This is a genomic window from Aeromonas sp. BIGb0405 (assembly GCF_024807335.1).
GTDB lineage: Bacteria > Pseudomonadota > Gammaproteobacteria > Enterobacterales > Aeromonadaceae > Aeromonas > Aeromonas rivuli.
Map to the genome: position 1 here is coordinate 112,055 of NZ_JANUEP010000004.1, position 55,628 is coordinate 167,682.

Annotated in this window: 57 protein-coding genes, 6 tRNA genes and 1 pseudogene (2 of these 64 running past the window's edge); 26 read left to right on the forward strand and 38 right to left on the reverse strand. The window is 59.7% G+C overall.

What is annotated here, in order from left to right; translation table 11 throughout:
* Positions 1-77 carry the 3' portion of a D-alanyl-D-alanine endopeptidase gene (gene pbpG / locus M2366_RS11685; protein WP_370736606.1) on the forward strand. It extends 739 nt beyond the left edge of the window, so 77 of the gene's 816 nt are visible here — the last part of the coding sequence; its start codon lies off the left edge, out of view; the stop codon is at positions 75-77.
* A 497-nt stretch (positions 78-574) separates the two neighbouring features.
* Here the strand turns inward: pbpG and M2366_RS11690 are convergent.
* The 12 genes from M2366_RS11690 to M2366_RS11745 all read right to left on the reverse strand — a co-directional run bounded on the left by M2366_RS11690 (position 575) and on the right by M2366_RS11745 (position 8,290).
* Positions 575-651, reverse strand: a tRNA-Arg gene (locus M2366_RS11690).
* 29 nt (positions 652-680) lie between these two features.
* Positions 681-757 (reverse strand) — tRNA-Arg (locus tag M2366_RS11695).
* A 28-nt stretch (positions 758-785) separates the two neighbouring features.
* Positions 786-862, reverse strand: a tRNA-Arg gene (locus M2366_RS11700).
* A gap of 26 nt (positions 863-888) precedes the next feature.
* Positions 889-965 (reverse strand) — tRNA-Arg (locus M2366_RS11705).
* Between the two features lie 101 nt (positions 966-1,066).
* A tRNA-Arg gene (locus tag M2366_RS11710) sits at positions 1,067-1,143 on the reverse strand.
* A 3-nt stretch (positions 1,144-1,146) separates the two neighbouring features.
* Positions 1,147-1,239, reverse strand: a tRNA-Ser gene (locus tag M2366_RS11715).
* 213 nt (positions 1,240-1,452) lie between these two features.
* The gene (csrA, locus tag M2366_RS11720; protein ID WP_005315760.1) at positions 1,453-1,641 is read right to left on the reverse strand and encodes a carbon storage regulator CsrA; all 189 of its coding nucleotides are present in this window, start codon (positions 1,639-1,641) and stop codon (positions 1,453-1,455) included.
* An 84-nt stretch (positions 1,642-1,725) separates the two neighbouring features.
* Positions 1,726-2,982: an aspartate kinase gene (locus tag M2366_RS11725; RefSeq protein ID WP_042041641.1), complete on the reverse strand. Its 1,257-nt coding sequence runs from the start codon at positions 2,980-2,982 to the stop codon at positions 1,726-1,728.
* A 17-nt stretch (positions 2,983-2,999) separates the two neighbouring features.
* On the reverse strand, positions 3,000-5,624 hold the full coding sequence (gene alaS, locus M2366_RS11730) for an alanine--tRNA ligase (protein WP_259269817.1): 2,625 nt from the start codon (positions 5,622-5,624) through the stop codon (positions 3,000-3,002).
* A gap of 486 nt (positions 5,625-6,110) precedes the next feature.
* Positions 6,111-6,608: a regulatory protein RecX gene (locus M2366_RS11735; protein WP_404972798.1), complete on the reverse strand. Its 498-nt coding sequence runs from the start codon at positions 6,606-6,608 to the stop codon at positions 6,111-6,113.
* 49 nt (positions 6,609-6,657) lie between these two features.
* A complete protein-coding gene (gene recA / locus M2366_RS11740) occupies positions 6,658-7,722 on the reverse strand; it encodes a recombinase RecA (protein ID WP_042041645.1) in 1,065 nt (354 codons plus the stop codon).
* 76 nt (positions 7,723-7,798) lie between these two features.
* Complete coding sequence (locus M2366_RS11745) at positions 7,799-8,290, reverse strand: CinA family protein (RefSeq protein ID WP_224432012.1); 492 nt, start codon at positions 8,288-8,290, stop codon at positions 7,799-7,801.
* A 172-nt stretch (positions 8,291-8,462) separates the two neighbouring features.
* Between M2366_RS11745 and mutS the strand changes: the two genes are divergently transcribed.
* Positions 8,463-11,045, forward strand: a complete 2,583-nt coding sequence (gene mutS, locus M2366_RS11750; protein WP_259269818.1) for a DNA mismatch repair protein MutS — start codon at positions 8,463-8,465, stop codon at positions 11,043-11,045.
* Between the two features lie 110 nt (positions 11,046-11,155).
* On the opposite strand, the gene M2366_RS11755 is transcribed toward mutS, so the two are convergent.
* The gene (locus M2366_RS11755) at positions 11,156-12,757 is read right to left on the reverse strand and encodes a BCCT family transporter (RefSeq protein WP_259269819.1); all 1,602 of its coding nucleotides are present in this window, start codon (positions 12,755-12,757) and stop codon (positions 11,156-11,158) included.
* A gap of 9 nt (positions 12,758-12,766) precedes the next feature.
* Complete coding sequence (locus M2366_RS11760) at positions 12,767-13,294, reverse strand: hypothetical protein (protein ID WP_042041649.1); 528 nt, start codon at positions 13,292-13,294, stop codon at positions 12,767-12,769.
* Between the two features lie 161 nt (positions 13,295-13,455).
* On the opposite strand from M2366_RS11760, the gene M2366_RS11765 reads away from it, so the two are divergent.
* Positions 13,456-13,926 (forward strand): MarR family winged helix-turn-helix transcriptional regulator, encoded by a 471-nt coding sequence (locus M2366_RS11765; protein ID WP_224432009.1) that lies wholly within the window; start codon positions 13,456-13,458, stop codon positions 13,924-13,926.
* 57 nt (positions 13,927-13,983) lie between these two features.
* On the opposite strand, the gene M2366_RS11770 is transcribed toward M2366_RS11765, so the two are convergent.
* Positions 13,984-14,565, reverse strand: coding sequence for a YjaG family protein (locus M2366_RS11770; RefSeq protein WP_042041651.1), 582 nt, complete (start codon positions 14,563-14,565; stop codon positions 13,984-13,986).
* 161 nt (positions 14,566-14,726) lie between these two features.
* Here M2366_RS11770 and M2366_RS11775 point away from each other — a divergent pair, with 161 nt between their 5' ends.
* Positions 14,727-15,671, forward strand: coding sequence for a D-2-hydroxyacid dehydrogenase (locus M2366_RS11775; RefSeq protein WP_259269820.1), 945 nt, complete (start codon positions 14,727-14,729; stop codon positions 15,669-15,671).
* Between the two features lie 94 nt (positions 15,672-15,765).
* On the opposite strand, the gene mepM is transcribed toward M2366_RS11775, so the two are convergent.
* Positions 15,766-17,103: a murein DD-endopeptidase MepM gene (gene mepM, locus M2366_RS11780; RefSeq protein WP_042041653.1), complete on the reverse strand. Its 1,338-nt coding sequence runs from the start codon at positions 17,101-17,103 to the stop codon at positions 15,766-15,768.
* A gap of 259 nt (positions 17,104-17,362) precedes the next feature.
* Here mepM and M2366_RS11785 point away from each other — a divergent pair, with 259 nt between their 5' ends.
* Together M2366_RS11785 and M2366_RS11790 are read left to right on the forward strand one after the other, a co-directional pair.
* Positions 17,363-18,664 (forward strand): LapD/MoxY N-terminal periplasmic domain-containing protein, encoded by a 1,302-nt coding sequence (locus tag M2366_RS11785; RefSeq protein WP_259269821.1) that lies wholly within the window; start codon positions 17,363-17,365, stop codon positions 18,662-18,664.
* A complete protein-coding gene (locus tag M2366_RS11790) occupies positions 18,661-19,602 on the forward strand; it encodes a TAXI family TRAP transporter solute-binding subunit (protein WP_259269822.1) in 942 nt (313 codons plus the stop codon). The genes M2366_RS11785 and M2366_RS11790 overlap by 4 nt, the downstream gene beginning before the upstream one ends.
* On the opposite strand, the gene M2366_RS11795 is transcribed toward M2366_RS11790, so the two are convergent.
* Both M2366_RS11795 and znuA read right to left on the reverse strand, forming a co-directional pair.
* On the reverse strand, positions 19,597-20,271 hold the full coding sequence (locus tag M2366_RS11795) for a transglutaminase-like cysteine peptidase (protein ID WP_224432005.1): 675 nt from the start codon (positions 20,269-20,271) through the stop codon (positions 19,597-19,599). The genes M2366_RS11790 and M2366_RS11795 overlap by 6 nt on opposite strands.
* Before the next feature lie 49 nt (positions 20,272-20,320).
* A complete protein-coding gene (znuA, locus tag M2366_RS11800; protein ID WP_259269823.1) occupies positions 20,321-21,232 on the reverse strand; it encodes a zinc ABC transporter substrate-binding protein ZnuA in 912 nt (303 codons plus the stop codon).
* Positions 21,233-21,325: 93 nt separating this feature from the next.
* Here znuA and znuC point away from each other — a divergent pair, with 93 nt between their 5' ends.
* Positions 21,326-22,084: a zinc ABC transporter ATP-binding protein ZnuC gene (znuC, locus tag M2366_RS11805; RefSeq protein WP_042041662.1), complete on the forward strand. Its 759-nt coding sequence runs from the start codon at positions 21,326-21,328 to the stop codon at positions 22,082-22,084.
* A gap of 89 nt (positions 22,085-22,173) precedes the next feature.
* Positions 22,174-22,953, forward strand: a complete 780-nt coding sequence (znuB, locus tag M2366_RS11810) for a zinc ABC transporter permease subunit ZnuB (RefSeq protein ID WP_042041663.1) — start codon at positions 22,174-22,176, stop codon at positions 22,951-22,953.
* A gap of 26 nt (positions 22,954-22,979) precedes the next feature.
* Here znuB and M2366_RS11815 read toward each other — a convergent pair whose 3' ends face one another.
* Positions 22,980-23,873: a LysR substrate-binding domain-containing protein gene (locus tag M2366_RS11815; RefSeq protein WP_259236906.1), complete on the reverse strand. Its 894-nt coding sequence runs from the start codon at positions 23,871-23,873 to the stop codon at positions 22,980-22,982.
* A 90-nt stretch (positions 23,874-23,963) separates the two neighbouring features.
* Here M2366_RS11815 and M2366_RS11820 point away from each other — a divergent pair, with 90 nt between their 5' ends.
* Complete coding sequence (locus M2366_RS11820; RefSeq protein WP_259269824.1) at positions 23,964-24,824, forward strand: DMT family transporter; 861 nt, start codon at positions 23,964-23,966, stop codon at positions 24,822-24,824.
* A gap of 12 nt (positions 24,825-24,836) precedes the next feature.
* Here M2366_RS11820 and M2366_RS11825 read toward each other — a convergent pair whose 3' ends face one another.
* Positions 24,837-25,418: a uracil-DNA glycosylase family protein gene (locus M2366_RS11825; RefSeq protein WP_224432934.1), complete on the reverse strand. Its 582-nt coding sequence runs from the start codon at positions 25,416-25,418 to the stop codon at positions 24,837-24,839.
* 149 nt (positions 25,419-25,567) lie between these two features.
* Here M2366_RS11825 and rarD point away from each other — a divergent pair, with 149 nt between their 5' ends.
* Complete coding sequence (gene rarD, locus M2366_RS11830) at positions 25,568-26,452, forward strand: EamA family transporter RarD (protein WP_259269825.1); 885 nt, start codon at positions 25,568-25,570, stop codon at positions 26,450-26,452.
* A 219-nt stretch (positions 26,453-26,671) separates the two neighbouring features.
* The gene (locus tag M2366_RS11835; RefSeq protein WP_259269892.1) at positions 26,672-27,010 is read left to right on the forward strand and encodes a GIY-YIG nuclease family protein; all 339 of its coding nucleotides are present in this window, start codon (positions 26,672-26,674) and stop codon (positions 27,008-27,010) included.
* A gap of 151 nt (positions 27,011-27,161) precedes the next feature.
* Here the strand turns inward: M2366_RS11835 and pspG are convergent, their stop codons facing one another.
* The 4 genes from pspG to M2366_RS11855 form a co-directional block, all read right to left on the reverse strand.
* Positions 27,162-27,386 carry an envelope stress response protein PspG gene (gene pspG / locus M2366_RS11840; RefSeq protein ID WP_042041668.1) on the reverse strand — a complete coding sequence of 75 codons (225 nt, stop codon included), beginning with the start codon at positions 27,384-27,386 and terminating at the stop codon, positions 27,162-27,164.
* Positions 27,387-27,432: 46 nt separating this feature from the next.
* Positions 27,433-27,639 carry a PspC domain-containing protein gene (locus M2366_RS11845; RefSeq protein WP_224432001.1) on the reverse strand — a complete coding sequence of 69 codons (207 nt, stop codon included), beginning with the start codon at positions 27,637-27,639 and terminating at the stop codon, positions 27,433-27,435.
* A 2-nt stretch (positions 27,640-27,641) separates the two neighbouring features.
* Entirely contained in the window at positions 27,642-28,304 is a 663-nt protein-coding gene (pspA, locus tag M2366_RS11850; RefSeq protein ID WP_224432000.1) for a phage shock protein PspA, read from the reverse strand.
* A 227-nt stretch (positions 28,305-28,531) separates the two neighbouring features.
* The gene (locus M2366_RS11855; protein WP_259269826.1) at positions 28,532-29,260 is read right to left on the reverse strand and encodes a 1-acylglycerol-3-phosphate O-acyltransferase; all 729 of its coding nucleotides are present in this window, start codon (positions 29,258-29,260) and stop codon (positions 28,532-28,534) included.
* 242 nt (positions 29,261-29,502) lie between these two features.
* Here M2366_RS11855 and M2366_RS11860 point away from each other — a divergent pair, with 242 nt between their 5' ends.
* From M2366_RS11860 to M2366_RS11885, 6 genes and pseudogenes are all read left to right on the forward strand, one after another.
* Positions 29,503-29,868 (forward strand): hypothetical protein, encoded by a 366-nt coding sequence (locus M2366_RS11860; protein ID WP_259269827.1) that lies wholly within the window; start codon positions 29,503-29,505, stop codon positions 29,866-29,868.
* Positions 29,869-29,919: 51 nt separating this feature from the next.
* Complete coding sequence (locus tag M2366_RS11865) at positions 29,920-31,977, forward strand: protein-disulfide reductase DsbD (RefSeq protein ID WP_259269828.1); 2,058 nt, start codon at positions 29,920-29,922, stop codon at positions 31,975-31,977.
* Positions 31,978-31,987: 10 nt separating this feature from the next.
* A complete protein-coding gene (locus M2366_RS11870; RefSeq protein ID WP_259269829.1) occupies positions 31,988-32,716 on the forward strand; it encodes a DsbA family protein in 729 nt (242 codons plus the stop codon).
* A complete protein-coding gene (locus M2366_RS11875) occupies positions 32,716-32,880 on the forward strand; it encodes a copper resistance protein (protein WP_259269830.1) in 165 nt (54 codons plus the stop codon). Before M2366_RS11870 ends, M2366_RS11875 begins: the two co-directional genes overlap by 1 nt.
* 14 nt (positions 32,881-32,894) lie before the next feature.
* Positions 32,895-33,044, forward strand: a pseudogene (locus M2366_RS11880) (copper resistance protein); the annotation flags it as partial.
* An 8-nt stretch (positions 33,045-33,052) separates the two neighbouring features.
* Positions 33,053-33,574 carry a protein disulfide oxidoreductase gene (locus M2366_RS11885; protein WP_259269831.1) on the forward strand — a complete coding sequence of 174 codons (522 nt, stop codon included), beginning with the start codon at positions 33,053-33,055 and terminating at the stop codon, positions 33,572-33,574.
* Between the two features lie 69 nt (positions 33,575-33,643).
* On the opposite strand, the gene M2366_RS11890 is transcribed toward M2366_RS11885, so the two are convergent.
* Positions 33,644-34,057, reverse strand: a complete 414-nt coding sequence (locus M2366_RS11890; protein ID WP_042041680.1) for a calcium-binding EF-hand protein — start codon at positions 34,055-34,057, stop codon at positions 33,644-33,646.
* A 345-nt stretch (positions 34,058-34,402) separates the two neighbouring features.
* On the opposite strand from M2366_RS11890, the gene M2366_RS11895 reads away from it, so the two are divergent.
* The 6 genes from M2366_RS11895 to M2366_RS11920 all read left to right on the forward strand — a co-directional run bounded on the left by M2366_RS11895 (position 34,403) and on the right by M2366_RS11920 (position 38,959).
* The gene (locus tag M2366_RS11895; RefSeq protein ID WP_042041681.1) at positions 34,403-34,687 is read left to right on the forward strand and encodes a J domain-containing protein; all 285 of its coding nucleotides are present in this window, start codon (positions 34,403-34,405) and stop codon (positions 34,685-34,687) included.
* Positions 34,688-34,693: 6 nt separating this feature from the next.
* Positions 34,694-35,218 (forward strand): hypothetical protein, encoded by a 525-nt coding sequence (locus tag M2366_RS11900; RefSeq protein ID WP_259269832.1) that lies wholly within the window; start codon positions 34,694-34,696, stop codon positions 35,216-35,218.
* A gap of 23 nt (positions 35,219-35,241) precedes the next feature.
* Positions 35,242-36,003 (forward strand): hypothetical protein, encoded by a 762-nt coding sequence (locus M2366_RS11905; protein WP_259269833.1) that lies wholly within the window; start codon positions 35,242-35,244, stop codon positions 36,001-36,003.
* Between the two features lie 11 nt (positions 36,004-36,014).
* The gene (locus tag M2366_RS11910) at positions 36,015-36,932 is read left to right on the forward strand and encodes a hypothetical protein (RefSeq protein WP_224431993.1); all 918 of its coding nucleotides are present in this window, start codon (positions 36,015-36,017) and stop codon (positions 36,930-36,932) included.
* A 346-nt stretch (positions 36,933-37,278) separates the two neighbouring features.
* Positions 37,279-37,653, forward strand: coding sequence for a hypothetical protein (locus M2366_RS11915; protein WP_259269834.1), 375 nt, complete (start codon positions 37,279-37,281; stop codon positions 37,651-37,653).
* A gap of 508 nt (positions 37,654-38,161) precedes the next feature.
* The gene (locus M2366_RS11920; protein WP_259269835.1) at positions 38,162-38,959 is read left to right on the forward strand and encodes a CPBP family intramembrane glutamic endopeptidase; all 798 of its coding nucleotides are present in this window, start codon (positions 38,162-38,164) and stop codon (positions 38,957-38,959) included.
* A gap of 59 nt (positions 38,960-39,018) precedes the next feature.
* Here the strand turns inward: M2366_RS11920 and M2366_RS11925 are convergent, their stop codons facing one another.
* Positions 39,019-39,288: a hypothetical protein gene (locus tag M2366_RS11925; protein ID WP_259269836.1), complete on the reverse strand. Its 270-nt coding sequence runs from the start codon at positions 39,286-39,288 to the stop codon at positions 39,019-39,021.
* A gap of 651 nt (positions 39,289-39,939) precedes the next feature.
* Between M2366_RS11925 and M2366_RS11930 the strand changes: the two genes are divergently transcribed.
* Positions 39,940-40,509, forward strand: a complete 570-nt coding sequence (locus tag M2366_RS11930) for a GrpB family protein (protein ID WP_198135256.1) — start codon at positions 39,940-39,942, stop codon at positions 40,507-40,509.
* 175 nt (positions 40,510-40,684) lie between these two features.
* Here M2366_RS11930 and parC read toward each other — a convergent pair whose 3' ends face one another.
* The 11 genes from parC to nudF form a co-directional block, all read right to left on the reverse strand.
* Complete coding sequence (parC, locus tag M2366_RS11935) at positions 40,685-42,976, reverse strand: DNA topoisomerase IV subunit A (RefSeq protein WP_259269837.1); 2,292 nt, start codon at positions 42,974-42,976, stop codon at positions 40,685-40,687.
* A gap of 156 nt (positions 42,977-43,132) precedes the next feature.
* Complete coding sequence (gene parE / locus M2366_RS11940) at positions 43,133-45,028, reverse strand: DNA topoisomerase IV subunit B (RefSeq protein WP_259269838.1); 1,896 nt, start codon at positions 45,026-45,028, stop codon at positions 43,133-43,135.
* 177 nt (positions 45,029-45,205) lie between these two features.
* Positions 45,206-47,221: an FUSC family protein gene (locus M2366_RS11945; RefSeq protein WP_259269839.1), complete on the reverse strand. Its 2,016-nt coding sequence runs from the start codon at positions 47,219-47,221 to the stop codon at positions 45,206-45,208.
* Positions 47,222-47,299: 78 nt separating this feature from the next.
* Entirely contained in the window at positions 47,300-48,166 is an 867-nt protein-coding gene (locus M2366_RS11950; RefSeq protein WP_259269840.1) for an HlyD family secretion protein, read from the reverse strand.
* On the reverse strand, positions 48,159-48,377 hold the full coding sequence (locus tag M2366_RS11955) for a DUF1656 domain-containing protein (RefSeq protein ID WP_005894245.1): 219 nt from the start codon (positions 48,375-48,377) through the stop codon (positions 48,159-48,161). The genes M2366_RS11950 and M2366_RS11955 overlap by 8 nt, the downstream gene beginning before the upstream one ends.
* Before the next feature lie 119 nt (positions 48,378-48,496).
* Positions 48,497-48,892 carry a GFA family protein gene (locus M2366_RS11960; RefSeq protein ID WP_259236888.1) on the reverse strand — a complete coding sequence of 132 codons (396 nt, stop codon included), beginning with the start codon at positions 48,890-48,892 and terminating at the stop codon, positions 48,497-48,499.
* A 36-nt stretch (positions 48,893-48,928) separates the two neighbouring features.
* Positions 48,929-49,540, reverse strand: coding sequence for an NUDIX hydrolase (locus M2366_RS11965; RefSeq protein WP_259269893.1), 612 nt, complete (start codon positions 49,538-49,540; stop codon positions 48,929-48,931).
* 84 nt (positions 49,541-49,624) lie between these two features.
* Positions 49,625-50,212 carry a YqiA/YcfP family alpha/beta fold hydrolase gene (locus M2366_RS11970; RefSeq protein WP_224431985.1) on the reverse strand — a complete coding sequence of 196 codons (588 nt, stop codon included), beginning with the start codon at positions 50,210-50,212 and terminating at the stop codon, positions 49,625-49,627.
* A 74-nt stretch (positions 50,213-50,286) separates the two neighbouring features.
* Positions 50,287-51,105 (reverse strand): 3',5'-cyclic-AMP phosphodiesterase, encoded by an 819-nt coding sequence (gene cpdA, locus M2366_RS11975; protein ID WP_259269841.1) that lies wholly within the window; start codon positions 51,103-51,105, stop codon positions 50,287-50,289.
* A gap of 26 nt (positions 51,106-51,131) precedes the next feature.
* Positions 51,132-51,578: a DUF1249 domain-containing protein gene (locus M2366_RS11980; RefSeq protein ID WP_259236886.1), complete on the reverse strand. Its 447-nt coding sequence runs from the start codon at positions 51,576-51,578 to the stop codon at positions 51,132-51,134.
* Position 51,579: 1 nt separating this feature from the next.
* Positions 51,580-52,221, reverse strand: coding sequence for an ADP-ribose diphosphatase (nudF, locus tag M2366_RS11985; RefSeq protein ID WP_224431982.1), 642 nt, complete (start codon positions 52,219-52,221; stop codon positions 51,580-51,582).
* A gap of 307 nt (positions 52,222-52,528) precedes the next feature.
* On the opposite strand from nudF, the gene tolC reads away from it, so the two are divergent.
* Positions 52,529-53,869, forward strand: coding sequence for an outer membrane channel protein TolC (tolC, locus tag M2366_RS11990; protein WP_042041702.1), 1,341 nt, complete (start codon positions 52,529-52,531; stop codon positions 53,867-53,869).
* A 136-nt stretch (positions 53,870-54,005) separates the two neighbouring features.
* Here tolC and hldE read toward each other — a convergent pair whose 3' ends face one another.
* The gene (gene hldE, locus M2366_RS11995) at positions 54,006-55,433 is read right to left on the reverse strand and encodes a bifunctional D-glycero-beta-D-manno-heptose-7-phosphate kinase/D-glycero-beta-D-manno-heptose 1-phosphate adenylyltransferase HldE (RefSeq protein WP_042041703.1); all 1,428 of its coding nucleotides are present in this window, start codon (positions 55,431-55,433) and stop codon (positions 54,006-54,008) included.
* Between the two features lie 151 nt (positions 55,434-55,584).
* On the opposite strand from hldE, the gene lpxL reads away from it, so the two are divergent.
* On the forward strand, positions 55,585-55,628 hold the start of the coding sequence (gene lpxL / locus M2366_RS12000; RefSeq protein ID WP_042041704.1) for an LpxL/LpxP family Kdo(2)-lipid IV(A) lauroyl/palmitoleoyl acyltransferase. 880 nt of this gene lie beyond the right edge of the window; 44 of the gene's 924 nt are visible here — the first part of the coding sequence; the start codon lies at positions 55,585-55,587; its stop codon lies off the right edge, out of view.

Below are 55,628 nucleotides of genomic sequence, written 5' to 3' on the forward strand. Positions count from 1 at the left end.
TTGTCCTGCTCAACTCCTTTGGCAAGCGCACTCCCATAGGAGATGCCAACCGCATCCGCAAGTGGCTCAAAACCTGAGTAGAAGCTCGTTTGGCTCGATCTGACCCAAAGAGGGATGCCACGGCATCCCTCTTTGCTTATCCGCCCTGGCTGGCTCCCGCGTCAGCACAATGCTTGCCCTGGCCCACCCGCCACCGATTTCCCCCCTCCCCTCGCCGCCACACACCTTGCCTGAAGAGAGCCCAGGCCTGGGCACTATTCCCGGCCGGCTCAAGGCGCAAAGGGTCGCTGAGCCATGCCAGAAGGGGGAACGCCTGGAGAGTGGGGCAGGGCCAGCAGAACGCCGCCCATGGCCTTGCGCGGGGCTCTGGGAAGGGAGTACACCCTTGGATAGCGCCACAAGCCACAAGGCTCGCTGATAGGGGTTGCGATGAAGGATGGGCTGGCGGGCAGCAGGGTTGTCAGCCCCTCTTCCCGGTATGCGACAAGCGAGGGCCACGGGAGTGACAGGGATTGGAGTGGGCCTGAAAGGATCCATAAAAAAACAGCCTCGACCTGAGTCGAGGCTGTCTGTATGGTGCGCCCGGGAGGATTCGAACCTCCGACCACCTGGTTCGTAGCCAGGTACTCTATCCAGCTGAGCTACGGGCGCTCATCAACTTTTGACATTGCTTCTTAATATGGTGCGCCCGGGAGGATTCGAACCTCCGACCACCTGGTTCGTAGCCAGGTACTCTATCCAGCTGAGCTACGGGCGCTCACAAACTTTTTGTACTGCTTTCAATATGGTGCGCCCGGGAGGATTCGAACCTCCGACCACCTGGTTCGTAGCCAGGTACTCTATCCAGCTGAGCTACGGGCGCTCATAAACTTTTGGTGTTGCTTTAAATGGTGCGCCCGGGAGGATTCGAACCTCCGACCACCTGGTTCGTAGCCAGGTACTCTATCCAGCTGAGCTACGGGCGCCCTGTTTTTAAAGCGATAAAAAAAGCTTACTTATCAGTAAGCCTTTTCTAAAGTGTCAACTTGCTGATGGTCAACACATGACTCTTGCTTGAGTCTTAATATGGTGCGCCCGGGAGGATTCGAACCTCCGACCACCTGGTTCGTAGCCAGGTACTCTATCCAGCTGAGCTACGGGCGCAAATGGCGGAGAAGGGGGGATTCGAACCCCCGATGCGGGTATAAGCCGCATACTCCCTTAGCAGGGGAGCGCCTTCAGCCTCTCGGCCACCTCTCCGTTTGCGGGGCTGATAATACTTCACAGGGATTTTTAGTCAAACACTTTTTTGGAGAAAAAAGCCTGTTCGCTCAGCATTTGGTCAAAGAGCGGAATATTCAAACAAAATCGATACTTATCCCACTGTTTACGCCCCTGACGGGCAGGTTGAGCCCTCCAGAAAAACAAAAGGCGACACTGAGGTGTCGCCTTGATGCAGCTATGAAAAGCGGCTTAGAAGTTGGGTTGGCCCGGTACTTTCTCGGCCTGTATCCGCATGTAGATCTCTTCGCGGTGTACAGAGACTTCTTTCGGTGCGTTGACGCCGATACGGACCTGGTTGCCTTTCACGCCCAGTACGGTCACTGTCACTTCATCACCTATCATCAGGGTTTCCCCTACACGACGAGTCAAAATAAGCATTCGCTTGCTCCTGTATTCTGTTTTGTATTTGTATCGATAATCGACATTATCTTACAAAGATACCGATATGGTAAATGGTTGAAACTAAATCAATCCGGGATTGTTACCCAGAGGCTGTTCACTCGGCTCCTGATCCAGCCCGAAGGCCCCATGCAGGGAGCGTACTGCCAGCTCCAGATACTTCTCGTCAATCACCACGGAAATCTTGATCTCTGAGGTTGAAATCAACTGCATGTTGATCCCCTCCTCACCCAATACCTTGAACATGGTGCGGGCCACGCCAGGATGATTCCACATCCCCACCCCGACAATAGAGACCTTGGCTATCTCACCATTGCCCTGAACACAGGCGGCGCCAAGCTCGCTGGCCGTCAGCTCAAGCAGAGCACGGGCACGGCGATAGTCATCGCGATTCACCGTGAAGGTAAAGTCTGCAGTGCCATCCCCCAACGTATTCTGAACAATCATGTCCACGTCGATATTGGCATCGCTGATAGGGCCGAGGATCTGAGCCGCAACGGTGGGCCTGTCCGGCACCCCCAAAATGGTCAGACTGGCCTCATTGCGGTTGAACGCAATGCCCGATACCAGGGGAGCTTCCATCCTCTCACCTCCATATGTGATTAAGGTTCCCTCGCCATCGATAAAGCTCGACAGCACCCGTAATGGTACCCGGTACTTTCCTGCAAACTCCACCGAACGGATCTGCAGCACCTTGGCCCCCAGGCTCGCCATCTCCAGCATCTCCTCGAAGGTGATGGTCGAGAGGCGCCGTGCCTTGGGTTCGATGCGCGGATCCGTGGTATAGACACCGTCCACATCGGTGAAGATATGACACTCATCGGCCTTGAGGGCCGCCGCAATCGCCACCGCTGTAGTGTCGGAACCACCCCGGCCCAGGGTCGTGATGGCATTGTGCTCATCACGACCCTGGAAGCCTGCCACCACCACCACCTTGCCACTGGCCAGCTCGCCTTGCAGCGATGCGGTATCTATGTGGGTGATCCTGGCCTTGCCATAGGCCGAATCGGTGTGGATGCGCACCTGATCCCCGGTCATGGAGACGGTCTGGCAGCCACGGCGGTTCAGCGCGATGGCAAGCAGGGCAATGGTGACCTGCTCGCCGGTGGAGACCAGCACATCCATCTCGCGCCGATTGGCGTCAGGATCCAGCTGCTGGGCCATGCCCAGCAAACGGTTGGTCTCCCCCGACATGGCGGAGACCACCACCACCACATCATGCCCCTGCAGTCTGGTATGAGCGACCCGCTCAGCGACCGCTTCGATCCGCTCCAGGGTGCCAACCGAGGTGCCACCGAACTTCTGTACATAGAGTGCCACAGATCACCTCGCCCTAATTAGAGGCGCTCTTCCAGCCAGGAGTGAACGGATTGCAGTGCCGCCGGCACGGCCTCCGGTTGAGTGCCGCCCGCCTGCGCCATGTCAGGACGACCGCCCCCCTTGCCGCCGACCTGCTGGGCAACCAGATTGACCAGCTCACCCGCCTTGACCTTGCCAGTCAGATCCGACGTGACGCCAGCGATCAGGTTGACCTTGCCTTCATCACTGGTGGCCAGCAGCACGACGCCGGACTTCATCCGATTCTTCAGCTCGTCCAGCATGCCGCGCAGGGACTTGGGATCCACGTCATCCAGTGCGGCTACCAGCACCTTCTGGCCCTTGATCTCGATGACCTGGCTCAGCAGGTCACTGCCCGCCTGGGCTGCCAGCTTGGCCTTGAGCTGCTCCAGCTCGCGCTCCATCATCTTGGACTTGTCCAGCAGTTGACGCACCTTGCTACCCAGGGAGAACTGATCGCCTTTGATCAGCGCAGCCGCTTCTTCAATCTGCTCGGCCAACTGGTGCATGAAATCGATGGCACTCTTGCCGGTCACGGCTTCGATACGGCGGATACCCGCCGCTATGCCGCTCTCGGCGATGATCTTGAAGAAACCGATGTCGCCGGTACGCCTGGCATGGGTACCACCACACAGCTCGGTGGAGTAATCGCCCATGCGCACTACCCGCACGTCATCTTCGTATTTCTCGCCAAACAGTGCCATGGCACCAGCGGCTTTGGCCGCCTCCAGATCCATCACCTGGGTAGCGATGTCATGGTTGGCGCGGATCTGGGCGTTGACCAGCTCCTCGATGCGACGAATGGTCGCCATGGTCAAGCCTTCGAAGTGGGAGAAGTCAAAACGCATCCGCTCGGCACCGACCAGGGATCCCTTCTGGGTCACATGATCCCCCAATGCCTGACGCAGGGCCGCATGGAGCAAGTGGGTCACCGAGTGGTTCAGCGCCACGGCCTGACGGCGTTCTTCATCGACTTCTGCCACCACGGCGGCACCCTCTTCCAAGGTACCCAGCTCCAGATAGCCGGTATGGATAATGGCTTTACCCGCCTTGCGAGTGTCGGTCACCGCGAAGATACCGTCATCCACCTTGATGATGCCGGTATCGCCCACCTGACCGCCGGACTCGGCGTAGAAGGGTGTCTTCTCGAGTACCACAACCGCCTCTTCACCCGCGATGAGGCCACTCACCTGGACGCCATCTTTGTAGATGGCCAGCACACGGGTCTGCTCGGTCAGGGCCTGGTAACCGGTGAAGGGGGTCTCGAAGTCGAGCTTGAGCACATCGTTGTAATTGACACCGAAGCTGGAGGCCTCTTTGGCGCGAGCACGCTGCTTCGCCATCTCGGTGTGGAAACCCTCTTCATCGATACCGATCTCGCGCTCACGCACCACATCGGCGGTCAAATCCGCCGGGAAACCATAGGTGTCATACAGCTTGAACACCACGTCACCCGGGATCACTTTGGCATCCCCCAGGTTGGCCAGCACATCTTCGAGCAGCAACAAGCCCCTGTCCAGGGTGCGGACAAACTGCTCCTCTTCGATGCGCAGTACCCGCTCGACCAGGGAGAGCTGAGCGCTCAACTCGGTGGCCACGTCTTTCATCTGCACGGCCAGCTCGGCGGCCAGCTTGTAGAAGAAGACATCGGTGGCACCCAGCTTGCGGCCATGGCGCACGGCGCGACGGATGATGCGGCGCAGTACATAGCCACGCCCCTCGTTGGAGGGCATGATACCGTCGCCAATCAGGAAGGCGCAGGAGCGGATGTGATCGGCGATGACGCGCAGGGACTGATTGCTCAGATCCTCGGTGCCCACTATCTCGGCCGCCTTCTTGATCAGTGCCTGGAAGATGTCGATCTCATAGTTGGAGTGCACGCCCTGCATGATGGCAGCGATACGCTCCAGCCCCATGCCGGTGTCCACGGAGGGACGCGGCAGCGGTTCCATGGTGCCATCGACCTGGCGGTTGAACTGCATGAAGACCACGTTCCAGATCTCGATGAAGCGATCGCCATCTTCTTCCGGTGAGCCGGGAGGGCCGCCCCAGATATGATCGCCATGGTCGTAGAAGATCTCGGTGCAGGGACCGCAAGGACCCGTATCACCCATCTGCCAGAAGTTATCGGAGGCAAAGGCTGCGCCCTTGTTGTCACCGATGCGCACGATGCGATCGGTCGGCACGCCAATCTCTTTGGCCCAGATCTCGAAAGCTTCGTCATCGGTCTCATAGACGGTGACCAGCAGGCGCTCTTTGGGCAGCTTCAGGGTGCCAGTCAGGAACTCCCAAGCGAAGCGGATAGCATCCTGCTTGAAGTAATCGCCGAAACTGAAGTTACCCAGCATCTCGAAGAAGGTGTGGTGACGCGCGGTATAACCCACGTTTTCCAGATCATTGTGCTTGCCGCCCGCACGTACACAGCGCTGGGAGCTGGTCGCCCGGTTGTAGGCGCGCTTGTCGGCACCGAGGAAGACATCCTTGAACTGATTCATCCCTGCATTGGTGAACAGCAAGGTTGGATCGTTGTGCGGGACCAGTGAGCTGGACGACACCACCTGGTGCCCCTGGGAGCGGAAGTACTCGAGAAACGCGTTGCGGATCTCTGATGTGGACATATACATGGAAAATCCTGCTTGATTCAGATACGGACTTTTAATCGCCTTAATGTAAGTTTTCTACGGGGCAAAGTAAAACCCACAGGCCCCTTGGCCCCGAAAAAGCCGGTGAAAAGAGACCCCAGGCGACATGCAAGGCATAACGCCCTAAAAAAGCGGCGGGCTGGGCTCAGATCCAGGCTGACGAGAAACCCGAACATGCAGCGCAGACTCCCCAAAAGCGGCAAGACAGGCCCATGACGATCACCAGCGGACAGCGTCACGACGCCATAGCCTAGAAGGTTGGCCAGGAAGCCGTAACCAAGATGTCACGGCCAAAACGTCAAAGACACAACGCCAAAGAGAGAGAAGCAGGGGTGGCCGGCGGCAGATCAGGGAAGGGCGCACGGCGGCAGGGAACAAGAGGCATGAGCCTCACACCAAGAAGGGATTGACTTAACGTGACGAGGGAAAGCGCAACTCCCGGCCTGAGCAAGCCATCATGCTTGCCATTCAGTCGTCGTCCGCCTCGCTCTCGGCCAGCAGAGTATCCAGAGCATAACGGGCCTGATCCTGATTGAAACCTCGCCCCAGAAGATACTTGAGCCACTTCATCCGCACCTTGAACTCCTTGAGAACAGCACCATCGGTGCGGCGCTGCAACAGGGCAAGGGCCAGCTCGAACCAGTCCAGTTCGGGTTGATCAAACGCCAGCTCCAACTCGGTATCACTGAGCCCCTTGCGGCGCAGATCGAAGCGGATCTTGGTGGGACCATGCCCCTTGGCCGCTCCGGCCCGCACCGCCATGGCGCCATAACGCTCATCGGATACCCACTGGTGATCGCGGCAATAATCGAGCACCGCCTGACTCACGGCCTCATCATAGCCCCGCTTGCGCAGGCGCATCAGCAGCTCGGACTCGGCACTCTCCCGCCTGCCCAGACTGCGCATGGCGTAGGCGCGGGCGGCGGCGAATGTTTCTTCAAATGACAACTCAGGCTGTTCCGTCATGGCTCCCTCGCCCATAAAAACAAGGCCGGGGGTTAGCCCGGCCTGTCTGTTACTCAAATTCTTGTTCGTCTTCGGGCTCAAGCTCGTCGAGAGCGGCCACTGGAGCTTTCTCGTTTGGCCCCCCGTCCTTGGCCAGCAGCAGCTCACGCAGTCTGGCTTCGATTTCGGCAGCCATCGTCTTGTTCTCGGCAAACAACTTCATGACGTTGGCCTTGCCCTGGCCTATCTTCTCGCCATTGTAGCTATACCAGGCACCGGCCTTGTCGATCAGCTTGTGCTTGACGCCCAAGTCCACCAGCTCGCCCTCTTTCGAGATGCCCACGCCGTAGAAGATCTGGAACTCGGCCTGTTTGAAGGGCGGGGCCACCTTGTTCTTGACGACCTTGACGCGGGTCTCGTTACCGACCACCTCGTCCCCTTCCTTGATGGCGCCGATCCGGCGGATATCCAGGCGTACTGAGGCGTAGAATTTGAGGGCGTTACCACCCGTGGTGGTCTCGGGGCTGCCGAACATGACGCCGATCTTCATGCGGATCTGGTTGATGAAGATACACAGGCAGTTGGCATTCTTGATGTTGGCAGTCAGCTTGCGCAGCGCCTGGGACATCAAGCGAGCCTGCAGGCCGACGTGGGAATCCCCCATCTCGCCTTCGATTTCAGCCTTGGGCGTCAAGGCGGCAACGGAGTCGACGATGATGACGTCGACCGCGTTGGAACGCACCAGCATGTCACAGATTTCCAGCGCCTGTTCGCCGGTATCCGGCTGGGAGATCAGCAGGTCATCGACGTTGACGCCCAGCTTGGCGGCATAGATGGGATCCAGCGCGTGCTCGGCATCGACGAAGGCACAGGTCTTGCCCTTCTTCTGGGCCTCGGCAATGACTTGCAGCGTCAGGGTCGTCTTGCCCGATGATTCCGGGCCATAGATCTCGACCACACGACCGCAGGGCAGACCGCCGATGCCGAGCGCCACGTCCAGGGAGAGGGAGCCGGTAGAGATGGCTTCAATGTCCATGGTCTTGCTGTCGCCCAGACGCATGATGGAGCCTTTACCAAACTGTTTCTCAATCTGACCCAGCGCTGCCGCCAGTGCCTTCTGCTTGTTCTGATCCATGCCAATCTCCGCTGGAAATCGTGATAAGGTGAAGTTGGGCTAAGTATACTGTCTATTCATACAGTATCAACCCCTTTTACTTGAGCAGGGCCAAGAGACCTGACAGGGCTTGTCTGATCGCCTGTTGTCGCACCTGATGGCGATCCCCTTCGAAACGGGCAAGCAGCGAGCGCTGACGCCCTCCCTGCTCGGCCCAGGCAAACCAGACGGTGCCGACCGGTTTATCCTCAGACCCCCCGCCCGGCCCCGCGATCCCGCTGATGGCGACGCTGATGCGGGCGTCGGATCGCGCCAGGGCGCCCCTGGCCATTTCCAGTACCACGGCCTCACTGACGGCGCCGTGACGCACCAGGCTGTCGACACTGACCCCCAGCATCTGTTGTTTGGCCTCATTGGTGTAGGTGACGAAGCTGCGATCGAACCAGGCCGAGCTGCCCGCTATCTCGGTGATGGCATAGGCAACCCCGCCCCCGGTGCACGATTCTGCGGTGGCAGCCAGCCAGCCACGGCCGATGAGGGCCGGGCCCAGCTCCTCGGCAAGGCAAACAATCTCTCTATCAAGGGTCATGGCACCTCCCGTTATCGAGCCTGCATTATGCTATCCCGGCCCGGGCTATCGCAACAAAGTCAGCCTTGGGCACCATCATGTTGGGTTCCCCCCATCCCCGCCTTCTGTGTAGAATGGCCCCCCATAATAGCCGTATCTGCACAGGCCACTCGGCCACCATCCGGGATCGAACATGAACGCATTATCCGCCCAAACAGGGGCTCCCAACGCAGCCCTTAGCCAACACACGCCCATGATGCAGCAGTACCTGGGCCTCAAGGCCGAGAACCCTGAGATACTGCTGTTCTACCGGATGGGCGACTTCTATGAGCTCTTCTATGACGATGCCCGCCGGGCGGCGCAGCTGCTCGACATCTCCCTGACCAAGCGTGGTCAATCCGCCGGCACTCCCATTCCCATGGCAGGGGTGCCCTATCACGCCATCGAAGGCTATCTGGCCAAGCTGGTGCAACTCGGCGAGTCGGCCGCCATCTGTGAACAGGTGGGGGATCCGGCCACCAGCAAGGGGCCGGTCGAGCGCAAGGTGATCCGTATCGTTACCCCGGGCACCGTCTCCGACGAGGCGCTGCTCAATGAGCGCCAGGACAACCTGATCGCCGCCCTCTATCACGATGGTCGTCAGTTCGGTTTTGGCACTCTGGATATCAGCTCGGGCCGCTTCTTCATCAATCAGTTCGACAAGGAAGAGACGCTACTGGCCGAGTTGCAACGCACCAACCCGGCCGAGTTGCTCCATCCGGAATCTTTCGCGTTCATGCACCACATAGCGGGACGCCGCGGCCTGCGCCGTCGCCCCGAGTGGGAGTTTGAACTGGGCACGGCCCGCAAATTGCTGTGCCAGCAATTTGGCACTCAGGATCTGGTGGGCTTTGGGGTCGACAAGAGTGAGGTAGCCCTGTGCGCCGCCGGCTGCCTGATGCAGTACGTGAAAGACACCCAGCGCACCGCCCTGCCTCACATTCGTGGAGTCAGGCTTGAGCAACCGGATCACGCCGTCATCATGGATGCCGCGACCCGCCGCAACCTGGAGTTGACCCAGAATCTGGCCGGCGGCTACGAAAATACCCTGAGCGAAGTGCTGGATCGCGCCCAGACCCCCATGGGCAGCCGTTTGCTCAAGCGCTGGTTGCATCAGCCGATCCGCGATCGGGTGCTGCTGCGCGGCCGCCAGAGCACCATATCCGAGCTGATAGAAGCAAACCTCTATGACGAGCTGGGTGCCCTGCTGCGCCAGGTTGGCGACATGGAGCGGGTATTGGCCCGCCTCGCCCTGCGCTCCGCACGCCCTCGGGATCTGACCCGTCTGCGCCAGGCGTTCACCCAGCTGCCACACCTGCAAGCCTTGCTGGCAGGCAGCCAGCACGAAGCGGTGCAGCGACTGCGGGATCGCGCCGCCTGCTTCCCGGAGCTGCTGGATCTGCTGGAGCGGGCCATCATGGAGACCCCGCCTGTACTGATCCGCGATGGCGGCGTCATCCGCGAGGGCTTCAACAGCGAGCTCGACGAAATCCGCGATCTGGCCGATGGGGCCACCGCCGTACTGGGTCGCATCGAGGAGCGGGAGAAGCAGGAGACTGGCATCAACACCCTTAAAGTGGGTTACAACAGGGTGCATGGCTTCTTCATCGAGGTGAGCCGGGCCAACAGCCACCTGGTGCCCGCCCACTACATCCGCCGTCAGACCCTGAAAAACAATGAGCGATACATCATCGATGAGCTCAAAAAATACGAAGATCAGATCCTGACCGCCCAGAGTCGCGCTCTGGCCCTGGAAAAACGGCTCTATGAAGAGCTGCTCGACACCCTGCTGCCCCATCTCGCCGAGCTGCAAGAGTCCGCCGCCGCCCTGGCCGAGCTGGACGTGCTGGCCAACCTGGCGGAGCGAGCCGAGACCCTCAATTATCAGTGTCCGACCCTGACCGACGAGGATCAGATCCTGATCGAGGGCGGCCGCCACCCCGTGGTGGAGCAGGTCATGAAGGATCCCTTCATCGCCAATCCGGTCAGTCTGAAACAGGGCCGGCAGATGTTGATCATCACGGGCCCCAACATGGGGGGTAAGTCTACCTATATGCGCCAGACCGCCCTCATCGTGCTGCTGGCGCACATTGGCGCTTATGTGCCGGCCGACAGCGCCCGCATCGGCCCCATCGATCGCATCTTCACCCGCATCGGCGCCTCGGACGATCTTGCCTCGGGCCGTTCCACCTTCATGGTGGAGATGACCGAGACCGCCAATATCCTCAACAATGCCACGGCCCAGAGTCTGGTGCTGATGGACGAGATAGGTCGCGGTACCAGCACCTATGATGGTCTCTCCCTGGCCTGGGCCTGTGCCGAACAGCTGGCCAGCAAGATAGGGGCCTACACCCTGTTTGCCACCCACTACTTCGAGCTGACCAAGCTGCCCGACTTGCTGCCAAACCTTGCCAACGTCCATCTGGATGCGGTGGAGCACGGCGACACCATCGCCTTCATGCATGCGGTGCAAGAGGGCGCGGCCAGCCGCTCTTACGGCCTGCAAGTCGCAGCCCTGGCCGGGGTGCCCAAGTCGGTGATCCATCAGGCGCGCCACAAGCTGGCCGAGCTGGAACGTGGCACTCCGCTGCTGACGGGCGAAGCGGGCAGCCTCCCTCCACCGCAGCCCTTGCCACAGTCTCACCCGGCCGTGGAGGAACTGGCACAGATACGCCCGGATGACCTCTCCCCCCGCCAGGCCCTGGAGCTGATCTATCGCCTCAAGCAACTGCTCTGACAGCGGCGTGACTCCCAGAACGGGAGCTGCGCAAGCTCAAACAAAAGGGGAACCCGTCGGGTTCCCCTTTTTTGGATGAGATGCCTGCATTCACAGGCATCAGGGCATCATCAGGTGCCCGGGCCTATACGCTCTTTCAGGCTCATATAGCTAGAGCCATCATGTCGTTTCAGGTTCTGTCGGTACTCGACCTGCCGCTGGCTCTCTTGCTTGAGACCGAGGATCAGCGAGTAGCACATGGCCAGCATGATCACCGAGAAGGGCAAGGCGGCGATGATGCTGGCGGCCTGCAAGGCAGCCAATCCTCCCGACATCAGCAAGATGGCCGCGACCAGCCCCTGACCTATGCCCCAGACGGCGCGGTGACGTATCGGCGGCTCGCTCTCACCAATGGAGAGCAGGGTCGTGATCACCAGGGTGCCCGAGTCACAGGAGGTGATGAAGTAGGTACAGATCAGCAGGGTCAGGATCCCCTTGGCAATCAGGCCCACAGTGCCCCAATCCAGCATGTCTACCGTCTTGTAGAGGGCCTGGGTCACATCCTGGTTGACGGCCTCGGCCACACCGCCCGCACCGAACAACTCCAGATGAATGGCGGTACCGCCAAACACCGTCAGCCAGAACATGCCTAACAGAGAGGGCACCAGCAGCACGCCCAGGATGAACTCACGTATGGTACGCCCCTTGGAGATGCGGGCGATAAACATGCCAACAAAGGGGGCCCAGGCAATCCACCAGCCCCAGTAGAAGGCGGTCCAGGAGGATTGCCAGGCAGAGGTGCCGTTCGCCTCGGTGTTGGTCCAGAAACTCAACTTGATGAGGTTTTGCAGATAGTCACCGATGTTCTGCACATAGGAGTTGAGGATGTAGGTGGTCGGCCCCATCACGACAAACACCAGCAAGATCAGGATGCTGAGCCAGACGTTGAGCTCAGACAGTATCTTGACCCCACGCCCCACCCCCGAGACTGCCGACAGGGTAGCGATGAGGGTGATACCCGCAATGAGCCACAGCTGATTGGTCTGGGAGACGTCCATCCCAACGAGCTGATTGAGACCCGTGTTCATCTGGGCAACCCCCAGGCCGAGGGAGGTGGCGACTCCGAACACTGTACCGAACACCGCCAGCACATCGGCGGCATGACCCCAGAAGCCATATATCCTGTCACCCAGGATCGGGTAGAGCACGGAACGAATGGCCAGGGGCAACTTGCGTCTATAGCTGAAAAACGCCAGGGAGAGACCGACGATCGCGTAGATGGCCCAGGGGTGCAGCCCCCAATGATAGAAAGTAACCCGCATGGCAATCTGCGCCGCCTCGGGGGTCATGCCCTTTTCGATGAAAGGGTTGGCCTGCAGATGGAACATCGGCTCGGCGATGCTCCAGAACACCAGCCCTATCCCCATGCCGGCACTGAACAGCATGGAGAACCAGGCGAAGTAGCCATACTCTGGCTCCTGATCATCATCCCCCAGGCGGATGCTGCCAAAGCGGCTGAACATCAGATAGATGGCAAAGAACAGGAAGAGCGCCACCACCAGGATGTAATACCACTTGAAGCTGGCGATGATGGTGTCTTTGGCGCCACTGAACCAGGCTGCCGCCGTGTCCGGATCGAAGACCCCGAATAGCAGAAAGAGGGTGATCACGGTCAGGGCCGTGGTCGCCATGGTTGAATTAAGGCCTTTGAATATCCCTTTGGTCGCTCTCATTGACCCTCCTTAGTCCTGATTGTAAAAATCTTCACCGACATGGTCACCGGCGCCGCCGATGGCCCGATAGACCAGCTTGCCGGCACTGTCGTCACGATGATCGACCAGACTGACCGAAGGCTGACCATTTACCGCATGGCGTTTACCAAGGAAGATCGCCATGGGGATACCGATGTTGGAGATACCGCTACTGATCCAGAGGCGGTTGAAGTCATAGCTACCGCCAATGAACTCGAGCTGGGCCAGACCGTTGTCCAGACCGGAGAGGTAGAAGTTCATGGCGCTCTCATTGGGGAACAGATGCACCAGCACATAGGCATACCGCATCTCGTTGACCAGCTCCTTGAGGGTGAAGCGGCCGGTGTTGGTACAGGAGAGAGGGAGCTCACCATCATAGTGGTGTACTTTGAGGGTGTTAGGATCCTCATCGTAACGGGGTTGATAGCGAATGAACGCAGAGGTGTCGGGCAACTCATAGCGCACACGCACCACGGTTAACTCGCTAACCAGAGACTTGATGTCCAGATCGTTTGTCATCATCTTGTTCCTCAAATATCAGGTTTAAATTTGGTAAAGGCCGCATAAAATACCATAAAAATGCTTTGAGCTGAAACTAAGTCATTCATAGGCCACTTGACCCAAGCATTGATTAGTTCGAGAATCCGCTCCCAACAACGCCTCTTTAGTGGTCTGATACCATGGAAAAACATGATGAAGTCTTGGTCGCGCTGCGCCAAATCATTCGAGCCATCGATATGCACTCGAAGCGGTTGATCAAGGAGGCGGGTCTAACGGCACCACAATTATTGCTGCTCAAAGGAATAAATGAGTTGGGGCAGATCTCGATGCGCCAGCTGGCCAACCACACCAATATGAGTCAGGCGACCGCCACCACCATCATGGACAGGCTGGAAAGCCGCGGCCTGGTGCAGAGAGTTCGCAGCCAGACCGATAAGCGCAAGGTACATGCCACCCTGACCGAACAGGGTCAATTGCTGCTGGCTCAGGCTCCGACCCCCCTGCAAGTTCACTTTATTCAGCGCTTTCAGGCGCTGGAAGTGTGGGAGCAGACCCTGTTGCTCTCTTCCCTGCAACGCATCTCCCACATGATGAATGCCAGCGGCATAGATGCCGCCCCCGTGCTGAGCGTGAATCCCCTCACCGACTGAAGGTGCATATGAAAAAAGCCCCGACGGGGCTTTTTTCAATCTCATCGCACTATCGTCTTACTCTTCCAGCGAGATACCGATATTGGAGACGCCGTCCTGGGCCGCAAAGGCTTTGATGGCGAGGATCCGGTCGCTGTCACGCTCGTGAGCAACTCGCTTGAGCAACTCGACCTGGAACTCCAGTTCCGCCTCCATGTATTCATGCTCGTAGAGCTCTTCTTCGGTGAGATCCCGCTCTTCCAGCAGTTCGATGAAACCGGCTACCGTCCCGACCGAGGCGTGACTGGCATCCATGGCCTCTTCACCCACCCGGCAGATCACCGAGTTATAGGCACAGCCCAAGGCCACGCAGGCATCCAGTGCCGGATAGGCGCCGTAGGATTCGAATTTGCCTGGCTCGGGGATATAGACCTCAAACGCCTCCAGAATAGCCCCCAGGTTGACCCGGGAGCTCTTGACCGTGAGGTAGCTCCACATCTGATCCAGGGCATGGCGATAGGCCTTGGCATCACCAAAGCCCGAGGCCTGGGCGAACAGGGCATAGTTCGGATACATACGCTCGGCCAGGGCCAGGGTATAGACGGTTTGCTGCCAAGGTTGTAACTCGGCCAGTCGCTTATAAAACTTGTCACCAAACACGGCAGGAGATCCTTCATAAAATGTGGGGCAGATTGTAGCCCACGGGGGGACGCGGCGAAAACGAAAAAGCGAGCTGGTCGACGTTGTTGCCCTGGCAAGTCGGGTAAGATGAAGAAAGCGGCCTCCCCTCCCTCGCCGCACGCCTTATGAGGAATTCGCCAATGAGCCAACGTACCCTGCTGCTGCTCAGTCAGGACAATGCCCACTACCAGCGCCTGTTGCAGGCCGCTCGCCTGCCGCATCTTCGCATCCTGCGAGCCGACAGCCCAAGTGAGGCAGAGCCCCTCATCGGCGAGGCTCACATCCTGCTCGCCGAACCTGCTCGTGCCAAACCCTTGCTGGCCCGGGCACACAAGCTGAGCTGGCTGCAATCGAGCTACGCAGGCGTTGATGTACTGCTGGGCAACGATTGCCGTCACAATTATCAGCTCACCAACGTGCGCGGCATCTTCGGCCCCCTGATGAGTGAATATGTGTTCGGCCACCTGCTCAGCCTGACCCGTCATCTGCCCTGCTACCAAGAGCAACAGGCGCAGCAACATTGGCAGAGCCACCCCTATCAGGGACTCAAGGGCAGGACACTGCTGGTGCTTGGTACCGGCAGCATAGGCCAGCATATCGCACAAACCGGCAAGCATTTCGGCATGCGGGTGCTCGGTGTCAGCCGCAGTGGCCATGAACGGGCAGGCTTTGATGAGGTGTACCAGCTGGCCGCCCTCAATCGATTACTGGGCCAGAGCGATGTGATAGTGAGCGTGTTGCCAGCGACCCGCGAGACGCACCATCTGTTCACCCGGGAGCGCTTCGAACACTGCAAGCCCGGCGCCATACTGTTTAATGTCGGTCGTGGCAGCGCTATTCACACTCAGGATCTGCTCGATGCCCTGGCGAGCGGCAAGCTTGCCCAGGCAGTACTGGATGTCTTCGAGCAAGAACCCTTGCCCGCCGACAGCACGCTCTGGTCGACCCCCAACCTCATCATCACCCCCCATAACAGCGCCTACAGCTTTCCCGAAGACGTGGCCCAGATTTTCGTGCGCAACTATATCCGCTTCATCGATGGCCAGCCTCTGGATGGTCGCATCGACTTCGACAAGGGCTATTGAGCCCCCAAGCCCAAGGCGGGACAGCCGCCAATAAAAAAGAGCCCGACGGGCTCTTTTTTATTGCAATCAGAGGGATCTTGGCCGTCACGGGAACTCAACTCACCAAGAGCTCTTTCTTGTAAGACTGCACCTTGGCCAGGAACTGGCGCTTGGCCTTGCCGCTCAGGGCTTCGGACATGGGCAACTTGACCGTCATGGGGTTAACGGGGCGGTTGTTGAGTCGTACCTCATAGTGCAGATGCGCCCCCGTGGATCGCCCTGTGTTGCCGGACAGGGCTATCCTGTCACCCATCTTCACCCGCTGACCCGGTTTGACCAACAGCTTGCTCAGGTGCAGGTAACGGGTGCTCAGGGTGCGACCATGCTTGATCACCACATAGGTGCCAGCCAAGGGGTGACGGGTCGCCTTGACGACCACGCCATCCCCGGTTGCCAGCACGGCCGTGCCGACCGGTACGGCGAAATCCGTACCTTCATGAGGGCGCACCATGCCAGTGATGGGATGGCGGCGGGCCGGATTGAAGGTAGAGCTGATGCGATAGCGGCTGTGGGTTGGATAGCGGCGGAAACCGCGCTCCAGGCTCTGTCCCTGGGCATCGTAATAGTTGCCATCTTCCGCCAGCCAAGCCGAGAAACTCTTGCCATTGCTGAGTACTTCGACCCCGAGCAGCTGGCTGTTGCCGGTATTTTTGCCCTGCACCGTCTCCTGCTGCATCAATACCTTGAACTTGTCACCCTTCTTCAGATCGCTGGCAAAATTGAGGCGCCACTGAAACAAGTTGGCAATCTTCTTGATGTGGCTGGCCGGGACGCCGGCATTACGGGCGCTGACGTAGAAACTGCCATTGATGACGCCATTGAAGTTCTGTTTTTGCCACTCCACGGCCTCGGTGACCATGTTGGCACTGTAGTTGTCATCGACCCGCTTGAGCTCAAGAGACTGCTTGATATTGAGCCGGATCTTCATCTCTTGCAGTATGTTGTCCTGATCGATCAGCAGCTCTATGGTCTGCCCTGGCTTGAGGCGGGCCAGATTGTTCTTGCTGTCTGCATCCAGCACCTTGTACAGAGTGGTGGTCGACAGGCCAAGGGTGTTGAAGATGGTGGTGAGGTTCTCACCATTGCGAACCCGGTAGTCTTGCCACTCGGGGCCAGTATCGGCGGGAATGTCATCCTCGGGGGCCACGGGATCGATCAGCTCATGATCCGGGATGGCGTTAAATTCGGTGTTGTCTTCATTGGTGGCGGTGCCATGAGCCGAAATGGGCAGTTCCAGGCGCAGTGGGCGCTCCAGAATATCCCCTGGCGCAGGCAGTATGGCCACTGCCGACAGGGTCAATCCCGTCAGCAACAACATGGCATAAAAATGTTTGCGGGGAACCGGTGGTTCCCAGTTGGCAGCACTGGCTACCAAGGGACGAAGACGTTTCATCCGCTATCCTGTCATTAGTTCTGAGAGTGTTATTGGGTCGTGTCGTTGTTATAAAATCGCATAAAGCTGCACATTCGACCCATGATTTCGTGAAAAGTTCACTGCAAGACGCACCAAAAACACATTTTATTCATAACCTGTGGTTTTTGGCAGAAAATATCATCACTTTTCTCCCATTTTTTCCTACTTTTAAGAACCAGATCAGATCCTGATCGACCCGCCAAGGGCCATGTTGCGCAACTTTTTCCAGGGAGTGGATATGTCGTTAGCGAAATTGTTAAACAGGATCATCCTCGTCCTGTTTCTGATTGGCGCCGCTCTACTGTTCATGCTCGAAATCACCACGGTCCGCCAATCCATCCTCGACCAGATGTCAGCCAATCTTGAAACGGCCATCACAGCTCTCGGTCTGGTGTTGCAGGGTACCTTGCTCAATGAAGACAAGGTATTGGCTGAAACCATCGTCAATGCCATGTTTGACGGTGGTTTCGTCAGTGCCATCACCCTAGTCGACCCGGATGGCCAGATGCTGTTCCACAAGGTCTTTACCAGTACCCAGCAGAGTATCCCGGCCTGGTTGCCCAGTCTCATCGCCATGCCGCCGGTCAAGGTCGAACAGGAGTTGACCGACGGCTGGCGCATGCTGGGGACACTGACGCTGGAGGGACACAGTGGCTACGCCTACCAACACCTGTGGAATGCCGTCAGCCGCACTGGCCTGGCGCTGCTGGGCGGCCTGATCATTTTCAGCCTGCTCATTCCCTGGATCTGCAAGCGTCTGTTGCGCCCACTCACCGAGATCAATCAGCAGCTGAGCCTGATCCGCAAGCGTCAATATGGCGCTGAGTTGCCCATCCCTTGGCTCAAGGAGCTCAAGGATGTGGCCAGCTCGGTCAACCAGCTCGTCTCGGAGCGCAAACGGGACATGCTGCAACAGCGGCTCAAGATCACCCAGCTAGGCAAGCAGCAGGAGGCAAGCAGCCATCTTCCCCTGATCAACCTTCACCCTGTGGATGAGGAGTGGCAACAACAGCATTTTTACTCCACCCAAGGGGACATACTGCTCTATCGGCGCTTGTTGCCCCGCCAGCCATTCTCTGGCGAGATGCCTCTCATCAAGTTGCAGCAAGCCATCACTTACTGGCTAGGTCAGGAATGTGAAGGGCTCTCCCTGCCGCTCAGTCTGCTCAGTCATCCTCAATGGCCCCAATTGCAGAACGGACTCATCAAGGCGCCCAAGGGGAGATTCATCGACTGGCGTTGGGATATAACCACCCTGCCAGCCAGTGCCATGGCCACCTTCATGGCACTGGAAGGCGCGGGACTGGAGTTGGCCTTTAGCGGCATTCCCATCAACAACGAGGTGCTGAACCAGCTCGACCCTGTCTATCCCGCGTTCATCAGCCTTGCTGTCACCAACTCTCCCCTCTACTGGAATCTGGTCAGCCAGAGTCTCCATGGATCCGGCTATACCTTGCTGGCAGAGGCCAGCTCCATCACTGACATCAACATATTGCGGGCCTGGGGTGTCGATGGCTACGCCACTGGAGCATCATCATGAAAATCCTGCCCCTGCTCCCTCTGCTACTGGTGCCATCCTTGCAGGCAGCCACCCACATCGAGATAGGCACGGGATCCGAACAAGGCATCTACTACCAGATGGCCAAGGAGTTCTGCCGCCTGGCCCATGAGCAGGATGAGAGCCTCAGCTGCCGACCCAATGCAACAGCGGGATCCCTGGAAAATCTGAAGCAGTTGAAAGAAGGGGAGAGTGACTACGCCATAGTCCAGTCAGACTGGCTATTTCAGGCCAGCAAAGGGGTCGGCGCCTTTGAAGGGGTTCCTCAAGCTCACTTGAGAACCCTGTTCGCCACTCACGCCGAGCCCTTCACCCTGGTGGTTCGGGCCGATGGCGACATCACTCGACTCGAACAGCTCAAACTGGCACCTATCGACTTTGGTTTGAAGCATTCGGGCACCCGCAAGACGGCACTGGCGCTGATGGCACTGCTGGGCGTCAAGGAGCAGGATCTCGATCTGAAGAGCGTTGCCAACCTGCCAGAATCCTTGTGCAACAAGCAGATTGATGCTTTCGCGCTGGTGATAGGCCATCCGAACCGCATGACCCTAGAAGCGGCGAAACGCTGCCCCATTACCTTTTTGTCCATAGAGGGCGAGCTACGCGACCGGTTCATCAAGGGCCTCCCCTACTATCAGCGCAGCCAGATCCCGGCACGCATCTATCCTGGTAACCCCAAGCCAGTCCCAACCTTCGCCATCGCCGCAACCTTGGTCAGTCGGGAGGATGTCCCGGAGGATCAGGTCTATCGGCTCACCAAAGCCATGCTGAATCAACAGATCCAGTTCAACGAACAGACATATGGCTACGCCAATCTGTTTCACCGATCGCGCAACAAGATAGGTCCGGTGCTGATGGCGCCTCAGCATCCCGGAGCCGCCCGCTATTTTGCGGAGCTCAAGGCAGCTGGGAAGTTATAGCTGGCGACGGGGGGAGCGCAGATGCTCGCTGGAGAAGCGGGTTTTCATGGAGGTCCATTGGGCCAGTCGATCGGCACTGCCCGCCAGGGTTCCATCACGGCGTGATTTCATGACCCAGATGCTCTTGGCATCGAAGCTGTAGACGGGAATGAGATCGGGACGTTTACTGCCTGGCAATATGCTGCTTTTGATGTTGTCCAGCACCAAAGGATCGGCCTTGGGAGTGGGGAAGTAGAGCGTCACCATATGAAACGCGTTGTAATCAACCGCCTTGACATAGGCGAGGCGCAGTTTCTTCTCTTCGACACCCAGTTCCATCAGGGTGTAATACTTGGCAATGCTGTAATCCTCACAATCCCCTCCCCGGGCACCGATGAATTCGAGCGGGTTGGCCCAATAATCATCCATGCCCCACAACCTGGGATCCTCACTATAAGTGAGATTATTGAAGTAGTTGTTTACCAAGACAATTTTCTGCTGATCAGTGGTGCCAGCCCGAGGGCTCAGCAGACGGGCATACGCCTCTGCCCGCTTCACTGCCGCCTTGCCATAGACATCGGCCATCTTGGCTTGCAACTGGGGTTCGGCCAGATAGGTGGAAAGCTGGGAAGCCTGCAGTGGCAAGCTGACCAGCAAGCCACTGCATATCAACAGAGAGATCCTTCTCATTTAAACGGTGCTCATTAAATCGTGTTGATGGTCAGTATAGACACCCCATCTAATGGCATTGTGCAAAGCCATCGGCCAATTGCTGCATAAATTGTGGATAGGCATCCGGTCCTGACACCACGTCCTCCCCGACCTCATCGAGCAACAGTACCTTGGCGCCGGTATTACGGGCTACCGACTCGATCACCGCCGGCGAGAACTGGGGTTCGGCGAAGATGCAGTTGGCCTTCTTCTCCTCCAGTGCCTTGCGAATCTCGACCAGAGTCCGGGCACCAGGACGTCGCTCAGGGCTGACGGTAAAGTGGCCTCGGGAACGCATGCCATAATGACGCTCCCAATAACCATATGCCTCGTGAAACACGAAATAACCTTGCTGACTGACGGCCTTCATTTGCGGCGCGATGGCTTGCTCTTTCTCGGCCAATTTGCGGTTGAAGGTGATCAGATTCGCCTGGTAGCGGGCCTCATTGGCCGGATCCTGGGCACTCAAGGTATCCGCCAGCGCCTGGGCTATCACCCTTACCTGATCCGGGCCCAGCCAGATGTGGGGATCCACCCCCTCATGATGGTGGCCTTCGTGACCTTCATGGCCGTGATCGTCATGATCATGCCCCTCATGAGACTCGCCTGCCTGGTTGGCATAATCAAACAATGGCATGCCCTTGACCCGGGTCAGGGTCAGCACGTGGGGAAGACCTGCCAAGGGTTTGCTCATGAAGCCTTCCAGCTCAGGGCCGACCCAGACCACCAGATCCGCCTGCTGGATGGCACGAATGTCCGAGGGACGCAGAGAAAAGTCATGGGGAGAGGCGCCGGTCGGCAGCAATACCTGGGGCTCACTGACCCCATCCGTGATGGCTGCGGCGATGAAACCCAAGGGTTTGATGGTGGTCAAGACTGTGGTGGCACGCACCGGCAGGCTGATCATGAGCAGCGCGGTGAGCAGGGCAAGAATTCGCATAGGGATCTCGTCAGGACAGATGAATGTGATAATATAACAGAAAACGCGACTGTTATATTATAACTCTCACTGGCTGTAAACCCCGGAGCTGTCATGACCCAACTGGTGGAGCTGAAGCACGTCTGTCTCTCATTTGACGGACGTCTCGTGCTCGACAAGGTCTCCTTTACCCTCAATAAAGGCAAAATCACCACCCTTGTCGGTCCCAATGGTGCGGGCAAGAGCACCCTCAGCAAGCTGGTACTGGGCCTGCTCAAGCCCGATTCCGGGCACATTGTGCGCAGTGGCGGGCTCAGGGTCGGTTATGTGCCACAACGACTTTACCTGGATCCCACACTGCCGCTCACCGTGCGCCGCTTCCTGCAGCTCGGCAAGAACGGTCGCCTCTCCATTGAAGAGGCCCTTGCCCGGGTCGGTGGCCAGAGTCTGCTCGATAACCGAATGCAGAAGCTCTCCGGCGGTGAAATGCAACGGGTACTGCTGGCCCGCGCCTTATTGGTCAAGCCGGAGCTGCTGGTACTGGATGAACCCGTACAAGGGGTCGACATCAATGGTCAGATCGAACTCTATGCCCTCATCGGCAAGCTGGCGGCCGAGTTCGACTGCGCCGTGCTCATGGTCTCCCACGACTTGCACCTGGTCATGGCGAGTACCCATGAGGTGATTTGCCTGAATGGTCACATCTGCTGCCATGGGGAACCGGAAAGCGTGGCCCGCCATCCGGAGTTTGCCCGCCTGTTCGGCCGACCCGAGCAGGAGGTGCTGGCCGTCTATACCCACCATCACCACTGCGATGGCCAGCATGAACATGCCGAGCCTGCCCCGCTCATCCGCCTGCCGTCACGCAAATAAGCCGACGAGAATGCAAAGCACGGATAAATATGGCGCCAAACCAGGCCTGAACCTCCTTTGGCCAACCGACTGCAAGTAAGGATCTTAACGTGGACAGCTTTCTGTTATATGCCCTCGCCGCCGGTCTCGGCATCGCCCTCCTGGCCGGGCCCCTGGGCAGCTTCGTGGTGTGGCGCAAGATGGCCTATTTTGGTGACACCCTCTCCCATGCCTGCCTGTTTGGCATAGCACTCGGCATCTTGCTGCAAGTGGATCTCACCCTGGCGGTGGTGGTCTGCTGCCTCGCCATGGCCATGTTGTTGGTGGTCATGAGCCGCAATCAGCAGGTCGCGACCGATACCCTGCTCGGCATCCTGGCCCACAGCGCCCTCTCCCTGGGACTGGTGACCTTGAGTTTCATGGACAATGTCCGCGTCGATCTGATGGCCTATCTGTTTGGCGATCTGCTCTCGGTCCAGCCGGTGGATCTGGTCTGGATCTACGGCGGTGGCGCCCTGGTACTGCTCACCCTGTGGCGACTCTGGGATCCCCTGCTCTCCATGACCATCTCGGAAGAGCTGGCGCGGGTGGAAGGGGTGAGGGTCGATGTGCTGCGCTGCGTGTTGATGCTGCTCATTGGCCTGGTAATCGCGGTGGCCATGAAATTCGTCGGGGCGCTGATCATCACCTCCTTGCTGATTATCCCGGCGGCAACGGCACGCCGCTTCAGCCAGACCCCGGAGCAGATGGCAGGCCTGGCCGCCCTGATCGGGTGTTTGGCCGTGCTGGGAGGCCTGAGCCTCTCCTGGTTCCAGGATACCCCGGCAGGCCCGTCCGTGGTGGTCTGCGCCACCAGTCTGTTCGTGCTGAGCCAGTTCAAGAAGGCCTGATGGTCAGCTATCCTTCGCACCGCTGATTAAGGCGATGGCAGGCTCTGACAGGTTTCCAGCAGCAGCCATTGGCGCAGGCGGCTGATGGCGGGCTCATGGGCCCGCCCTCGTTTGCAGGTGAAGTAGAAGGCATCCCCCGTCTCCAGCTGATGCACCGGCAGGCGCACCAGCTGGGGATCATCCGGCCGTACCATGTAGTCATTGACGAAGGTGACGCCCTGATCCCAGGCCGCCGCCTCCATGGCCAGCAACACATGGCTGAAGTGATGCATCCGCACCCCCTCCGGCACCCTCATGCCGCCCGCTTCGGCCCAACGCTGCCAATCCTCCCCTCGTGACTTGTAGATGGACTGCACAGACAGCAGCGGCAACTGCCAGATGGCGCCGGGCCACTCCCCTTCCACCTGCTGCAACAGCCGACGGCTGCACACCGGGAAGAGCCGTTCCTGATAGATGAGATCATGGCTATAGCCGCGCCCATTGGGGCAGACAGTAATGAAGCAATCGGCCACCCGATCGGAGAGTTCGGGATCCTCGGCCACCATCTCCAGGCTGAGATCCAGCTCGGGGTAGAGCTGGCGCAGCCCGGCCAGCCTGGGGATCAGCCACTTGACCGCGAAGGAGCTGTAGACGGCGAGTCGCAGCTGCATTTGGGCTCCGCCCCTGAGCTGGGCGCTACTCTGGGCTATCTGGCCAAGCCCGGCGGCGATGCCCTCAAAATAGATCTCGCCTTGCAGCGTCAGGGACAAGAGCCGCCCCTGGCGCAGCAGCAGTCGCTCGCCGAGAAAGTCTTCCAGCAGGCGGATCTGATGGCTGACGGCACTCTGGCTGACATTGAGCTCGAGGGCAGCGCGGGAGAAGCTGAGCAGGCGGGCAACCACCTCGAAATATTGCACGGCACGCAGCGGGGGGAGCTTCATTATCTATAAATCTCATAGATGGTGATTATTTATCATTTTACCCAATAGTCAGCCCACCGCTACCCTGATCCCATCAAGTCAGGAGGTGGTATGAATTCAGTATCGGCAGGCATGCTCTATTTGGTCCTCGGCAACCTCATCGCCGTCTTCTCCGACGTCCTGGTCAAGGTGCTGGATCCTGATCAGCCCATCTTCCAATTCGTCCTCTTTCGTCAGCTCTCGGCGGCGCTGCTGCTCGCCCCCTGGTTGCTCTGGTCCTGGCGTCGCCACCCGCCGGTCGCCCTCAAATGGCACCTGCTCCGTGCCCACATCTGGGCGGGGGGTGTCTGCCTCATGGTGATAGCCCTGACCCAGTTGCCGCTGGCCACCGCCAATGCCCTCTTCTACGCGGCCCCCCTGTTGATGGTGCCCCTCGCGGTCTGGATCGCGGGGGAAGCCATGTCCCGGCAAAAAGTATTGACCGCCTTGATGGGGTTCATCGGCGTGCTGATAGTGCTGCGCCCGACCGAAGTGAATTGGGCCGCATTGGCGGCGCTCGGGGTGGCGCTCTCCCTGGCCCTCAACAACCTGTTGATCAAGCGTCTGCCCCTGCAGCAACCCATAGCCCAGACCCTGTTCTTCACCAATGTGTTGAGCATGCCCATCATCTTCGCCCTGGCCTGCTGGGATCCCGCCCCCTGGCAGTGGCAACTGATCTGGCCCGCGTTTGGATCTTCGGCGCTGATCATGGTCTATGCGGGTCTGTGCGTGCTGGCCTATCGCAAGGCGGAGGCGAGCAAGATTGCCTCCGCCGAATACACTGGCCTGCTGGCCGCTGTGGTCATCGGCGCCTGGTTATTCGACGAGCAGCCCGGCCTGCCCCTGCTGGTTGGCTGCCTGTGCATCATCATCCCCTTGGCTGCCATGGCGCGAAAGAGCAAAGTCAGCCCCCTGGCGGAGCCTGTCAGCTAGGGGAAACGAGCGTCAGGGAAAGAGGGCCTGGATGCGGGTGCGCAGCTCGGGCACCACCTCGGTCTCGAACCAGGGATTCTTGCGCAACCAGAGGGTGTTGCGCGGAGAGGGATGGGGCAGCGGCAACCAGGCCTCCCCATAGTCACGCCAGTGTTGCACCGTCTCGGTCAGAGTGCCATGGCGGGCCTTACCGAGGTAACGCTGCTGGGCATATTGGCCGATGAGCAGGGTCAGCTCGACATGGGGCATCAGCATCAGCACCTTGTCGTGCCAGGTGGGGGCGCATTCGGGACGAGGAGGCAGATCCCCCGACTTGCCACGCCCCGGGTAACAGAGGCCCATGGGCATGATGGCTACCCTCTTTTCATCATAGAAATCGGCGGGGGCCAGCCCGAGCCAATCCCGCAGCCGCTCGCCGGAGGGGTCGTCCCAGGGGATGCCGCTGGCATGCACTCGTGTGCCGGGGGCCTGTCCTATGATGAGCAACCGGGCCTGTTCGCTCCCCCGGATCACGGGGTTGGGCCCCAGGGGCAGATGCGCCTCGCACAGGCGGCAGGCGCGGATCTGTTCAAATAGCGCGTCGAGTCGGTTCATGACCCCATGATATCAGCTGCTGGCAGGGGGCGCAGCCATGGTGCCAGCGCCCCTCTCGCCCACATCTTTTGTCCTGGTTGCCCCTTGCCGCCCCGCTAGAGGCAGCCTATCATGCGGCCCAGATTGTTTAGTTTAATAAACGGAAGAGAATGAAAAGCTGGATGGGGACGGGCTGTGCGGCCCTGTCGTTCGCACTCTGGGGCCTGCTGCCCCTCTATTACCAGTTCATGCCCGAGGTCAACATGTGGGAGCTGCTCTCCCACAGGGTGCTCTGGTCCGTGGTGCTGCTCGCCCTGCTGTTTAGCCTGCTCGGCCAGCGGCTGCCCTGGGGAAGATTGCGCCAGGAACCCCGCCAGCTCGGTCTGATCCTGCTGGCCGGTCCCATCATGTCCGTCAGCTGGTGCATGTTTACCTGGTGCCTGACCACCGGTCAGGTACTGGCCACCAGCCTCGCCTTCTTCATGACCCCGCTATTCAACATCGCCTTCGCCGTGATCTTTCTCGGTGAGCGGCTCACTCCCCAGAAGCACCTGGCGGTTGCCCTGGCGCTGGCAGGGCTGGCCTACATGCTGTTCTCCTACGGTCAGCTGCCCTGGTTTTCCCTCATCATGGGGGCCAACTTTGCCCTCTATGGCCTGCTCAAGAAGAAGGTGCACTATGAGGCGAGCACCAGCCTCTATCTCGAATCCCTGGTGCAACTGCCCCTGGCCCTGCTGTGCATCGGCTGGCTGGTCTGGCAGGGCCAGGGCACCTTCATTCAGGGAGACTGGGGAGATCGCCTGCTGCTGATGGGCAGCGCTCCTGCCACCCTGGTGCCGGTTGGCCTGTTCTGCTATGCGGTGCTGCGCACCCGCATGAGCACCGTGGGTCTGCTGCAATACATTGAGCCGACCCTTGCCTTCCTGCTTGCCATCTTATGGTTCCAGGAGCAGCCAGACCCCGTGAAGATGGTGGGCTTCGCCTTCGTCTGGGCGGGTCTGCTGATCAGCCTGCTGCCCCTGCACAGGTTGAACCGCAAGGCCCATGCCCCTTGAGCGGCGGCCTGCTCTGCCATGGAACCCTTGCTCCCTGAGGGTGCGCTGCGATAATGCCCTCACCCAGAGCCATGACGCTGTTCGAGAGCAGAGTACAAGATGAGTGAACGCCTCCCGTTTGAACCAGACAGCGCCGCTGATGAAGCGGTCTGCGTGACCAGGGGACATCCATCTGCCGATGGCGCCCCCCCAGGGGCGAGTGCCATCTGGTTTATCTATATGGTGCGCACCCGCAGCGGCAGCCTCTACACAGGGATCAGCACAGATCCTGATCGCCGCCTGACCCAGCATCAACGCGGGACAGGGGCACGGGCGCTGCGCGGCAAAGGCCCCCTCATCCTGGCCTGGCGACAAGAGGTCGGGGAGCGCGGCGCGGCCCTGCGTCTCGAATACCGGCTCAAGCAGCAGAACAAGGCCATCAAGGAGCAACTGATCCTGCACCCCGAACACTGGCATGCCTTGAGCCAGCAGTGGCTGCTCACCTCGCCCAGTGCAACCCGACGGGAAGACAAGCGAGAACCCGATGCCGCGCTCACACCGGATGGATTGCCATCATAAGAAAGGCCACCGCTATCGGTGGCCAGAGAAGGAGAGCTGTCACTGGCGGGGCACGCTTAGCCAGTGACGGTCAACCATGTATCCTGAGTGCTCTGCGCCAGGCATTGTCATCCAGGGCGTCTCTGCCCCATCGCCCTTCGCAAACCAGGCCTCAACGGTAATGATTGGGGCGGCTGGTGCGACGCCGATTGCCCAGCAACCAGTAGACCACCAGCCCCAGCAATATCCAGGGCGCCAGCTTGAACACCAGGCCTATCATGCCTGCCAGGGCCCCGAAAATCATGAAGACCCCGCTCACCACCACCATGGCCAGCACGGTGAACCCGGCCATGGCCATCACGACAAGCACCGCCAGCAACACCAGAAATTCCAACATATTTACTCCTCGCAGCCGGGCTGCTCTTCATGGGGTATGGGCGGGGTCAATCCAGCCAGCGCTTCAGTTCATGGCGCGGTGGCATCAGCAGCACCGCCAACAGGTAGGCTGCCAAGGCAAATGGCGGCAGCAGGATCAGGGCAAGCAGCGCCACTATCCGCACCGTCACTCTGGAGAGCCCCAACCGATTGGCAATGCCGGCGCAGACCCCGGTCAACTTGCGATGTGCCAGGTCTTTCGGCCAGGGCGTCATGATTAGACCTCCACCTTCTGGCCTTTCAGACGCGCCAGCTCACGCTCTATCTCGTCATTGAGTTCCAGCTCGCGAAATTGCGCTTCCAGAGACGGATTCTGACCCAGGGTCGCTGCTTCAAGCTGGGCTTCCAGCTGATCGACCCGGCCCTGCACGCCGTCGAAACGAGCCATCAGTTCATGCATGCGGCTATGGTCGATCTGCGCACGGGCGCGGATCCGGCTGTGGGCCGTCTGCTCGCGCAGGACCAGCAACTTCTGTCTCTCCCGCGCCTCGGTCAGCTTGGCCCCCAGCCGCTCGCTGTCGCCATTGAGCTGGGCCAGCACCTCGGCCAGACGCCCCTGATCCAGTTCGAGTTGCGCCAGTCGCTTGCCTTCCGCCAGCTTCTCGCCAAGGGCGGCACGGGCCAGGTCTTCACGGCCCTTGCCAATGGCCAGTTCGGCCTTGGCAGCCCAGCCCTGCATCTGCTGACTCAGGGCACTCTGCTGGCGTTCCAGCTGTTTCTGTTCGGCAATGAGACGGGCGGCCTGGGTGCGCATCTCAATTTGCACCTGCTCCATCTCTTCGATCATGAGCCGGATCATCTTCTCGGGCTCTTCGCTCTTGTCGAGCAGGCTGTGCAGGTTGGCGTTGATGATGTCGCTGAGGCGGCTAAATACACTCATGGTCTGGCTCCTTGTCATGGGATGGGCCTGGGCCCCTGGTTTCAGTTTCTCGTGCCATCAGTGTTACAAGAGCCGTGCCAGAATATTTTTTCGTTAACTTACAATCAGATATGGGATTAAGATCCGAAAACCAAACCATGGGTTAGCGTTTTTAACCAAAAAAGATGGCGAAAATCACCAATAAAAAAGGGAGCCAGTGGCTCCCTTTTTTACACCCTGAACCTTCATCAGGCGGCGCGATCCCGCTCGATGGCGGCATCCAGCTCGGCCAACTTGGCGCTCATCTGCTCGCGGCACTGTTCGGACAGCTCGCGGATCCCGGCGGCACCATGCTCCTTGCTGCACAGGGGCGGCAGCATCTCGAGGCGCACCTCGCCATTGTCCCAGCGGTTGAGATCGATCTGGCCGAAGTAGCTGGAACAGACGATGGGCACCACTGGCACCTCGGCCTGCACGGCTGTGTGGAAGGCGCCCGCCTTGAACGGCAGCAGGCCACGGCCCTGGGAGCGCGTGCCCTCGGGGAACATCCAGATGGAGGTGCCACGACCTTTGATGCGATCCACCACCTGACCTATGGTGCCAATGGCGCGGGAGCGGTTGGATCTGTCGATCAGCACATTGCCGGACAGCCAGAAGATGAGACCGAAGAAGGGCAGCCACAGCAGGCTCTTCTTGCCCACCGCCACCACGCCGGGGCGCACGGCGCCAGTCACGGTGAAGATGTCGAAGTTGCTCTGGTGGTTGCAGACATAGACGGCGGGGCCGACGTTTTTCACTTCATCCGGAATGGTCAACTTCACCTTGACGCCGATCAGCGGGCAGACGGCATGGTACATGCGAGCGAAGACGTAGACGTTGTTGGCATGACCGGGGCGCACCAGACAGAGCAGCAGGGCCAGGATGAACCAGACGACAAGTAGCAGGCCAAGCAGCAGAATACGGGCAAATTTGAGCATCGAACACCTCTAGACAAGATTCGGCGCAGTATACTGAGGCCGCTTTGGGTGAACAAGTGTTAGCCAAACAAAACCGGGCCCCGTCTGGGTGACCACATGGCGCTATCACCTTGCTCCCAGCCGCGTTCTCCATGTGGTCTGACACCGTAAAAAAGCCTCTTATGAAGCCAAAATGACCCAACGGCTTGTATCGACAAGAGCGGCCCGTTAGGATGTGGCCCTCTTTAGACGATGGGCCCGGTATGACGCAACCACAGCGCACAGCAACACGACTCCTGCTACTGGTGTGCATACTGCTGCTCAACTGCGCCGCCCAGCCCCTGCTCAAACTGGCCCAACTCGACCAGGCGCTCAGCTGTCAGGCCCTCACGTCCACCGACGAAACGGGCCAGAACCAGGAGAGCCCGCAGCCTAGCAGTTGTGAGCTCAAGGGTAAGTGGCTCAGCGCCACCCAGCTCAATGCCGCCGAGCTTATCTTTTTCGTCGTCGCCCTCATCATTGCCGTTCTGCCCCCCCTGTGGCGCTATAGCCCCCCCCTGCCGCCACCCAGGAATGGCAGAGCCCCCAAACTCCGATTGCACCTCCAGCTCTGCGTGCTGCGCGAATGAGTTATCCGGCATTTTAGACGGATCCCAACTTATTTATTGCGAGACACATCGATGACTAGATTGATCAAGACGGCGCTGCTGCTGATCTGCCTTGGCTGGCAGACGATGGCCGTCGCCGCTGACAGCGGCTGGCTGACCAGCCCGCAAAACGACCACGCCCGAGTCCGGCTGCAAGGGGATTTCAGCCACCCGGCCCAGAGCCGCCTGCTGCTCGAGGTCGAACTCGGATCCGGCTGGAAGAGCTATTGGCGCAGCCCGGGCCAGGGGGGCATCGCCCCCCAGATCCTCTGGCAAGGCCAAGAGCCAACCCAGGTCCAATGGCACTGGCCGACACCGCAGCGCTTCGACGTCGCCGGGCTCAGCACCCAGGGCTATCAGGGGGACGTTCGCTTCCCCATGACCCTGAGTGCGCCGACAGGCAGCACCTTGAGCGGCATACTGCGCCTCTCCACCTGCAGCAACGTCTGCATACTGACCGACTTCCCCTTCCAGCTGGCGCTGGGTGAGGCGGCCCCCGCGGGCTTTGACTTTGCCTATGCCCAGGCCATGAGCAAGTTGCCCCAATCGATGGCGAGCGACATCCGGCTAGAGGCCGGTTACGGCGCCAATGAGCTGCAACTCATTGCCGAGCGGCCCCAGGGCTGGCAGCAGCCGGCCATCTTCCTCGACGGTCAGGCAGAGGCTGAGTTTGGCGAGCCCAAGCTGCAGGTCGAAGGCCAGCGTCTGCTGGCTCGCATCCCGGTCAGCGATGGCTGGCAAGGCAATGCCCCGGATCTCAAAGGCAGGCTGCAGGGCGTGCTGCTGGTCGATGGCGAACAGGCCTGGCAGGGGGAGACCCCCATCAGCGCCCCCCTGGCGCTGCCAGCGGCCGGGCCTGACAGTGGTCACTCGCTACTCTGGCTGGTCGGCATTGCACTGCTCGGGGGCCTCATCCTTAACCTGATGCCCTGCGTGCTGCCGGTACTGGCCCTCAAGTTGGGGTCAGTGCTGCAGCTTGAGACGCGGGAGCGCAGACCCATTCGCCTGCAATTTCTGGCCGCCAGTGCCGGGATCCTGGTCTCCTTCTGGGCATTGGCCCTCATGAGCACCCTGCTGCGCGCCACTCAGGGGGCGGTCGGCTGGGGTATTCAGTTCCAGAGCCTCTGGTTTATCGGCTTCATGGTGGTGGTGACCCTGCTGTTTTGCGCCAACCTGCTGGGATTGTTCGAGTTCCGGCTGCCCAGTCGGCTCAACACCCGGCTCGCGACCACCGGCGACAACAGCCTGGGCGGCCACTTCCTGCAAGGCAGCTTCGCCACCTTGCTGGCAACCCCCTGTTCGGCCCCCTTCCTCGGCACGGCAGTCGCCTTTGCCCTCGGTGCGCCCCTGGCTCAGCTCTGGCTCATCTTTACCGCCCTCGGGCTTGGCATGAGCCTGCCCTGGCTCGCCATCGCGGCCTGGCCACGCCTCGCACTCTGGTTGCCAAAACCCGGCCCCTGGATGGGACGACTGCGCATAGTGCTCGGCCTGATGATGCTGGGATCCAGCCTCTGGCTGCTGAGCCTGCTCTCCGCACACCTCGGCACGCTCACCACCGGCTGGCTGATGGCCGCTGTGCTGCTGATCCTGCTCGTCGCCATCGGCTGGCGCCATGGCATGCGCGGTGTCACCCTGACCCTGGCGCTCTCGACCCTGATTGGCGGTGCCCTGCTGCTCGGCGGCGCCCTCACGGCGCCAAATAACCCTCAAAGGGAGACGGTGCAGTGGCAGCCCCTGTCGGAATCGGCACTGCAACGGGCTTTGGCGGATAACAAGCGGGTCTTTATCGATGTCACCGCCGACTGGTGCGTCACTTGCAAAGCCAATAAATACAACGTCTTGCTACGAGACGAGGTGCAAAGCGCCCTCTCGGCCCCGGACGTGGTTGCCCTGCGCGGTGACTGGACCCGGCCCAACGACAGCCTGGCCGCCTTCCTGCGGGCCCGGGGGGCCGTGGCCGTGCCCTTCAACCAGATCTATGGTCCCGGCCTGCCCAAGGGGGAAGTGCTCTCCCCCCTGCTCGACAAAGCCGACCTGCTCACCACCTTGCACAATGCTGGCCTCATCAAGGCCGGCACCACTCGCTTCTAAGGAAAAGATGATGAAACCTACCCTGATCACCCTGAGTCTGCTCGGCGCCTTGCTCGCCCCCACCCTGCACGCCACCCCCTTCACCCCGGAGCAGGAGGTGCGCATCAAGGAGCTGATCCGCGAGACCCTGGTGGCCAACCCGAAGATCCTCGATGAGGCGGCCGATGCCTGGGAGAAACAGAACACCGCGGATCAAGCCGCCCAGCTTGGCAACATCATCAAGGGCAACCAGCAGGCCCTGTTCATGAGCCCGACCAGCCCGCGCCTGGGGGCCAAAAACCCCAAGCTGACCCTGGTCTCCTTCACCGACTACAACTGCCCCTACTGCAAACAGTTCGATCCGCACCTGACCCGTCTGCTCAAGGAGCATCCGGATCTCGGCCTGGTGATCAAACTGCTGCCCTTCAAGGGGCAAACTTCCGCCAAGGCCGCCCAGTACAGCCTGACCCTCTGGCAGCAGGATCCGGCTCGCTTCCTGCCGCTCCATGAAAAGTTGATGAGCAAGCAGGGCATGCTGACCGAGGCGGACATCAACAAGGCCCTGGCCGCCACCGGCAATGTGGCCCTCAAGCCAGAAGACAAGGCGACCGAGGAGCTGCGCACTAGCCTTCGTCTGGGCACCTTGCTCGGCGTACAGGGCACACCGGCCACCCTGATTGGCAATCAGCTGGTGCCGGGCGCCATCTCCTATGACGAGCTCGAAAACCTGGTCTTGGCCGAGTTGGCCAAGCAAGGCTGATGGTCACGCAATGGGAGCTGCGCTCCGACAGACTTCGTCTGGGCACCTTGCTCGGCGTACAGGGCACACCGGCCACCCTGATTGGCAACCAGCTGGTGCCGGGGGCCATCTCCTATGAAGAGCTCGAAAACCTGGTCTTGGCCGAGTTGGCCAAGCAAGGCTGATGGTCGCACAATGGGAGCTGCGCTCAGACAGCCTTCGTCTGGGCACCTTGCTCGGCGTACAGGGCACACCGGCCACCCTGATTGGCAATCAGCTGGTGCCGGGGGCCATCTCCTATGACGAGCTCGAAAACCTGGTCTTGGCCGAGTTGGCCAAGCAGAGCTAAGGGGACTCATGACTGAGACTAACAACCCGCCCTCACGCTGGCGGCGCTGGGGCAAGGAGGCGCTGTGGCTACTGCTGTTTGCCGTCATCCTCACGACCGCGCTGGATCTCTGGCGCGGGCCGACCCTGCCCGCGGGGAGCCCGCTTCCCGCTCTCACCCTGCAAGATGGCAGCACGGCGGACTTGCAGGCCCTGAGCCGGGACAAGCCGCTGCTGATCTACTACTGGGCGAGCTGGTGCGGGGTGTGCCGCTTCACCACCCCGACGGTGGAGCAGCTGTGGCAAGACGGCGGTAACGTGCTGACGGTGGCGCTGCGCTCGGGCAACGATGAGCAACTGCGCCGCGGCATGGCCAGCAAGGAATTGCGCTTCCCGACCCATAACGACGAGCAGGGCGCACTGGCCGCTCACTGGCAGGTGAGCGTCACCCCCAGCTTTCTGATCCTCAAGGATGGCAAGGTGGTCGGCACTACCACTGGCTGGAGTAGTCGTTGGGGATTGAAGCTGCGGCTGCTGTGGGCCAGCTGGTAATCCAGTCCAATATAAAAAAGCCCGGTGATGAACCGGGCTCTTTTTTTATATCCGTTGGGGACGTGCCGCTTAAGGGGCTGACTGCTGTGCCCGTTTCTGCAAGCTGGCCCTGGTGTCCGCTCGCTCCGCTTCGCTGATCACTCCGTCCCCATTCTTGTCCAGATGGGCGAACAGCTTCTCCTGACGCTGCACAAATTGCGCCTTGGTGGTTTCCCGTCTCGGCTTGATGTTACCCATTCGCTCCGGCACAGCCTTGCCAGCCTGCTTCATCGCCGCCTCCATCTTGGCCAGGGTGGCTTCCTTCTCGGCAACCGAGATCACCCCATCGCCATTTTGATCCTGCCTGGCAAAGCGCTTTTCGGCACTCGCCATAAACTGGGCCTTGCTGATATCCCCCTTGATGAGCGGCTCACCGGGCACGGCATCGGCGGCCACCGCCAGGCTGCTGAGCAGCATCAGGGGCAGAAAGTAGCGTTTCATCATGATGTGGTTTTCCTCATTTGCACTTTTATCTCATCGACCGGGCCAATGATGGCGGGTCGGACGGGGGCGCTGCCATTGAGACGACCTGCGCGATTTGACCCTCGGCCAATGCAAAGGTTCCCGCACCCCGTCACCAGCCCGGTCATCCCCTCTTCGGGTGGCACAAAGGGAGACAAGTGACCAATTTCCGCCCGCGCCAAGTTCATTTGGCCGATCAGATCCTATTCATGGCAGTGCCGCGCTATTTCCGTTAAAATGACGGGTTTTTCGCCGTACCTGGTTTTCTCAGCGACCAGCCAGGGCCAGCATTGTGACTTCTCTGTTGCCAGTGATGCAGGATCTGCCATGAACAACTACTTTCGGGTGCTGGGTGTAAAATCCAACGCCAACGAAAACGACATCAAGAAAGCGTATCGACGACTGTCGAACCAGTATCACCCCGACAAGCTGCTCGGGGCCACCGACGAAGAACAAGCGCGCGCAGCCGTCTTGCTGCAACAGGTGAAGCAGGCCTACGAGGTTCTTTCGGACCCCAAGAAAAAAGCCGCCTTCATCAAAGACTTTAACAACGTCATTGTGACCGACCCGACCTCTGCCATGCAGGAGTTATGGGATCAATTCTATCCCTGAGGCTGTATGAAAAAGACATTGGATCTGGCGCGTATCAAGGCGCTGATGAGTGACGCCAGCGAGAACATCGAATCCTACCGTGATGTGGACCAGCCCAAGGCGCTGGAACAGTTCACCGGCAAGATGAAAGCGCTGCTGCTGGCCGACATGAGCATGCTGGAATTCATGCCCGAATACCTGCCACTGGCCCTCTATGGCCGAGTGCAGTTTTCTGCCCAGGCCAAGCCCGCCTGGCGCAACTGGATTGGCCAAGGGGAGCAGCCCAGCTGGGACGAATTCAAGGTGTCAGTTGCCTTCAACAACGCCGACCTGCCCCTGGTCAAGGCAGTACGCGCCCAGAGCGAAGATACCCTTATCGAAGCCTGCGCCGTGCTCTATCTGCTGGACAACCCCCTGCCCCGTGGCGCCCGCGATGACGACTATGTCATGCCCCGCGATGAGGATGAGGACGAGGGAGAAAACGCCGACGCTGACTATGACGGCAGCGACGAAGAGGGCGAGCAGGATATGTACGACGAAGTGCGTTTCTAATTTGAGGCAACTTGGGGTAAAGAATGAATAGTCTGATTGAAATTGCCGCCATCGAGATCAAAGAACTGGCCGTGATCGAGCCCAAGCAGGCCAGCGAGAGATTCGAGCTGATCGCCATGACAATGTCCGACGATCAGCTGGCCGAAGTCATTGAAAATATTGATATCGTCACCCTGACCCAGATCAACGGCCAGCATGATATCTCCTTCCCGTCCATCATCTCCGAGCTGATGACCCCGGAGCGGATCCGCGACATCGTCTGCCAGCAGCCCCTCTACTGGGAAGAGGCCATCAAGAACAATGCCGAGGAGCTGCAACAGCACACCTTCGATTTTCTCAACTACCTGATCCGCACCCAGGAGAGCGAGTCCAAGCAGCGCGAGATCCTCGAGTGCATCGCCGAGGATCCCGCAGGTCTCTTCTACCTCGCCATCCCCTTCATCGAGTTCTACCGCGGTGAGCAGCTTGATGATGAAGAGGGCATGACGGACCTGCTCCACGCCGAAGAGGAAGATCTGGAAGAGGCACTCTCCTACAGTGACCGCCAGCTGAGCGAGGATGCCCACGACTACTCCCTCGACGATCCCCGCAGCTTGCTGATGCTGATCCGCCAGCAGGCACCCGAGGTGGAGCAGGCCATCAAGGCCCTGCTGCGCAACGAGAACAGCACTTGGGACGGCATCATCAACAAGTTTGCCGCCGAGCTGGTGATGCAGGCCAAAGACAAGAACCAGGTCAGCGACGAGTACAGCGAAGTGGACGACATGTTCAGCTTTCTGGATTAAGGGACGTTTCGATGTCACAGGTAACGCAGCTAATCATTCGCGAGGCCAATCAGGGCCCCTTCCTCAGCCAGGTACTGCGCTTTGGTGCTGACAGTGAACGCTTGAGCCCCCAGCAACTGGCCGCCATCAAGGGTAAGGCGGTGTTGATGAGCCTGAAATTCGCCGACAAGTACTACAACAAGTACAAGATGCATCTGCTCGAACAAGCCGCCCACGACGTGATTGGCGTCATCAGCCTGGGGCTGCAGGAGCTGTCCGGGCGGGACACAGCCCGGGCGCTCGCCCTGCTGCAGGCCCCGGAAGGGCCCATCAAACCGTTCCAGAAAGGCTGGTCCATGCTGATCTCGGTCAGCCCCAAGCAACTGGGCGCCAATAACCTCTTTGGCGATGTGGATGCCCGTCTGCTCGATAAAATATCCAGCCCGCCGGATGTGGAAGAGTGGCAAGGCTGGCAGGAGTACGAGAAGGCGCAGCTGGAACATGACAAGGCCCGCCTGATGGCCCTGATGGACAGCCACTTCTATGCCTACGAGAATGACCACCCCACCCTGGAGGACAAGCTGGCCGAGGCCCTGCTCTACCGCATCCTCTGCGGTCAGGGCAGCGGCGCCGCGCCATTGAAGGTCAAGCAGGATCTCAAGCGCCGCCTGGCCCGGGAAATCGTGCTGCAAGAGCGCTGGTTCGATACCGACTATCTGGCCGCCCAGCTTGAACTGTTGCTGAGCGAACTGCCCAGCGACCTGACCGCAGGGCTGCGTCAGGATCTCAGCCGGGGTTTTGTCCCCAACCTGCTGCACACCTTGGGCTTCGTGCGCCAGTACCAGCAGTTACAGCAAGAGGGGGCTTCGCCGGAGAAGCTCGACAATATCGAGATGCGCGCCGGTCTCAAGCACCCCCTGCTCGGCTGGCCGCTCTACCACGACTTCTGACGGCGACTGCCGCCGCCATGTCATCGTCAAACAACGCCCGGCCCGCCGGGCGTTGTTTTGCCCGTTTGTCAGCGTTGACTCGCAAGAACAGTGAGGCTGCAACAAGATAAGCCATCAGCCGGTCTGCTATGCAGGGCCGCGATCCTGTGAGCCCAGCGCACATACACCGACGCTTCTCTCACAACATGGGACTCTAACCCCGAGCTTTCGCTACGTAGGGTTAGGGCATACTCTCAGAGCCCCTACGTTCGCAGCCCATATTTTCGTAACCCATAGTTTCGCAACCCATATTTTCACAACCCAAGCCCCGCGAGCTCATTCAAGACAACCTCTCAAGGAGAAGAACATGACCCAGGAACGCATCCAGACTCAATATCGCCTCCCCGGCCCCTTTGCCAGTCAAACCGCGTTGAAGCAGGCCATCGCCCAAGCCATCGAGGCCCACAAGCAGGACTTCTTCCCCCTGCTGGAGCGGCTAGTGGATGTGGGGGACACCAGAGTCAACCTGAGCCAGCAGAACCCGCTGCGGGTGCTGAACATCGAACTCGATGAAGATGGCAGCAAGGGGCTGGCCCACCTCAACTACGAGTCCAACTTCGCCGAGAGCTGCCTCATCATCAACGAATATGACCAGCACCAGACCAGCGTGGCCTTTCGCCTGGGAGGGGATGAGCTTGTCTTCGATTTTGAGCTGCCCATCGCCTGGAATTTCAATAACTAAGACTTAACCCCTCTCCCAAAGGGAGAGGGAATAAACCCGCTTTCCACTATCCCAACACCACGTCGGATCCTGCTCCGCAGATGCTGCCTTTACACCCTCTCCCACTCTTGGCATGGAAAGGGGAGAAGGGCCGGGGATAAGGCCATCGCTGTGGGGGCAATCGACACAGAGCAAAAGTTGAATTGTGGGTGACAACCACCCAGTTGTTACTAAATGAACCAGATTGTATTAGGAAAGTGACAGAAAACATTTCATTACAAATTATAAGAGTGGACATCAATTGAGCATTTAACTCTCTTGGTGATATAAGAATATTTTCTATGAAGAAAAATAAATACTTTATAGCTAACTATATGCAAGTAATGCACAAGCTACTGGCTCTCAATTTCTTTGTTACAACCTTGATTATTAAAGTTTAAATGAAGGTGTGAGAGTGACTGACTAGCAATGCCATGCCATCGGATGTGCAGTTGCACCCTGACAACCGAATTAAATATCGAGCGTCACCATGAGCGAATATAAATCTGTGGCCAGAACAACATTGAATGACAGTGATTACTATGGCTTCGAGCGAAAGAGTGCCGGGGACTTCCCTTTTTATCGCCAAGAGCCTCATGCATTATCCACCCGTGGCTGGGTGCTGATCCTGCTTGGCGTGGCGCTGGGTTTTGCCGTGCTGACGGCCCCCATAGCGTTTTATAAAACCACGGCGGGCGGCTTTGTCCCCGCCATCCTGTTTCCTCTCATCCCCCTGGCCGTGCTCGCCATGGTGGCGGGGAAGGCATGGCGATCGCTGTTTCGAACGCCGACGGGGCGGGATCTCCTCTTGATGCTGGCGATTGCCGGCGTCAACATCCTGGTCTCGGTCGCCGTTGCATTGGTACTGCAGCACCTGTTCAAGATGAGTGAAAACCCGGTCAACGCCATGCTGGCAGAGGCCTCCAATACGGCGCGCATCCTCTTTTATGTAAAAACGGCGCCCCAGCTCTTTGGCGAGGAAGTGGTCTCCATACTGCCTTTTCTGGCCATCCTCTGGTTTTGTCACACCAAGCTCAGCCTGAGCCGCAAGTCCGCCATCATCACCGCCTGGCTCTGCACCGCCCTTATCTTCGGGGCCATGCACCTGCCCACTTATGACTGGAATTTTCTGCAATGTTTTCTGGTGATCGGCACGGCCCGCATAGTGCTGCTCAGTGGCTACCTCATCACCAAAAATATCTGGGTATCGACCGGCGCGCACATCATCAACGACTGGCTGCTGTTTACCGTCATGGTGCTGCTGCGTGCTGGCCAGGCTGACATATAAGACCGGCAACAGGCCGGGGCATGATCACAGGAAAGGAGCCTTGCCGGCTCCTTTCGTCATTACCCAGCCCATAGAAAAGGCGAGGCCCTTGCCTTTCCTCTGCCCGCTTCGTGATCATCAGGTGAGTAGTAACGCCACGACCTGCTCAGCTCTGCATAGCCGACCCGGATGCAGAAGGGGGCAAGCTCGTGATTGACCTGCTCCAGGCTGAGGGTCTGGTGGGCATCCTGCTGACACCACTGCACGAACTTGTCGCTGTTGAAGCTGTAGTGATCCCCGTGAAAGGCCCCGTGAGCCTCGATAAGCCCTATGGCTTTCTCCGTTTCCATGTCTGGCCTCCTGGCGCTGTGCTGTTCCCTTCAAGGTTAGCGAGCGGGGGGATGGGCGCGGCCTAATCGGCCATATCCTTGACCTGCGGCAATAGGCAAAGAGGGAGAAAAGGGAGGGTTACCAGCAGGACTGCGGCAGCTGATCTTCACCGGCGTCTGATTCCATTCCGAGAAATCAGCCTACCGCCTTTACAGCCATACGTAGGGTGCAATAAGCGCAGCGCATTGCACCGGCAACATAGGAGCGAACAATAGCGGTGCAATTCACGTTGTTCATTGCACCCTACTTGCTTCTCCCACTTTTTCCATCAACAAGGGAAGAAGGGCTGGGGATGAGGGGGATCAAGCCATCAAGGCAGCAACAATCGGCAAGCCGCAGAGAGTTGAATCAAGTAGGGTCGATTAGCGAAGCGTAATCGGCCACAACGCAGTCTCGTGATTATGGGTATAGAGAGCAGATGAATTACCAGCAGAATGGCGGCAACCTGTTTTCGCGAACGTCTGATTACGCTTCGCTAATCAAACCTACGGCCCTGGCAGGTCTGTGCAATAAGCAGATGTTTGAGAGACATCCAGATTCATATCCGGTACGCTATCGTTATAATTTGTATGGTCTATAGGTATCCGTTTATGGTTAGTCCAAAAGAGATAATGGAGCATTATGTCATTGATCCTCAGGATAGCTATTTTGTTAATGGCGTACCGCCGATTGAGAATGTAGTGGTCGTTGCTTATGATCCTTTGTGGCCGAACATATATTCAACACTGGCATCTAAAATTAAGAATAAATTAGGTTCGCATCTACTAAAAATTGATCATGTGGGTTCTACGGCAGTACCTGGTCTCGCTGCCAAACCCGTTATTGATATTGATCTGACGGTTGCCGATGCTGCTGATGAAAAAACGTATCTATTAGCGCTTGAAAGTCTTGGGTATAGGCTAATCGTTCGTGAACCCCGCTTTCATGGTCATCGTCTTTTTCATTATAATAATCCTAGAGTTAACCTACATGTTTTCACTCGTGACACTCCAGAAACAGTCCGTCACTTGCTTTTTCGAGATTGGCTTAGACAGTCAGAGAAGGACTGCAAACTATATGCTGATGCCAAATTTGAAGCAATAAATGGTTGCAGCTTTGATATTCAAAAATATCACGAAAACAAAAGTAAAGTGGTACACGATATCTATAATAAGATTTTTAATCAGTTAGGATTTATTTGATATTTTGTTTGGCTATATTGTCAAATTTTGAACGTATTAGGTCTACTTCTCGCTCATAGCAGACGGTCTGTTTATACCGCAGAGTTCTACCAGCTCAAGTCTAAATCACACAGCTTAACACCTATTATTTGATTTTTAATGTAGAGAAAGGGCGCTTTCGCGCCCTTTCTATTTATCACGCTTCCTGATTTTCCCCTGCTACCGGCTCGGCACCGGCGGCGGCTTCAATCTCGATGCGATCCACCCGCTGCAAACCGCGGGGCAGCTTGGCGCCGCGGCGGCCGCGCTCGCCGCGGTAGTAGTCCAGATCCGAGGGTTTGAGAGTCAGCTTGCGCTTGCCGGCAAACAGGGTGACATATTGCCCCTGCGGTATGATGGCGGCCATCACCATAAACTCTTCCCGCGCCTTGACCCGCGCCGACGGAATGCTGATCAGCTTGTTGCCCTTGCCCTTGCCGAGCACCGGCAGGGTGCTGAGCGGGAACAGCAGCATGCGCCCCTCGTTGGAGATGGCCATGCAGAGATCGGTTTCCGGCGAGCCGATCTTCTGGGGTGCCATCACCAGGCCCCCTTCCGGCACGCTGAGCAGAGCCTTGCCGTTCTTGTTCTTGCCGATGAGATCGTCATAGGTGCAGACGAAACCATAACCGGCATCGGAACAGATCAGATAGGGTTCACCCTCGTTGCCCATCACCAGATGACGCACCTCTTCCCCGGCCCCCAGCGCAAAGCGGCCGGTGAGCGGCTCCCCCTGACTGCGGGCCGATGGCAGACCATGGGCCTCCAGCGCGTAGGTTCTGCCAAGGCTTGAGAGGAACACCGCCTGCTGGTTGCTGCGCCCACAAGCGTGGGCCAGATAGCCATCCCCCGCCTTGTAGGATAGGCCTTCCACGTCCACGTCGTGGCCCTTGGCGGCCCGCACCCAACCCTTGTCAGAGAGGATGACTGTGACCGGCTCGCTCGGGGTCAGCTCTTTTTCGGTCAGCGCCACGGCGGTGGCACGCTCCACCAGCGGGGTGCGGCGATCGTCGCCGTACTTCTCGGCATCCGCCAGCAGCTCTTTCTTGAGCAGGGTATTGAGGCGGCGCTCCGAGCCCAGCAGCAGCTCCAGCTTGTCACGTTCGATGGCCAGCTCGTCCTGTTCGGCGCGCAGCTTAAACTCTTCCAGCTTGGCCAGATGGCGCAGTTTGAGTTCGAGGATAGCCTCGGCCTGGGTCTCGCTGATGTTGAAGCGCTCCACCATCACCCTGCCCGGCTCATCCTCGGTACGGATGATCTCGATCACCTCGTCGATGTTGAGGTAGGCCACCAGCAAGCCTTCGAGGATGTGCAGGCGGGCCAGCACCTTGTCGAGCCGATACTGCAGACGGCGACGCACCGTCTCGCGGCGGAAGATGATCCACTCGGCGAGGATCATCTTGAGGGTCTTCACCTGAGGTCTGTTGTCCAGCCCCAGGATGTTGAGGTTGACCCGATAGTTCTTCTCCAAGTCCGTGGTGGCGAACAGGTGGGCCATCAGCGCCTCCACGTCCACCCGGTTGGAGCGGGGGATGATCACCAGACGGGTCGGGTTCTCGTGGTCCGATTCGTCGCGCAGGTCGGTGACCATGGGCAGCTTCTTGGCCACCATCTGGGCGGCGATCTGCTCCATGATCTTGGCGCCGGAGGCCTGATGGGGCAGCGCCGTGATGACGATGTCGCCATCCTCCTCGTTCCACACCGCCCGCTGCTTGATGGAGCCCTTGCCGGTCTCGTAGATTTTGCGGATATCATCGCGCGGGGTGATGATCTCGGCATTGGTCGGGTAGTCCGGCCCCTGGATGTGTTGCATCAACACATCCAGCCCCGCATTGGGGTTGTCGAGCAGCTCCACGCAGGCATGGGCCACTTCCCGGGCGTTGTGGGGCGGAATATCGGTCGCCATGCCCACCGCGATGCCGGTGATGCCGTTGAGCAGTATGTGGGGCAGACGAGCCGGCAGCACCAAGGGTTCTTTCATGGTGCCGTCGAAGTTCGGCGTCCACTCCACCGTGCCTTGGCCGAGCTCGGAGAGCAGCAGCTCGGAGAAGCGCGACAAGCGCGCCTCGGTATAACGCATGGCGGCGAAGGATTTGGGATCGTCCGGCGCACCCCAGTTGCCCTGACCGTCCACCAGCGGATAGCGGTAGGAGAAGGGCTGGGCCATCAGCACCATGGCTTCATAACAGGCGCTGTCACCGTGGGGATGGTACTTACCCAGCACGTCACCCACGGTTCGGGCGGACTTCTTGTGCTTGGAGAGCGCGGAGAGCCCCAGCTCGCTCATGGCGTAGATGATGCGCCGCTGCACCGGCTTGAGGCCATCGCCGATATGGGGCAAAGCCCGGTCCATGATGACGTACATGGAGTAGTTCAAGTAAGCCTGCTCGGTGAAGGCGCGCATCGGCTGGCGCTCTACCCCGTCCAGACTGAGCTCTAGATCGCTCATAGATTTGTTCTCTTTCGGTTATAGAGCCGGTTGGCGCTCTACTTCATCCAACAGACTGAGCTCGATAGCATCACTCATAGGATTGTGCTCTTGCTGGGGCGCGCCACCGGGTGGGGCGCCTGAAATTCGGGTCGACTGGCGACGGACACCATTGGCTTAGATGATGGCGAGGTTGCCCTTCTCTTCCAGCCACTCCCGGCGATCTCCGGAGCGCTTCTTGGCCAGCAGCATGTCCATCAGCTGCAGGGTCTCGTCCCCCTCCTCCAGCTCGCCCATGGTGAGCTGCACCAGGCGGCGGGTGTTGGGATCCATGGTGGTTTCCCGCAGCTGTTTCGGGTTCATCTCACCCAGCCCCTTGAATCGGGTCACCATCACCTTGCCCTTCTTCTTCTCGGCCTCGACCCGCTGCAGCACGCCGTTCTTCTCGTCCTCGTCCAGGGCGTAGAACACCTCTTTACCGATATCTATCCGGTAGAGCGGCGGCATGGCCACATAGACGTGGCCCTTGTTGACCAGGGTGCGGAAGTGCCTCACGAACAGGGCGCAGAGCAGGGTGGCGATGTGCAGACCGTCCGAGTCCGCATCCGCGAGGATGCACACCTTGCCGTAGCGCAGGCCACTGAGATCTTCGGAGTCGGGATCGAGGCCGATGGCCACAGAGATGTCGTGCACTTCCTGGGAGGCGAGCACCTGACCGGCTTCGACCTCCCAGGTGTTCAGGATCTTGCCACGCAGGGGCATGATCGCCTGGAATTCTCGATCCCGCGCCTGCTTGGCGCTGCCGCCCGCCGAATCACCCTCCACCAGGAACAGCTCCCCCTGCATGGGATCGGCGCAGTTGCAGTCGGTGAGCTTGCCGGGCAAAGCCGGGCCTTGGGTTATCTTCTTGCGCACCACCGTCTTGGCGGCGCGCAGCCGGCGCTGGGCACTGGAGATACAGATCTCGGCGATCTGCTCCGCCAGCTCGGTGTTGCTGTTCAAATACAAGCTGAACGCATCTTTGACTATCCCGGAGACGAAGGCCGAGCTCTGGCGGGACGAGAGCCGCTCCTTGGTCTGACCGGCAAACTGGGGATCCTGCATCTTGATGGAGAGGATGTAGGCGCAGCGATCCCAGATATCTTCCGGGGTCAGTTTGACCCCGCGCGGCAGCAGGTTTCTGAACTCGCAGAACTCGCGCATGGCGTCGAGCAGCCCCTGGCGCAGGCCGTTGACGTGGGTGCCGCCCTGGGCGGTGGGGATCAGGTTCACATAGGATTCGGCGAGGCACTCGCCCCCTTCCGGCAACCAGCACAGGGCCCAGTCCGCGGCGGATTGATCGGTACTGAACGAGCCGACGAAGGGCTGCTCCGGCAGGCAGGTGAACTGCTTGACCGCATCGATCAGATAATCCTTGAGGCCATCTTCGTAGCACCACTCCAGCTTGATGCCGGTGTTCTTGTCGAGGAACTTGATGGTAAGGCCGGGGCAGAGCACGGCCTTGGCCTTGAGCAGGTGTTCCAGCTTGGAGACCGAGAAGCGCGGCGAGTCGAAATAGCGCGCCTCTGGCCAGAAGCGCACCCGGGTGCCGGTGTTGCGGCGCCCGCAGGTGCCTGTGATGGTGAGCTCCTGCACCTTGTCGCCGCGCTCGAAGGCGATGTCATAGACCTGGCCGTCGCGGCGTACCGTCACCTCGACCCGATCGGAGAGGGCGTTAACGACCGAGATGCCCACCCCGTGCAGACCGCCGGAGAACTGGTAGTTCTTGTTGGAGAACTTGCCCCCCGCGTGCAGCTTGCAGAGGATCAGCTCCACCCCCGAGACCCCCTCCTCCGGATGAATGTCGACCGGCATGCCACGGCCGTCATCGATCACCTCGAGGGACTGGTCTTCAAACAGGGTCACCTCCAGGGTACGGGCGTGGCCCGCCAGCGCCTCATCGACGCTGTTGTCGATGACCTCCTGGCCGAGGTGATTGGGCCGGGTGGTGTCGGTGTACATGCCGGGACGGCGACGCACCGGTTCGAGGCCATTGAGGACCTCAATGGCATCGGCATTGTATTGAGTGGACATGGAGGGCCTTGCAAATTGACGTTTGGGGAGAATCTTACTCGTTGGGAGGGCCTTGGACAAATTAGACGACGGCAAAGAGTGACCGGGGCGAGGGAAATGACCGCCAAGGCCGGGCTTCATCACTCGGCCGTCCCCGTTGCTGGTTGGCAAGGGAACAGAGTCCGACCAAGAACCGGCTCAGTCGCTGGGCAGCGCCTGTTGCAGTTGGGAGAGCGAGCTGGACAACCGCCAGATGAGGCCGGCCAGCGCGCGGGACTCCCTGTCCGGATGGCGGGCAAGCAGCGCATCCAGGCGTGCCAGCTCGCTCAGGGTGTGGCCAAGCCGCTCCTGCTGCACCCCTCCCTCGGTCAATATCCCCTTCAGACTGCGAATGCAGCGATCTCGCACCGGATAGAGGGCGGGATTGAGCCCGCGCCACTCCCGCAATTGCCAGACGATGTGGCTGCAGTTGAGCAACACCACCCCCCAACGCAATACCCAGAGCCGGGAGTGCTGATCCTGGCTCAGACTGAGCTGGCTGATGGCGTGATAGATGCGCGATTCGAATTCGTGCTCACCCAGGCGCGGCCCGGTGCGCAGCTGATCCATAAAATCCCGGCGCAGACGACGCATCAGGCGGCTGCTCTTGCGGCCATCCGAGCTCGGTCTCAGGATCTGAAACGCCAGCCCGGCCGCCATCACCCCCAGCATCTGGGCCAGACTGCCGTTGATATAACCGAGGTAGTCATAGCGAGGGGGATTCGAGATGGCGAGAAAGGAGCCAAGCATCACGATCAACTGCCCCCAGAGCGCGGCGCTGGCTGGCCGCTGCAACTTGATGAGCTGCATGGTGACCAGCGTCGGCAGCAGTAGCAGGATGAAGGGCCAGAGCGCCTCCAACCGGATCATCAAGCCGAACTTGACTCCGAAGCAGACCAGACTGAGCAGCACTATGGCCTGCAACATGGTCGTCACGCTCTTGAGCGGCGCCGGAACCGCGGAATAGAGCACGCAACTGATCGATAGCAAGGTCAGCGCCGAACTGCCCGCATCCCACTGGGTCTGGAACCAGAAGATGCAGCCAAGCAGCACACAGAGGAAAGTGCGCGCGCCGTTATAGGCCGCCTCATAGCTGTCGGTGTGCATGGCGAGCGGTGCCAATCTGGGAGGGGCGGGCCAGTGTGCCGGTTCGTCCTGCCCTCTCTGCCTGGCCTGCGCCAAGCGATCCAGCCAGCGCTGCGCCTCCAGATAGCACCAGCAGAAGTGGCGCAGTCGCTGCCAGAAAACCTGAGTGCGATAATCCTCGCTCCCGGCCAGGGGCGCCAGCAGGCGGGCGATGCGCAGCTTGTCACAGTCGGGGGCGGCCAAAGCCCCGAGCAGCTCGGCGAGCAAGGCGTCCAGTCCGGCAGGCGGCGCAGGCCAGTTGTGCAGCAGGCGACGCACCCCGGAGATGAGGCTGGTCATGCGCAATTGGCGGTGAAGCAGGTAGTTGAACAGCCGGTTGTGGCGTCTGAATCTGTGATGGCTCCATACCGCCTGGATACGCAGCACATTCATGGTGAGGATCTGGCTGATGATGCCCTGGTGGGCGTGGCGGATCTCGGCATTGCTCTGCCCCTGCCAGAGCAGCTGGGCATGTTCGAGCAGGCGGGCCTGACTCTGGCGCAGGGAGCCGAGCAGGGTCTCGCCATCGCCGGTACTCGGCAGCAGCATCATCATGAAGGCGCCGCAGAGGATGCCGGTGATCACCTCGCTCACCCGCGCCTGGGCTATGTCGAAGATGTAGAGAGGGTCATCGACGTTGACGCAGGAGAACGCAATGATGGCCGCCGTGTAGCCAGCCAGGGCAAAGCCGTAAGAGACATTGTTCTGATAGTGGTTGGAGACATAGGTGCACAGCCCTATCCAGAGTGCAATCAGCAGGCTGAACAGCCAGGGATCGGCCAGGCCATAACTGGCGATCAAGATGGCGGCCACGGCTCCCATCAGACTGCCCAGCACCCTTCCCAGGCTCTTGCTGATGACGCCCCCCACGGTGGGGAAGCTCACCACGGCGGCCGAGGTCATGGCCCAGTAAGGTGAGTCGAGTTGCAGCACGAACGCGAGCCAGAGTGCCAGACACATGGCAAGGCCATTGCGCAGGGCATAGCGCCATTGTTCCGCGCTCGCCTTGCCCCAGGGGCTTTGGTGCCAGCGGGGCAGTGCCAGCTTCATCACCGCAGCCCTCGATCGTCGTCGCCATCAGAGCCAAGCCCTGCGATCAAAGCCAACCAGGTTGCTGGCAAGGGCGTATCAGTCATGGATGGCGATGGAGGCGGTGGTGCCGGCTATCAGAGTGACATCCGCGGGCACCTTGTCGAGTCGAATGCGCACCGGCACCCGCTGGGCGAGGCGCACCCAGGGCACATTGGGTTTGACATCCACCAGCAACCCGGAGCCTGACTCCAGGCTCTGATCATGGATGGCGCGCCCTATGCTTTCCACTGTGCCCGTCAAGGGCCTGTCCGAGCTGTAGAGCACTATCTCGGCCCGCCTGCCGATACGAATATGGCGCAGCTTGGTCTCCTCGAAATAGCCGAGCACATAGAAGGAGTGGGTATCGATCAGCGCCACCAGCGGGGTCCCCGCACTGGCATAGTTGCCAACCCGGGTTTGCAGGTTGGTGATGTAGCCATCGGTGCTGGCATGGATATCCGTCTTGGCCAGGGACCACTGCGCCTGGGCCAGGTTGGCCTTGGCCACCTCAAAGGCTGCCTGCATCGCCTGTTGATTCAGCTTGGCCTCGTCCACCGCCTCCGCCGAGATGACATTGCGCGCCAGGTTGCGTCTGCGGCTCGCCTCGTGACTGGCCTTGGCAAAGTCGGACTCCGCCTTGCTCAGAGCGGCCATGGCATTGCGTTCGGCGATGCGATAGGGCTCGGGATCGATACGAAACAGCAGCTCTCCCTGCTTTACCAACTGGTTGTCCTGCACCCGGACATCGAGCAGCTTGCCCGACACCTCGGGGGTGACGCTGACCAGTTCGGCCCGCACCTTGCCATCCCGGGTCCAGGGGCCCTGCATGTAGTAGTTCCACAGCCACCAGGCGGCCCCCAGCGCCAGGGCGCAGACCAGCAGGGTAGATAGATATTTGAGAGTCGCCAGCGGTGATTTAGCCATGTAGCAAGATCCAGAGAGCGCCGCACACGGCGAGTACGAAGAGGGAGAGATCCATCAGCATGGGGTGCCAGACATCACCGCCATAGAGCCAGTCGCGCACCAGACGATGCAGCGGCAGCCAGCCGAGCAGCCCGAGCAACACCGCCTTGAACAGGGGCGGAAAATAGAGCGAGGCGCCGAGGATCAGATCGGGCAGTGCTGAAGGGGTCATCACTGGCGTGCTCCCTGTTTGGCGAAGAAGGGCTGAAGAAACCCGTTATGACCTGCACCGGGGCAGGCTTGCCAAGGTTAACACAGCCATTCGGGTCGCTACAGCAACAGCTGGCCCCCTTATCGGTCGGCCGGGTGATTTACCCCGTCCCGCAGCGGCACCTCACCCAGCTCGAACGGATTGACACCGTCGAGGCAAGCGAGGTTGTAGCCATACTCGGCTGGATTGGATCTGCGCTGATGATGGGTATAGATGCCGCATCTCCCGCAAAAATAGTGGCGGGCGGTGCGAGTATTGAACTGGTAGCAGCGCAGCACCTCTTCCCCTTGCAGTATGCGGATCGCCGCCAGCGGTACCGAGGCGACGATGGCGCCGCGCCGCCGACACAGAGAGCAGTCACAGCGCCGTGGATCCACCACGCCGTCCGGCAGACTGAGCTCCAGTACCACGGCCCCGCAATGGCAGCTGGCCCTGTGTGTCTCTTCGATGGGGGTATTGCCGATGCGTTTGATCATGCAGCCTCCTTGCCCCTGGGCCTCGCCCTGACGGGATCAGTCGAACAGGGTATCGCGCCGTCCCTGCTGCACATGGGCATGCAAGGTACGCAGTTGTGACGCCACCACCCTATGACGCGACAACGCGGGCAAGGCGTCGATGGAGAAGTAGGCGGCGTCTTGGGTTTCGTCCGTCTCGGTGAGCAGCTGCCCTCCCGTCACCTCGCACAGGAAGAAGGCCTTGTGGGCATGGGGCAGTTGCGGCGGATGGGGATGCTTGAGCTTGTCAAACAGCGCCAGCAGTTGCACGGCGCGACAGACCAAACCCGTCTCCTCGACCACCTCTCGCACCACGGCCCCCGCCGGTGAGTCACCGATATCGCACCAGCCGCCGGGCAAGGTCCAGCAACCATCGCTGCGCTCGCGCACCAACAGCAGCTGCCCCTGCTCGTTGAGGATCAGGGCGCGCACATCCAGCTTGGGGGTCGGATAGCCGCTATCCAGGGCAATCCAGTCAGCAATCCGCACAGGATCCTGCGCACTCTGCTCGGCGATAAGGGCAGCGGTGGCATCGCGCAGGGCATGAAAGCGCCCTATGTCGAAGGGATCCCTGGAGTAGGTCAGTCCGGCCTGGGCCGTGGCCAGCACCTGTTCCAGAAAAGAAGCCAGCCGAGGCTGGTCTGGGCCGGATCGCGAGTCCGGGTGATGGCTCTCTTGGGGGTCTGACTGGGGGTGGGTGTCGGGAGCCATGATTCAGAGCCCCAGAAAATGGACTATCTGGGCCGGGAAACGCTCGAAGCCGACGAAGCTGTGATCGCCACCGCACTCGAGGGAGAGCCGGGCAAAGGAGTACTCGCTCAGCGCCTTGCGATAGTCGAGCACCTCGTCCTCCTGCTGTTGCAGCACCCAGAGCCGATCCGGTGCCGTCACCGGCACCGCCAGCGCCCTGAGCTCGTCCATGTGCCGGGGCAGCAGTTCATAGCGCTCATGGGTATAGGGATTGGTCTGTGGCCCCAAGAAATCTTGCAGCAACTCATGGGGACGTACCGCCGGATTGATTAAGGCGGCGCGGCAGCCATAGCGCTCGCTCACCCGGGTCGCCATAAAACCGCCCAGGGAGCTGCCCACGGCGCCGAGCCTGAGGCGGTCGCCGTGGCGGGCCTGCGCGGCCGCGATGGTCTGCTCTATGGCCGCCCAGGCTGCTGCCGGGGTATTGGGCTGCGCCGGGATCAGCACCTCGATGTCGGGCCTGTGTTCGGCGAGCCAATCGGCCATCTGGTGCGCCTTGGCCGAACCGGGTGAGGAGTTGAAACCGTGCAGATAAAGCAACACTGAACTCATCGTGCCCCTCCGAGCAACCTTGGCGCCGCGTTGACATCCCAAGGATAAAGTAGCACCACGTTCATATCAGCCCCTCAATAACCGGTGGCATTCGGGTCGGGTACAAACTGGCCCAGGGGCAGGCGCCACACCTGGCTGGCGATACGGCCATCGGGGTGCAGGGTCAGGTAACGCCAACCCGGGCCCGACTCATCCAGAGTGAAGCCCTCACAGAGCGGCTTGAACTGGATGCAGGTGGAGGGGCTGGCGATGAGACGCACTCCCCTGTGTACCTCGTCAAACTCCTGATGGACATGGCCAAACAGGATGGTTTTTTGCTGCGGATGGCGCGCCAGTACGGCGAAGAGATCATCGGCATTCTTGAGGTTGTGCTGATCCAGCCAGGCGCAGCCCACCGGCACCGCCTGATGATGCAAGGCGATGAGGGCATGGCGCTCCGGGTGCTGGCGCAGGGCCAGATCCAGGGCCGCCAACTGGTGATCCCCAAGCACCCCATGGGGTTTGCCGCGCACCTGGGTGTCGAGCAGTATGATCTGCCAGTGATCCCCCACCAGTTGCTTGGCCTCGCTGATCCCGGCCGCATGCAGGTACTCGGTCATCAGGGGGCCGTCGTCGTGATTGCCGGGCAGCCAGTAGATGGGGCGCGACAGGGGCGCCATCATGGAGGCAAAACGCTGGTAGGATTCCGGACTGTGATCCTGGGAGAGATCCCCGGTCGCCAGAATAAGGTCGAACGGATGGGCATTGACCTGAACCCGTTCGAGTACGGCAGCCAGGCTGTCGGCGGTCCGCACGGCCAGCAGACTGCCTTCACCGCTGGCGAACAGATGGGTATCGGTTATCTGTAACAGGCGCACACTGCCGTCGGGCGCCTGAGGTAGCTCTGTGTCCAAGATCACGCTTCTTTTTATTGGTTCAACTAGAGGATGTTAATCAGACTGGTACCGTGCCTGAGACAAAACTTGAGCCAATCGGCGAGGAACAGATTTACCTGCTCTTTTTCATCCCGTTGGTGCATTTTTGTATTGGGGTAATCATAACGTGGTTGCAACCTGGAAATCTGTTGCGCCGCACACACTTCCGCCATTCGCACATCATGATACAAACGAATCTCTATGCGAGTCTGCAAATAGTCCGGTAACTCAGGGTTGTGCTGAGCCAGGATCACCTGACTGGTGAACCGGCTCTCCTCGCTGACGGTGAGTTGGAACTGCAGGCCATTGCCGACCTGATAGCGGCGCTCGGCTCCTACGCTGCCGCCGGGAGGCAGCAACTTCATCAACGCCATATAGTTAACCTCGCAGGTACGCTGCAAGGACATCAAATCAGGCACATAGCGCTTAGCCTGCTGCAGGGTGAGCGCCACCTTAGCGCCCAGCCAGCCAGCGCGCACGCAGCTCACCGTGATTGAGGGCCAGCCACTGCAGGGCGATGACGGAAGCGGCGTTGTCGATACGCCCCTCCTTGAGCCAGGCATAGGCCTGCTCGCGGCTCACCCTGTGCACCCGGATGTCTTCCCCCTCCTCGGCCAAGCCATGCAGACCCTGGGCCTGACTGGCATCCACCTCGCCCACGAACACCTCGATGCGCTCCGTGCTGCCACCGGGGCTCACCAGATAGCTGATGGCATGCTCACAGCGACCCACCTCGATGCCCGCCTCTTCCACCGCCTCCCGGCGCACCACAACTTCGGCGGTCTCCCCTTCGTCTATGATGCCGGCCACCAGCTCCAGCAGCCAGGGAGTGGGACTGGTCTCGATGGCACCGATACGGAACTGCTCGACCAGCACTATCTCGTCGCGCACCGGATCATAGGGCAACAACGCGGCGGCATGACCCCGCTCGAACAGCTCGCGCACTATGGGTTCATTCCAGCCCCCGGCAAATAACCTGTGCTGCAAACGATAGACGTTCACTTTGAAAAAACCGTTATACCCTACTGATTTTTCAATGATTTTTACATCTTCCACGCCATAATGGACGGTATCTGGCAAGGCTTGCTGCGACATCTGCTGCTCCCGTCGGCTTGACTTGGCCCGGTTAGACCATAAAATCCGAGTTCATGAATGAACATTCATTCACTCACCCTTGATATCGATGAGCGATGGATTTTAGCAGTCACAGGGCATTTGGCTAGGCGTTCGCGGGAGAAAAACCCCGCTGTTTTTGTTCCTTTTCTTCGGGTCAGAACCGGACGGCTTTCGTGAAATTTTGCAGATAGTGACTCGATTAAGCTGAAATCCAGTTTGGTTGGTGACAATATCTTTCCTACATCCAGTGGCAGCTTCGAGTTAATACATAAGGTTAAGAGAATCTATGAACAGAACACTCCTGTCAGTCATGGTCCTGCTCGGCCTCAGCGCCAGTGCCCACGCTGAAAACTTGCTCGACATCTATACCCAGGCGCAACAGAAGGACACCCAGCTGCTGGAGTCCAAGGCCCGCCGCGACCAGGCCTTCGAGAAGATCAATGAGTCTCGCGCCTCCTTGCTGCCCCAGATCAACCTGGGTGCCGGTCTCAACTACCTGGCCAACAAGAGCGACACCCAGACCAATGGCAATGCCACCGGCAGCCTTTCTCTGGACCAGTCCATCTACCGTCGCAGCAACTGGGTCAACCTGGACCTGACCGAGAAGAGCGCCACCCAGTCTGACGTCACCTACAACCTGGAATACCAGCGTCTGATGGTGCGGACCTCCCAGGCCTATTTCAACGTGCTCAATGCCCAGGACACCCTGGAATTCGTACGCGCCAACAAGGCCGCGGTCGAGCGTCAACTCGAGCAGACCCAGCAGCGTTTCGAAGTGGGTCTGACCGCCATCACCGACGTGCACGAAGCCGAAGCCTCTCGTGACCAGGCCCTTGCCGACGAGATCAATGCCGAAAACAACCTGGATAACAGCTACGAAGCCTTGCGTGAGCTGACCGGTGTCGATCACCGCAATCTGGACGTGCTCAACACCGACCGCTTCACGCCGCAAAAAACCGGTTTCAATTCTGACAAGTGGCTGGAAGTTGCCCTGGACAAGAACCTGGAGCTGCACAGCGCCCGCATCGGCAAAGACATCGCCAAGGAGCAGATCGATCTGGCCAAGACCGGTCATGAGCCGACCCTGGATCTGGGCGCCGGTCTGAACACCGGTTATTACGATTACAAGGACGAGACCATGAACTCGGACGGTAACGATAACCAGGCCAACATAGGGCTGACCTTCAAGCTGCCGCTCTATACCGGCGGCGCGACGACCTCCCAGGTCAAACAGTCCCAATACAACTATGTGGCAGCCAGCGAGCAGCTTGAGCGCAGCTTCCGCTCCGTGCAGAGCAGCGTGCGTTCCTCCTATAACAACGTGAACGCCAGCATCGGCTCGGTCCGTGCCTACAGCCAGTCGGTGATCTCCGCCGAGAGCGCCCTGAAGGCGACCGAAGCCGGTTATGAAGTGGGCACCCGTACCATAGTCGACGTGCTCGACTCGACCCGCAAGCTGTATGACGCCAAGCAGAAGCTCTCCGAGGCACGTTACAACTACATCCTCAGCATCCTCTCCCTCAAGCAGGCGGCGGGCGTGCTGGAGCAGAAAGATATCGTAGAGGTCAACCAGGGCCTGATGATTGCCCCAGCCGATGCCCCCAAGAGCACCAGCCGTACCTATTGATTGACCCTGCACTAACGAAAAAGGCGACCCTGAGGTCGCCTTTTTTATGAGTGCCGCTCACCATCCCGGGCGAACAACCGCGCTGAATAACAGCCCGAAGAACCAGCCTTGGCCGGTTTTTCAGGGCGGCTATCGCTTATCCGCGTTCGCGAATGGTCTTGATGATGTCGCTGGTAGAGCAGCCATCCTCGAAGTTGAGGACTCGCACCTCGCCGCCATTGGCGGTCACTTCGTCATAACCGGCGATCTCTTCGGGTTGGTAGTCACCCCCCTTGACCAGCAGATCCGGCAGTATCTCGGCGATCAGGCGCTGGGGGGTATCCTCGGCAAAGGGCACGACCCAATCCACGGCACCCAGGGCGGCCAATACGGTCATGCGACGCTCGGTCGGATTGACCGGGCGGCCCGGCCCCTTGAGGCGGCGCACGGATTCATCGGTGTTGACCGCGACGATCAGGCGATCCCCCAGCTTGCCTGCATTGGCAAGATAGGAGACATGGCCGGCGTGCAGGATATCGAAGCAGCCGTTGGTCATGACCACCTTCTCGCCACGACGACGAGCGGCATCGACCGCTATCTTGAGCTGCTGCTCGGAGAGCACACCAAAGCCGGTCTCGTGCTCGTTGTAGAGCGCATTAGCCAGCTCGACCGGGCTGACGGTGGAGGTACCGAGCTTGCCGACCACTATGCCCGCGGCGGTGTTGGCCAGGGCGCACGCCTCGTCCAGGGTCTTGCCGGCGGCCAGAGCGGTAGCCAGGGTCGAGATGACGGTGTCACCGGCCCCGGTCACGTCATAGACCTCATGGGCCTGAGCGGGCAGATGCAACTCTTCCTGTCCTGCACGGATCAGGGTCATGCCATTCTCGGAGCGGGTCACCAGCAAGGCATCCAGCTCGAAGCGCTTGACCAGCTCCAGGCCACGGCTGACCAATTCCTGTTCACTCTTCACCTTGCCCACCACCGCCTCGAACTCGGACATGTTGGGGGTGAGCAAAGTGGCACCACGGTACTTCTCGAACTCGGTCCCCTTGGGGTCAACCAGCACAGGAATACCGGCGGCACGGGCACGGGCTATCATGCCCGGCACATCGTTGAGCGCGCCCTTGCCATAGTCGGAGAGGATCATCACATCGGCATGAGGCAGCGCCTGCTCGACCTTGCCCATCAGCAGCGAGGCGTCGACATCGTGGAAGGCCTCCTCGAAGTCCAGGCGCAGCAGTTGCTGGTTGCGTGACAATACCCGCAGCTTGGTGATGGTGGGATAGTCCCTGAGGCGCACGAAGTCGCAGGCCACCTTGACCCCGGCCATCTGGCTCGCCAACGCATCGGCGGCCTCATCCTGCCCGGTCAGGCCCAGCAGCACGGCGTGAGCGCCGAGGGCCGCCGAGTTGAGCGCCACGTTGGCCGCGCCACCCGGGCGCTCCTCGATGTGCTCTACCTTGACCACGGGTACCGGCGCTTCCGGCGAGATACGACCGGTGGGGCCATGCCAGTAGCGATCCAGCATGACATCGCCGACAACCAGTACGCGGGCTTTTTCAAAATCGGGCAGGGTGATCTTCATCTGTATCGACTCTCACAACCGGAAAAATCAGCAGAGGATTTTATCACAGTCTCTGGCGCCGTGTTAACAACGCCATTGGCCGCGCCATTCGCCAGCGGCCGTATTTTTCGGCTAGAATCCCCCGACTGAGTTTGCGAACACGAGAATCTTCATGGCCCAAGATAATACTCCCCGCCTCACCCCTCCTCTATTTCA

Excerpts from the sequence above, each read along its gene's own strand:
- M2366_RS11845 (WP_224432001.1), bottom strand. The coding sequence starts at position 27,639 with ATGACGCCCTGGCCGAAAGACCTGGCACATCGCAAGTTGACCGGGGTC.
- M2366_RS11745 (WP_224432012.1), bottom strand. The coding sequence starts at position 8,290 with ATGACCCTTGATAGAGAGATTGTTTGCCTTGCCGAGGAGCTGGGCCCG.
- M2366_RS11905 (WP_259269833.1), top strand. The coding sequence starts at position 35,242 with ATGAATAGTCTGATTGAAATTGCCGCCATCGAGATCAAAGAACTGGCC.
- rarD (WP_259269825.1), top strand. The coding sequence starts at position 25,568 with ATGAAAAGCTGGATGGGGACGGGCTGTGCGGCCCTGTCGTTCGCACTC.
- M2366_RS11755 (WP_259269819.1), bottom strand. The coding sequence starts at position 12,757 with ATGAGAGCGACCAAAGGGATATTCAAAGGCCTTAATTCAACCATGGCG.
- M2366_RS11785 (WP_259269821.1), top strand. The coding sequence starts at position 17,363 with ATGTCGTTAGCGAAATTGTTAAACAGGATCATCCTCGTCCTGTTTCTG.
- M2366_RS11930 (WP_198135256.1), top strand. The coding sequence starts at position 39,940 with ATGGAGCATTATGTCATTGATCCTCAGGATAGCTATTTTGTTAATGGC.
- M2366_RS11955 (WP_005894245.1), bottom strand. The coding sequence starts at position 48,377 with ATGACCCCTTCAGCACTGCCCGATCTGATCCTCGGCGCCTCGCTCTAT.
- recA (WP_042041645.1), bottom strand. The coding sequence starts at position 7,722 with ATGGATCAGAACAAGCAGAAGGCACTGGCGGCAGCGCTGGGTCAGATT.
- pspG (WP_042041668.1), bottom strand. The coding sequence starts at position 27,386 with ATGTTGGAATTTCTGGTGTTGCTGGCGGTGCTTGTCGTGATGGCCATG.
- M2366_RS11820 (WP_259269824.1), top strand. The coding sequence starts at position 23,964 with ATGAATTCAGTATCGGCAGGCATGCTCTATTTGGTCCTCGGCAACCTC.
- M2366_RS11970 (WP_224431985.1), bottom strand. The coding sequence starts at position 50,212 with ATGAGTTCAGTGTTGCTTTATCTGCACGGTTTCAACTCCTCACCCGGT.
- parC (WP_259269837.1), bottom strand. The coding sequence starts at position 42,976 with ATGAGCGATCTAGAGCTCAGTCTGGACGGGGTAGAGCGCCAGCCGATG.
- M2366_RS11825 (WP_224432934.1), bottom strand. The coding sequence starts at position 25,418 with ATGAACCGACTCGACGCGCTATTTGAACAGATCCGCGCCTGCCGCCTG.
- pspA (WP_224432000.1), bottom strand. The coding sequence starts at position 28,304 with ATGAGTGTATTTAGCCGCCTCAGCGACATCATCAACGCCAACCTGCAC.
- alaS (WP_259269817.1), bottom strand. The coding sequence starts at position 5,624 with ATGTATATGTCCACATCAGAGATCCGCAACGCGTTTCTCGAGTACTTC.
- M2366_RS11925 (WP_259269836.1), bottom strand. The coding sequence starts at position 39,288 with ATGGAAACGGAGAAAGCCATAGGGCTTATCGAGGCTCACGGGGCCTTT.
- M2366_RS11950 (WP_259269840.1), bottom strand. The coding sequence starts at position 48,166 with ATGGCTAAATCACCGCTGGCGACTCTCAAATATCTATCTACCCTGCTG.
- nudF (WP_224431982.1), bottom strand. The coding sequence starts at position 52,221 with ATGTCGCAGCAAGCCTTGCCAGATACCGTCCATTATGGCGTGGAAGAT.
- parE (WP_259269838.1), bottom strand. The coding sequence starts at position 45,028 with ATGTCCACTCAATACAATGCCGATGCCATTGAGGTCCTCAATGGCCTC.
- M2366_RS11890 (WP_042041680.1), bottom strand. The coding sequence starts at position 34,057 with ATGATGAAACGCTACTTTCTGCCCCTGATGCTGCTCAGCAGCCTGGCG.
- M2366_RS11865 (WP_259269828.1), top strand. The coding sequence starts at position 29,920 with ATGACTAGATTGATCAAGACGGCGCTGCTGCTGATCTGCCTTGGCTGG.
- M2366_RS11875 (WP_259269830.1), top strand. The coding sequence starts at position 32,716 with ATGGTCACGCAATGGGAGCTGCGCTCCGACAGACTTCGTCTGGGCACC.
- M2366_RS11765 (WP_224432009.1), top strand. The coding sequence starts at position 13,456 with ATGGAAAAACATGATGAAGTCTTGGTCGCGCTGCGCCAAATCATTCGA.
- csrA (WP_005315760.1), bottom strand. The coding sequence starts at position 1,641 with ATGCTTATTTTGACTCGTCGTGTAGGGGAAACCCTGATGATAGGTGAT.
- znuC (WP_042041662.1), top strand. The coding sequence starts at position 21,326 with ATGACCCAACTGGTGGAGCTGAAGCACGTCTGTCTCTCATTTGACGGA.
- M2366_RS11915 (WP_259269834.1), top strand. The coding sequence starts at position 37,279 with ATGACCCAGGAACGCATCCAGACTCAATATCGCCTCCCCGGCCCCTTT.
- M2366_RS11760 (WP_042041649.1), bottom strand. The coding sequence starts at position 13,294 with ATGACAAACGATCTGGACATCAAGTCTCTGGTTAGCGAGTTAACCGTG.
- M2366_RS11960 (WP_259236888.1), bottom strand. The coding sequence starts at position 48,892 with ATGATCAAACGCATCGGCAATACCCCCATCGAAGAGACACACAGGGCC.
- M2366_RS11870 (WP_259269829.1), top strand. The coding sequence starts at position 31,988 with ATGAAACCTACCCTGATCACCCTGAGTCTGCTCGGCGCCTTGCTCGCC.
- M2366_RS11920 (WP_259269835.1), top strand. The coding sequence starts at position 38,162 with ATGAGCGAATATAAATCTGTGGCCAGAACAACATTGAATGACAGTGAT.
- M2366_RS11855 (WP_259269826.1), bottom strand. The coding sequence starts at position 29,260 with ATGCTCAAATTTGCCCGTATTCTGCTGCTTGGCCTGCTACTTGTCGTC.
- tolC (WP_042041702.1), top strand. The coding sequence starts at position 52,529 with ATGAACAGAACACTCCTGTCAGTCATGGTCCTGCTCGGCCTCAGCGCC.
- M2366_RS11835 (WP_259269892.1), top strand. The coding sequence starts at position 26,672 with ATGGTGCGCACCCGCAGCGGCAGCCTCTACACAGGGATCAGCACAGAT.
- M2366_RS11900 (WP_259269832.1), top strand. The coding sequence starts at position 34,694 with ATGAAAAAGACATTGGATCTGGCGCGTATCAAGGCGCTGATGAGTGAC.
- mutS (WP_259269818.1), top strand. The coding sequence starts at position 8,463 with ATGAACGCATTATCCGCCCAAACAGGGGCTCCCAACGCAGCCCTTAGC.
- M2366_RS11885 (WP_259269831.1), top strand. The coding sequence starts at position 33,053 with ATGACTGAGACTAACAACCCGCCCTCACGCTGGCGGCGCTGGGGCAAG.
- M2366_RS11945 (WP_259269839.1), bottom strand. The coding sequence starts at position 47,221 with ATGAAGCTGGCACTGCCCCGCTGGCACCAAAGCCCCTGGGGCAAGGCG.
- M2366_RS11735 (WP_404972798.1), bottom strand. The coding sequence starts at position 6,608 with ATGACGGAACAGCCTGAGTTGTCATTTGAAGAAACATTCGCCGCCGCC.
- znuA (WP_259269823.1), bottom strand. The coding sequence starts at position 21,232 with ATGCGAATTCTTGCCCTGCTCACCGCGCTGCTCATGATCAGCCTGCCG.
- M2366_RS11775 (WP_259269820.1), top strand. The coding sequence starts at position 14,727 with ATGAGCCAACGTACCCTGCTGCTGCTCAGTCAGGACAATGCCCACTAC.
- mepM (WP_042041653.1), bottom strand. The coding sequence starts at position 17,103 with ATGAAACGTCTTCGTCCCTTGGTAGCCAGTGCTGCCAACTGGGAACCA.
- hldE (WP_042041703.1), bottom strand. The coding sequence starts at position 55,433 with ATGAAGATCACCCTGCCCGATTTTGAAAAAGCCCGCGTACTGGTTGTC.
- M2366_RS11795 (WP_224432005.1), bottom strand. The coding sequence starts at position 20,271 with ATGAGAAGGATCTCTCTGTTGATATGCAGTGGCTTGCTGGTCAGCTTG.
- M2366_RS11790 (WP_259269822.1), top strand. The coding sequence starts at position 18,661 with ATGAAAATCCTGCCCCTGCTCCCTCTGCTACTGGTGCCATCCTTGCAG.
- M2366_RS11895 (WP_042041681.1), top strand. The coding sequence starts at position 34,403 with ATGAACAACTACTTTCGGGTGCTGGGTGTAAAATCCAACGCCAACGAA.
- M2366_RS11815 (WP_259236906.1), bottom strand. The coding sequence starts at position 23,873 with ATGAAGCTCCCCCCGCTGCGTGCCGTGCAATATTTCGAGGTGGTTGCC.
- M2366_RS11860 (WP_259269827.1), top strand. The coding sequence starts at position 29,503 with ATGACGCAACCACAGCGCACAGCAACACGACTCCTGCTACTGGTGTGC.
- M2366_RS11910 (WP_224431993.1), top strand. The coding sequence starts at position 36,015 with ATGTCACAGGTAACGCAGCTAATCATTCGCGAGGCCAATCAGGGCCCC.